Here is a 57,671-nt window from a genome sequence, read left to right on the forward strand (position 1 = left end):
AGAACAAACACATCAAGTATTCCGTAATCTTGAGGCTGTACTTGAAGCAGCAGGTGCTTCCTTTGAAACAGTCGTGAAAGCAACTGTTTTCATCAAAGATATGGAACAATTCGCTGAAGTGAATGAAGTGTACGGTGAGTATTTCCATACACATAAGCCAGCTCGTTCATGTGTGGAAGTGGCAAGACTTCCAAAGGATGCGCTTGTAGAAATAGAAGTAGTTGCATTAGTGAAATAAACAGGCACTCTCAATGAAAGCCGTTTGGTTTCATCATATGCAGGGAAAGACATCATCATGATGTCTTTTTTTATGCTGAGAATGTAAGCGTCGTCACGAATATGACAAATAATGTATAAATATCCCGATATTTCAAAAAAAGTTTAAAAAAAGAGCAGGAGAATCACCACGATCGTTGAATACCTAAGTAATGCTTTTATATTGGGAAAAGGTGGTGAACTACTGTGGAAGTTACTGACGTAAGATTACGCCGCGTGAATACCGATGGTCGCATGAGGGCGATTGCATCCATCACGCTGGACCACGAATTTGTTGTTCATGATATTCGTGTGATTGATGGAAATAATGGGTTGTTTGTTGCAATGCCTAGCAAACGCACGCCCGATGGAGAGTTTCGCGACATTGCACATCCAATTAATTCAAGCACTCGGGGTAAAATCCAAGATGCTGTATTAAATGAATATCATCGCTTAGGCGAAGAGGAAGAAACAATTGAATATGAAGAAGCTGGAGCTTCTTAATCATACGTGAACCTAAAAAGACAGCTTTAAGAGAAAATGAATGTTTTCTTTTAAATGCTGTCTTTTTTGCGTTCTTTCTCTTGTTTCTTAAGTCTTTCATCTGTTAGAAAATTATTGTACTTCCTTATGTATCCTTGAAATCAGTCTTTATTTAGGATATATTTTTCTATGGATAATAGGGATATTGGAGGCCAATCAATGGATAAGCGGTTCGCAGTGATTTTAGCAGCGGGAAAAGGAACGAGAATGAAGTCAAAGCTATATAAAGTACTTCATCCAGTTTGCGGAAAGCCAATGGTCGAGCATGTGGCAGATGAAGCGTTAAAGCTTTCTTTAGCCAAGCTAGTGACGATTGTCGGTCATGGTGCAGAGGACGTGAAAGAGCAGCTTGGAGACAGAAGTGAGTATGCACTTCAAGAAGAACAGCTGGGAACAGCCCATGCCGTTAAACAAGCAAAGTCGTTTCTCGCGCAGGAAAAGGGAACAACCATTGTCATTTGTGGTGATACGCCATTATTGACAGCGGAAACAATGGAAGCCATGTTAAGCGAGCATCAAAAACATCAAGCAAAAGTCACTATTTTAACAGCACATGCGGATGATCCAACAGGCTATGGCCGTATTATTCGTGACGAAACAGGTGCTGTCGTGAAAATTGTGGAGCATAAAGATGCGAACGATGCAGAGCGTCAAGTGAATGAAATTAATACAGGGACTTATTGCTTTTCAAATGAAGATCTCTTCCGTGTGATTGAGCAAGTGTCGAATGAAAATGCTCAGGGTGAATACTATTTGCCAGACGTTATTGAAATTCTAAAAAATGAAGGGCAAACAGTTGCAGCTTATCAAACACCGCATTTTGAAGAAACACTTGGAGTTAATGACCGTATCGCTCTATCACAAGCAGAGCAATTCATGAAGCGACGTATTAATCATCAGCATATGAAGAATGGTGTGACCTTGATTGATCCTGAGAACACGTATATTTCGCCAGATGCTGTCATCGGTGAAGATACAGTTATTTATCCTGGGACGGTCATCAAAGGGAATGTAAAAATCGGTGCAGACGCCACTATTGGGCCAAACACTGAAATTGTTGACAGCATCATCGGAGATCGAACAGTTATTAAGCAATCTGTCGTCTGCGATAGTGAGGTTGGAGTTGATGTGACAATTGGACCGTTTGCTCATATTCGCCCGTTGTCGAAAATTGGCGATGAAGTAAAAATTGGGAATTTTGTCGAAATCAAGAAAACAGTTTTCGGAGACCGTAGCAAAGCATCTCATCTAAGCTACATTGGAGACGCAGAGGTCGGAACTGATGTAAATCTTGGCTGTGGTTCCATTACAGTCAACTATGATGGGAAAAACAAATTCTTAACGAAGATTGAAGACGGCGCATTTATTGGCTGTAATTCAAATCTCGTTGCACCAGTCACTGTCGGAAAAGGGGCATATGTTGCAGCCGGTTCAACGGTTACAGAAGATGTACCGCAGGATGCATTGTCTATTGCTAGAGCAAGACAAGTCAATAAAGAAGATTATGTGAAAAATATTCATAAAAAATAATCCAAATACCCGGAGGTTTACCATGTCTAATCGTTATGCTGATGCGAATTTAAAGATATTCTCTTTGAATTCAAACCCTGAACTTGCCAAAGAAATTGCCGATCGTATCGGAGTTGATGTAGGAAAGAGCTCTGTTAAACGCTTTAGTGACGGTGAAGTCCAAATCAATATTGAAGAAAGTATCCGCGGCTGTGATTGTTATGTTATTCAATCAACAAGTGCGCCAGTCAATGAGCATATTATGGAACTGCTCATTATGGTGGATGCGCTAAAACGCGCTTCTGCGAAAACTGTCAATATTGTGATCCCTTATTACGGATATGCACGTCAAGATCGTAAAGCAAAACCTCGTGAGCCAATCACTGCGAAGCTTTTTGCAAACTTGCTTGAAACAGCAGGTGCTACACGTGTGATTGCGCTTGATCTTCATGCGCCGCAAATCCAAGGTTTCTTCGATATTCCAATCGATAACTTAATGGCTGTGCCAATCTTAACAAACTATTTCGAACAGAAGAATTTGAATGATATCGTTGTTGTGTCTCCTGACCACGGTGGTGTGACACGTGCGCGTAAAATGGCAGACCGCCTGAAAGCGCCAATCGCAATTATCGACAAACGCCGTCCAAAGCCAAACGTTGCTGAAGTCATGAACATTATTGGTAACATTGAAGGCAAAACGGCCATTCTAATCGATGATATCATTGATACAGCTGGTACTATTACACTTGCTGCAAATGCGCTAGTCGAAAATGGAGCAGCTGAAGTATATGCTTGCTGTACGCACCCAGTCTTGTCTGGACCAGCAGTAGAACGCATCACAAACTCTAAAATTAAAGAATTAGTTGTAACAAACAGTATTCAATTAACTGATGACAAGAAAGTTGGAAAATTCATTCCGCTTTCAGTTGGGCCTTTGCTTGCAGAAGCCATCATCCGTGTACATGAAGAAGAATCTGTGAGCTACCTTTTTAGCTGATTATCTGATTAAAAAAGGCCCTAGGCATCAAGCTTAGGGTCTTTTTGCTATCATCATTCACGGCAAATAGGTTTAAAATGATTCGGTTATGGGTAATTATGAGAGTAGTGACAAAAAAGAAATAGGATGGTGCTGAATATGGCAACTTTAAAAGCAAATAAAAGAACTGATTTCAAACGTTCCACACTGCAAAAAATCCGTCATTCAGGACACGTTCCTGGTGTCATATACGGAAAAAATACAGACAATCTGGCTGTTTCATTAGACAGCATCGATTTATTAAAAACCTTACGTGATGAAGGGAAGAATACAATCATCACCTTAGATGTGGGTGGTGAAACGAAATCTGTGATGGTGACAGAATTACAAACAGATCCGCTGAAAAACGAACTTGTTCATGCTGATTTCCAAGTCGTTGACTTACAGCGTGAAATTGAGGCAGATGTACCAATACAGCTGATTGGCGAGTCTAAAGGGGTAAAAGATGGCGGTGTGCTTCAGCAGCCACTATTTGAACTATCTGTTACAGCGAAACCAAAAGATATTCCGCAGAATATTGAAGCTGATATTACAAACTTAGAAGTCAATGATGTCTTAACAGTTGCTGATCTGCCTGTTCAGTCATCTTATCAAATCAATAACGATCCAGAAGAAGTCGTTGCCTCCATTCTGCCGCCTCAGCAATCAGAGGTTCCTGAGCCAGATAGCGAAGAAGAGCCGCAAGAGCCTGAGGCCATTAAAGAAAAGGATGACGATGGAGAATAACTGGTCATTTAGAGACGTAACCCTCCCGCGGTTGCGTCTTTTGTGCTAGAATGAAAAGAATTCATACGTTTTTACATGAGGCAATCTGATTGGCTCATTTTTTAGGCGTGTGCTGTGTGACAAAGGAGGTTATTGGTTTCATGATTGCATTCGTTGGATTAGGCAATCCAGGAAAAGAATATGAAAAAACAAGACATAATGTCGGGTTTATGACAATAGATGAATTATCAAAAAAATGGGACATTCCTTTAAATCAATCAAAATTCCATGGACAATTTGGAACTGGGTTTGTTTCGGGGCAAAAGGTTCTACTTGTAAAGCCGCTTACATATATGAACTTATCAGGAGAATGTGTGCGTCCGCTAATGGACTATTACGATATTCCCCTTGAACATTTGAAAGTGATCTATGATGATCTTGATTTGCCAACTGGCCGGATTCGCTTACGTACAAAAGGAAGTGCAGGCGGGCATAATGGAATCAAATCATTAATTCAGCATTTAGGTTCACCTGAATTTGACCGGTTCCGTATCGGCATTGGACGTCCTCAAAACGGCATGAAGGTCGTTGATTACGTACTAGGACGTTTCTCAGAAGAAGAACAGCCTGACATCGCATCAGCCATTCAATCGTCTGTCGAGGCTTGTGAAGCGGCTTTAAAAAAGCCGTTTTTAGAAGTGATGAATGATTTTAACAAGAAGGTATAAGAATGATAAGCGAAGCACATACTGATCATAAAATCTCAGCATGGGAGGATCACGTATGGCTTTGCATTATTACTGCCGCCACTGTGGTGTAAAGGTTGGCAGTCTAGATGAATCTGCTGTCCAAAGTGAAGCACTTGGATTTCATCACTTAACAAATGAGGAAAGAAACGATATGATTTCTTATAGGGAAAATGGTGATTTACATGTACAAACCATTTGTGAGGATTGCCAAGAGGCGCTTGAAAGAAATCCTGATTACCATCAGTATCATACTTTTATTCAATAAAAAAGCTTTGGTGTAGATATTAGACCAAAGCGTTTTTCTGTTTTAAACAAACAGGGAGGAGGAGCCAAATGAAAAACATACAATCATTTATCAAACAAAGTGATGATTTTCAGTCTATTTTTAATGGACTAAAGGAAGGGTTAAAAGAACAGCTGCTTGCCGGACTATCAGGCTCCGTCAGATCTTTATTTACAGCCGCGATATCAGACGAACTGAAGCGGCCAATGTTTATTGTGACTCACAATTTATATCAGGCGCAGAAGGTAACAGATGATCTAGCAAGTGTGATGCCGGATCGCTCGGTTCTTCTCTATCCTGTCAATGAACTCATCGCTTCAGAAATTGCAGTGGCTAGTCCTGAGCTGAGAGCGCAGCGTTTGGATGTCTTGAATCGACTTGCGAATGGAGAAAACCCCATTATCGTCACTCCCGCTGCTGCGGTTCGCAGGATGCTTCCGCCAGTTGAGCTCTGGAAGGAGAGTCAGATCCATTTAAAGATCGGTGAAGAAATTGATTTGGAGGCGTTTTCAAAACAGCTCGTACAAATTGGTTATGACCGGACGTCGATGGTTGCAGCGCCCGGAGATTTTAGTGTGCGCGGAGGAATTATCGACATCTATGCATTAACGGAAGATCATCCAATCCGTATTGAACTGTTTGATACAGAAGTAGACTCGATTCGAACGTTTCATTCGGATACACAGCGTTCATTAGAAACCCTTCAAGAAATCAAAATAGGTCCTGCAAAAGAGTTAATTGTGAGAGGTCCTGAACGAGTGAGAGCCATTGAACAGCTTGATCAAGGGCTGGCGAAGAGCTTAAAGAAATTCAACTCAGATCAGCAAAAAGAACTGCTTCATCAAAATATTTCTGCTGATCGCGAGAAGCTGCTTGAAGGCATCGTGACACAGGAAATGACGAAGTACCTGTCCTATTTCTATGAAAAGCCTGCTAGTTTGCTAGATTACACATCGCAGGATACGATTATTATTTTAGATGAAATCAGCAGAATTCAGGAGATGGAAGAACAGCTTGAACAGGAAGAAGCCGATTGGACAATTAGTCTGCTTGAAGAAGGCAATATTCTTCATGATTTATCTCTATCTTTCCCGTTCCAAGAACTGATCAATCAGCAATCGAGATCCATTCTGTACTACTCTTTGTTCCTGAGACATGTCCAGCAGACAAATCCGCAAAATATCGTCAATGTATCTAGTAAGCAAATGCAGAATTTCCACGGGCAGATGAATGTGCTGGCGAGTGAAATTGAACGCTATAAAAAACAGCAATACACGGTTGTCTTCTTAGGTGCTGATGAAGAGCGGACAGAAAAGCTGTCGTCTGTTCTGCATGATTATGACATTGAAGCCGCTCTTGCTAAACCGGACGCTGAGCTTGTGAGCGGACAGGTGTATATTTTACAAGGTGAGCTGCAAACGGGCTTTGAATTGCCGTTATCAAAAATTGCTGTAATCACAGAAGGTGAACTCTTCAAGAAACGTGTGAAAAAGCAGGCACGTAAGCAAAAGCTGACCAATGCAGAGCGAATCAAGAGCTATTCAGAGCTTCAAGTCGGCGATTATGTGGTGCACATTAACCACGGGATCGGTAAATATTTAGGAATTGAAACGCTTGAAATCGGCGGCATTCATAAAGATTATTTAAATATTCATTATCAAGGAAGCGATAAGCTTTATGTACCGGTTGAACAAATTGATCAGGTGCAGAAATATGTAGGATCAGAAGGTAAAGAACCAAAGCTGTACAAACTAGGCGGCAGCGATTGGAAACGTGTGAAGAAAAAAGTGGAAACATCTGTACAGGACATCGCAGATGATCTGATTAAACTGTACGCAGAACGCGAGGCAAGCAAAGGATATGCTTTCTCGCCTGATCATGAGATGCAGCGCCAGTTTGAATCCGCGTTCCCTTACCAGGAAACAGATGATCAAATCCGTTCAATTCACGAAATTAAACAGGATATGGAGCGGGAACGTCCAATGGACCGTCTGCTTTGTGGAGATGTGGGTTACGGAAAAACGGAGGTGGCTATTCGTGCGGCCTTCAAAGCGATTGCTGACGGGAAGCAGGTAGCCCTGCTAGTTCCGACAACCATCTTAGCGCAGCAGCATTTTGACACAATCATGGACCGATTCCAAGACTACCCTGTCAAAATTGCGCAGCTGAGCCGTTTCCGTACAAGAAAAGAAACAACTGAAACGTTAAAGGGGCTGAAAAACGGAACGATCGATATGGTTATCGGCACACACCGTCTTCTTTCAAAAGACATCGTCTACAAGGATTTAGGACTGTTGATCATTGATGAGGAACAGCGTTTTGGTGTGACGCATAAAGAGAAAATTAAACAGATGAAAGCCAATATCGACGTACTGACATTAACGGCTACGCCAATTCCGCGTACGCTTCATATGTCCATGCTAGGCGTGCGGGATTTATCAGTGATTGAAACACCGCCTGAAAATCGATTCCCTGTTCAAACCTATGTGGTCGAGTACAATGGCGCTCTAGTCAGAGAAGCGATTGAGCGAGAATTAGCACGCGGCGGTCAAGTGTACTTCCTTTATAACCGTGTTGAGGATATTGAACGAAAAGCAGACGAAATCTCCATGCTGGTCCCAGACGCAAAAGTCAGTTATGCACACGGGAAAATGAGTGAGAACGAGCTGGAATCAGTGATGATCAATTTCCTTGAAGGTGAATCAGATGTATTGGTCAGTACCACCATCATTGAAACGGGAGTCGATATTCCAAATGTGAACACGCTCATCGTCCACGATGCCGATAAAATGGGGCTCTCTCAGCTGTACCAGCTAAGAGGACGAGTCGGGCGTTCGAACCGTGTCGCTTATGCTTATTTCACGTATCGAAAAGATAAAGTTCTTTCTGAAGTTGCGGAGAAAAGACTTCAAGCCATTAAAGAATTCACAGAGCTCGGATCTGGGTTTAAAATTGCGATGCGTGATTTAACGATTCGAGGAGCAGGGAACTTACTTGGTGCTCAGCAGCATGGCTTCATTGATTCGGTTGGATTCGATCTCTATTCTCAAATGCTGAAAGAAGCCATTGAGGAAAGAAGAGGCGATACAACGGCTCAAGATAAATTCGAGCCAGAAATTAATCTGCAAATTGATGCTTACATCCCAGACACTTATATTTCGGATGGCAAGCAAAAGATTGAAATGTATAAACAGTTCAGAGCAATTGGATCGATTGAAGAGAGAAAAGAGCTTCAGGATGAAATGATCGACCGATTTGGTGAATATCCGCAAGAAGTGGCTGACTTGTTTACGATTGCGACAATGAAGGTGTACGCTGTCCAGGAACGTGTCGAGCTGATCAAGATGGAGAAAGGCATTGTCAGAATGACCCTTGATGAGAAAGCAAGCGGTGAAATCGACGGCCAAAAATTATTTGAGCTCGGCAGTAAATATGGACGTGAAATCGGATTGGGAATGGAAGGCAGCAAGCTGATTATTTCTGTCCAAACGAAAGGCAAGAAGACAGAGGAATGGCTTGAGGTTGTTCTTAACATGCTTCGAGGCCTTCAAGATGTGAAAAAAGAAACCATTCCATCTTCATAAAATTTTGTTTGTCTCTCGTGTATATTACGTTTGATGTGACGGATACTAAACTCAGGGTCAAGTGGTGAATGTTGCATAAAGTGGACGCTTTTGTTCCATTCACCCAACACATCATCAAACGAAAGAGAGGCAGCAGTGAATGAAAGCAACTGGAATTGTACGCCGCATCGATGATCTAGGTAGAGTGGTTATTCCGAAGGAGATTCGCAGAACATTGCGCATTCGGGAAGGAGATCCGCTTGAGATTTTCGTCGACCGCGATGGAGAAGTGATTTTGAAGAAGTATTCGCCGATTAGTGAGCTAGGAGACTTTGCGAAGGAATATGCTGATGCATTATTCGACAGTTTGGGTCATTCCATCCTGATCTGTGATCGAGATACGTATATTGCTGTATCCGGCAGTTCGAAAAAAGAGTACTTAAACAAATCCATCAGTGATTTACTTGAACGAACAATGGATCAGCGTAATTCTGTGTTAGAAGAAAGCAAAAAAGAAATTCAACTTGTCGATGGTATTGATGATGACGTATCTTCTTATACCATTGCACCTATTGTTGCAAACGGAGATCCGATTGGCGCTGTCGTCTTATTTTCTAAAGAGCGTTCAATGGGAGAAGTGGAGCATAAAGCGGCAGAGACAGCAGCTGGCTTCTTAGCCCGTCAAATGGAACATTAGGTCTAATAACTCTATATCATTTTGATAAAACGAAAGAATGCCGATGAAATCATTTGATTTTGTCGGTTTTTTATATGGAATGAAACAAAACGAGACATGTGCCGTCTACTCCTTAGAAAGGAACGTCTTTTTCACGTATGATATAATGAGTGCGTTTAACTGTAGATCTATTTTAAAGGAGTCATCCATGAAAAATGCTGTGAATCAGCCGCACTGGCTTTTCCAGGGTGCGGTGATTTTGACCATCGCAGGCTTGTTATCAAAGGTACTAAGTGCCGTTTACCGTGTCCCGTTTCAAAACATCGTAGGGGACACAGGGTTTTATATTTATCAGCAGGTATATCCTTTCCTTGGCATTGCCATCATGCTTGGTACAACAGGTTTTCCTGTCATGGTGTCCAAGCTTTTGAGTGAGCATGGGGAAGAGAATCGACGGATCATTACAAGGGTATCCTTGGTCTATATCACTTTACTGAGCCTGGTCTTATTTCTTTGTCTTTACATAGGAGCAGGCACAATTGCGGGTCTTATGGCAGACAGTCAATTAATTCTGCTCATCCAGATGAGTGCTTTTGTGTTTCTATTTCTGCCGCTCACTGTGATGCTGAGGGGAGTTTTTCAGAGTGACGGTCTGATGCTTCCAACGGCTGTTTCTCAGTTGGTTGAGCAGCTCATCAGGGTAGGTGTCCTGCTTGTTTTATCCTTCTATTTCGTGAGGCACGGCTATTCGCTTTATGAAACAGGGGCGGGTGCGGTGTTCTCTTCTATCGCAGGAAGTGCGGCCTCGCTCATTTTGCTTCTTTTCCTTTGGCTGACCTATCGAAAGCAGTCTGCTGCAAGTATGTCAGGCAAACAGGCGACACTTCGAAAAAAAGATGTTATGAAGAGTTTGGTGCTGTATACATTGACGATTTGTGTCAGCGGTTTGCTCATTTTATGGATGCAAATGATTGATGCTTTTCATCTGTATGCGCTGCTGCGCAGCGAGGGTCTCAGTGAAGCGGCGGCAAAGGCGGCGAAAGGTGTATATGACCGAGGCCAGCCTTTCTTACAGCTCGGAACGGTGTTTGCCATCAGCATCGGAACCTCACTTGTGCCATTTTTATCAGCAGCCATGAGGAATGGAGAGCATGAAACGATACGGCAAAAAGTTCGGTCATCGGTTAAGACCACGTCGGTATTAGGGATAGGGTCAGCGGTTGGACTGATTTGTATTTTAGAACCAGTCAATACAATGCTTTTTCGTAATGATTTAGGCACCGATGCCTTGCAAATATTCTGTATATCGATCGCCTTTACATCGATTGCCATTACGCAGACGGCTTTACTGCAAGGGCTCGGGCATACTGTGTACCCTGCTGTTGTGGTGGTCCTCAGCGTGCTGGTGAAATGGATTCTAACGATTGCGCTTGTACCGTTATTTGGCATCCAAGGTGCCGCATGGTCAACTGTATGTGGTTTTCTCACAGCAGCCGTGCTCAATGCCGTTTATTTGAAGCATAAAGGATGGATTTCGTTGAGAGAGCTGTTCCCGGTGAAAATTCTTTTATCAGCCGCCTTCATGGCTGTGGTCTTAATAGGATATCAGGCTCTGTTTTCATGGGTCATCCCCTTTGAAAAACGTCCGTTTTCCGTTTTAGAGAGCCTGACATCAGTTTTTATTGGTGGTTTCGCCTTTTTATATAGTATTCTTAAGCTAGAAGTATTTACGGACGAGGAATGGAGACTCATTCCATTAGGAGAAAAGATTTTATATTTTAAACAGATGAGAGGGAATCAAAATGGCAGGTAAGATTACCGTCGTCGGTCTCGGGGCAGGCGACATGGATCAGCTGACGCTCGGTGTATATAAGCAGCTGAAGCAGGCGAAAGAAGTATTTATGAGAACGCAGGATCATCCGCTTACCGCAGAGTTGATGCAGGAGGTCCCAGCTCTCACCTTTTTTGATGAAATTTATGAAAAGCACGATCAGTTTGATCAGGTGTATCAGGAAATTACCGAAATATTATTTTCAGAGGCAGCGGAAAAAGACATTGTGTACGCTGTACCTGGTCATCCATTTGTGGCAGAAAAGACCGTACAGCTGCTCGTCGCCGGGCAGAAAGAGCGCGGGATTGAGGTGTCTGTCGCTGGTGGACAAAGCTTTCTAGATGCGACATTCAACTCCTTGCAGATTGACCCCATCGAGGGATTACAATTCGTTGATGCAGGGGATATGAGAGCGGATGATCTGAAATTAACCCAGCACGTCCTGATTTGTCAGGTATATGATCAGATGACAGCTTCGAATGTGAAACTCACGCTGATGGAAAAGCTCCCCGACGATTATGAAGTTTATATTGTGACTGCAGCTGGAAGCAGTCAGGAACAGATTACTGCCGTTTCTTTATTTGAACTTGATCGAGATGTGTCGATAAATAACTTAACGAGTGTTTATGTTCCTCCAATTCAAGATGAACAGCTGCTTTATCAGCAATTTGACACCTTCCGTGACGTTATACGTACATTAAGAGGTCCGGGCGGCTGTCCATGGGATCAAAAACAAACAAATGAATCACTCAAACCATATTTAATTGAAGAATGCTATGAACTGCTTGAAGCGATAGATGAAGATGACCCAGATCATATGGTGGAAGAGCTTGGCGATGTGCTGCTGCAGGTGCTACTTCACGCTCAAATTGGCGAAGATGACGGTTATTTCTCAATCGATGACGTCATTCAGCATGTCACAGAAAAAATGATTCGGCGGCACCCCCATGTGTTTGGTGACACGAATGTTTCTGAGGCAGCAGATGTGGTTGCCAACTGGGAAAAAATCAAGCAGCAGGAGAAGCCAGAGCGGACCGGTTCTATTTTGCAATCGATTCCGGCGACACTTCCAGCACTAACAAAGGCATATAAGCTCCAAAAGAAAGCTGCCAAGGTAGGCTTTGATTGGACAGATGTTCAAGATATTTGGAACAAATACGAAGAAGAAAAGCAGGAATTTCTCGATGAAGTGGCAGAGAAGACGGACGATGGTGCAACGAAGCAGATGAAAGATGAATTTGGAGATCTTTTGTTTGTTCTCGTCAATATTGGCCGGTTCTATCACTTAGAGCCTGAAACGGCACTCGCTTCTGCCAACACAAAATTCATACGGCGCTTTCAGCATATCGAACAAAAAGCAAAGGACATAGGCCGTTCATTAGATGACTTAACGCTAGAAGAAATGGACGATCTATGGAACGATGCGAAACGCATAGAAAGAGGTGAAGACACATGAGACTAGATAAATTTTTAAAAGTGTCCCGTTTAATTAAAAGAAGAACATTGGCAAAAGAAGTAGCTGATCAAGGCAGGATTTCTATTAACGGAACACAGGCGAAAGCAAGCTCTGACGTGAAAGAAGGAGATGAGCTGCAAATCCGCTTTGGTCAAAAACTAGTGACTGTTCAAGTCAACGAGTTAAAGGACACGACGAAAAAAGAAGAAGCGGCTGGCATGTATACTGTGCTAAAAGAAGAAAAAACAGCAGAATAGGGCTTGTTCTAAATGACCCTCTTATCACATACAATGCAGTAACATGCAAGTATGAGATATGGGGGATGTATAGATGAATCAATATTATAATCAACCTCAAGGCACGAAGCTGTCATCAGACGCGGAGCATAATGTCACAATGCGAAACAGAAAGCATTTAGATATTACTGGTGTCAAACAAGTGGAAAGCTTTGATAGTGAGGAATTTCTGCTGGAGACGGTCATGGGGATTCTCGCCATCCGCGGAGAAAATCTGCAAATGAAAAACCTAGACGTCGAAAAGGGCGTTGTGTCGATTAAAGGGCGTGTTTTTGATTTAATCTATGTGGATGAGCAGCACGGGGAGAAAGCTAAAGGATTTTTTAGCAAGCTGTTTAAATGACGCTGACAGTCCAGTTTTATACGATGCTTTCCATGGCGGCGATGGGCATCTGGCTGGGCGCATCGCTTGATACGTACAAGCTGTTTGTGAATCGGGAAAAAACAGCAAAATGGCTTTTGGTTATCCACGATCTCCTTTTTTGGATGGTACAGGGTCTCTTATTCTTTTACGTCCTGCTGCTGACAAATGAGGGAGAATTCAGGCTTTATATTTTTCTAGCCGTTGCTCTAGGTTTCTCGATGTATCAGGCATTGATGAAACATCTGTATCTTAAGATTCTCAAGTTTATCATGATGTGTGTATATCAGACCGTTCTCTTCCTGAAAAGGCTGGTCATGTCGATTGTCTTCCAGCCGATCCGCTGGATGATCACATTGGTCATAAGTGCTATACTGTTCTTGCTCCACTCGCTCTTACGTCTAGTTCGTTTTACGTTTCGGCTCGTGTGGAAGGTGCTGTCGATTGTTTGTTATCCGCTCATCTGGTTACTCAATGTGACCATTATTCATCGGATTCCCGAAAAATGGCGAACATCAATGAGATTGTTTTTCTCAAAAGGAGCAGGAATTTTACAAGGGGCCAAGAAATTATCTGGTACCATCAAAACGAAATGGAAACAATTCTGGACAAAGTGAGAGAGGAGGCCTTCAATCTTGAACAAGAGAAAAAGAAATATCGCACAAATTCAAAATGATTACCAAAAACAAATGGAACAGCAAGCGCAGCGCTTAAAACGCAAACGTCGCGGACTCCTTAGAAGGCTTACCGTGTTTGGTGTAATCGTGCTCATGTTTGCTGTCTTGGTGACAAGTGCCCTCTGGTCGCAATCGTCTTCACTAAAGGAAAAAGAAGAGAAGAAGGTTGCGCTCGAAAAAGAGTTGAAGCAATTACAAACAAAGCAGGAAGATATTTCTGATGAAATTAAGAAGCTGAAAAGCAAGGAATACGTACTCGAACTGGCACGACGGGACTATTATATGTCCAAAAAAGGCGAAAAAATCTTTGATGTGGGCAATAAGAGCGATTAGCCTTGTTGACACTTAAAATTCAGTTTATGTATAATTGAACAAATGAGATTTTTTTATAAGTCTAAGGAGGAGCACTTTTTTTATGTCGATTGAAGTTGGCAGCAAGTTACAAGGGAAAGTTACGGGCATTACAAATTTTGGAGCTTTTGTGGAGTTGCAAGGCGGTTCAACTGGTCTCGTTCATATCAGTGAGGTAGCCGATAACTATGTAAAAGATATTAATGAGCATTTAAAAGTCGGTGAACAAGTTGAAGTGAAAGTGATTAACGTTGAAAAAGACGGTAAAATCGGCTTGTCCATTAAAAAAGCAAAAGATCGTCCTCAACAACAATCAAGACCAAGCAGAAATGATTTCCGTCCGAAGGAATCGTTTGAACAAAAAATGAACAAATTCTTAAAAGATAGCGAAGATCGCTTAACATCTTTAAAACGTAACACGGAATCAAAACGTGGGGGGCGCGGAGCAAGAAGAGGTTAACTTGTTGCTGCTTTCTATATATTTTCACAACAAAGCATCTGCTGTGTTCAGCAGGTGCTTTTTTTCATGATCCATACGACATTTTTTGAGATTTCGTCATTTAATTTAAAACTTTCTATTGACGGACAAGCGAATCCTTTGTATTATAGTTCTTGTGCTTCTTAGCGCATTTTCATTATGGCGGTGTAGCTCAGCTGGCTAGAGCGTACGGTTCATACCCGTGAGGTCGGGGGTTCGATCCCCTCCGCCGCTATCCTTTTAACTAGAACATAAAGCAAGGCCCGTTGGTCAAGCGGTTAAGACACCGCCCTTTCACGGCGGTAACACGGGTTCGAATCCCGTACGGGTCATCTTCGAAACAGCTTTCTATAGGAAAGCTGTTTTTTTGTGCCTTCGTAAAATTCTGATGAAAGACATCGACTTTCATGAAAGTATGCCTCTTTGACGAATAAAGCGTCGAACGTTTTATGGAAACGACAACTTCTTTTGACAAAATTTCTTTTTCACCTTCGCTATAATGACAAGCAACGAATATCAGGTGGGGGATGAGAAGATGGAAAAACTAGAAAGAAGAACTGATTTAACAGGAGCGGGGTTTGAAAGAATCAGTGCGGGATTAAAAAAGATGAAAAACCTGTTTCTTCATCACACGCATTCTCTTTTTTTCTATAAAGGGTTTATTTATGTTGTTCTAGGCTTTTTATTAGGACGAGCCTTTATATTATCTGAAATTATGCCGTTTGCTCTGCCTTTCTTTGGCTCCATGCTGCTTATTAAAAGAGATAAGGCGATGCTTGCTTGTCTAGCTTTACTCGCAGGGGCGATGACGATATCACCTCAAAATGCATTGTTTGTGTTTGCGTCGCTGCTCATGTTTCTCCTTATGTCAAAGGTGGTTTCTTTCATCATCAAAGACCCAGTGAAAACATTACCGGTTGTCATTGTTCTCTCAATGCTGATCACCCGAGGAGCGTTTGTTTACCTAGAGCAAGGTGCTGTGCAAAGCTATGATTACGTCATGGCGGGTGTCGAAGCAGGACTTGCCTTCATTTTGACTCTGATTTTTCTTCAAAGCCTGCCGATTTTTACAGTCAGGAAAATTAAACACTCTTTAAAGGTCGAAGAAATTATTTGTTTTATGATTTTAATTGCCTCAGTTTTAACTGGCCTTGCTGGGATCACATTTCAAGGAATGCAGGCAGAGCATATTTTGTCACGTTATGTAGTGCTGACGTTTGCCTTTATTGGCGGAGCCAGTATTGGTTGTACGGTCGGTGTTGTGACAGGATTAATTCTCGGTCTCGCTAACATCGGAAACCTTTATCAGATGAGTCTTCTTGCCTTTTCAGGCTTATTAGGCGGATTGCTGAAAGAAGGGAAAAAAGCAGGGGCAGCCATCGGCTTAATTGTTGGTTCCTTACTCATTTCACTGTACGGGGAAGGATCAGCAGGTCTCATGACCACACTGTATGAATCACTTATAGCGGTTGCGCTCTTTTTGCTCACGCCGCAATCAGTCACCTCCAAGGTAGCGAAATACATTCCTGGTACGGTAGAGCATGTACAAGAGCAGCAGCAATATGCTCGCAAGGTACGAGACGTGACAGCAAAAAAGGTAGATCAATTCTCTCATGTATTTCATGCGCTGTCTGAGAGTTTTGCGACATTTTACGAATCTATTCCTGAAGAGAAGAAGCAGGAAGAGGATGTAGATCTTTTTTTAAGTACGATCACAGAACGATCCTGTCAAACGTGCTATAAGAAAAATAAATGCTGGGTGCAGAACTTTGATACAACCTATGAACTAATGAAACAAGTTATGCATGAATCTGATGAAAAAACGTATGAGCATAACCGAAAATTGAAAAAGAAATTTAGTCAGCACTGCTCAAAATCAAAGCATGTCGAGGAATTGATCGAAGAGGAGATCGCTTACTATAAAGCCAATCAGACACTGAAGAAAAAAGTCCAAGACAGCAGACGTCTTGTGGCTGAACAGCTGATGGGGGTCTCGCAAGTAATGGAGGATTTTTCCCGGGAAATAAAACGAGAAAGAGAACAGCATTTTATTCAGGAAGAGCAGATGATAGAAGCGCTTCAGCACTTTGGCATTGAAATCCAGCAAGTAGAAATCTATAGCTTGGAGCAGGGAAATGTGGATATTGAAATGAGAATCCCATATTGCCAAGGGCATGGGGAATGTGAAAAAATCATTGCTCCAATGCTTTCAGATATTTTAGAAGAACAGATTTTAGTCAAAGCAGAGCAGTGTGCAGAGCATCCAACAGGCTATTGCCACGTTGTATTTGGCTCTGCTAAATCATACCGAGTGGCTACAGGCGTGGCACATGCAGCAAAAGGCGGAGGACTGGTATCTGGAGACAGCTACAGCATGATGGAGCTTGGTGCGGGCAAGTATGCTGCAGCTATTAGTGATGGAATGGGCAACGGAGCACGGGCTCATTTTGAAAGCAATGAAACGATTAAGCTGTTAGAAAAAATATTGGCGTCAGGTATCAATGAAAAAGTGGCGATTAAAACCATTAATAGTATTTTATCTTTAAGAACGACGGACGAGATCTATTCAACATTGGATTTATCGATCATTGATTTACAGGATGCGAGCTGTAAGTTCCTCAAAATTGGTTCAACACCCAGCTTTATTAAACGGGGTGATCAGGTGATGAAGGTACAAGCAAGCAACTTGCCAATCGGTATTATTGATGAATTCGAAGTCGAGGTTGTGAGTGAACAGATGAAGGCAGGAGATCTATTGATTATGATGAGTGACGGCATTTTTGAAGGGCCAAAGCATATTGAAAATCATGATCTGTGGGTGAAACGGAAAATGAAAAGCTTTAAAACAGAAGATCCCCAAGAAATTGCTGATTTATTAATGGAAGAGGTCATTCGAACAAGAGCAGGCCAAATTGATGACGATATGACAGTTGTTGTCATCAGGCTCGACCACAACACACCAAAATGGGCTTCCATTCCGACCGGTACATTCTATCTTGAGAAACAAGAGATTTCTTAAAATATCGTATAATATGAATTTCTTCTGGCGATGATGGGGATATAAGCATTCAGTTACAATCCCAGGAGGAATGAAGATGCGAAAAGGTCACGTCAACCAAATCTTATTGATTACAGATGGCTGCTCAAACCACGGGGAAGATCCGCTTGCGATTGCCTCATTGGCAAAGGAACAAGGGATTACAGTCAATGTCATTGGCATTATGGAAGAAAACAGACACGATCATGAAGCGATGAAGGAAGTAGAGGGGATTGCTCTCGCAGGCGGAGGCATCCATCAAGTTGTCTACGTCCAGCAGTTATCTCAAACAGTACAAATGGTCACAAAAAAAGCGATGACACAAACCCTGCAAGGTGTTGTGAATAAAGAATTGCAGCAAATTCTCGGCAAAGATGCTGAAATTGAAGAACTTCCACCTGATAAGCGCGGGGAAGTAATGGAGGTTGTAGATGAGTTAGGAGAGACGGTTCACCTTCAAGTACTCGTGCTTGTTGATACAAGTGCAAGTATGAAACCGAAGCTGCCGACCGTAAAAGAAGCACTCATCGACCTTTCCATCAGTTTAAATTCAAGAATTGGAGAAAATCAGTTTGGGATGTGTGTATTTCCCGGGAAAAACTCAGATGCTGAAATTGTGTTGAATTGGACGCCTCGATTCGATTCATTATCATCTATTTTCCCAAAACTGACCACTGGAGGAATCACCCCAACGGGACCAGCGCTTCGGGAAGCACTTCAGCATTTCAAATCAGTTCGTTCACGCAAAGGGCTGCTTGAAGCAAAGGAAGAGCATGATGATGAATTCGGCTTCTAACATCCCGTTAGGCACGGTGATTCAAGGGAAATGGCACCACCATCATTACCGTATTGTAAAAGAGCTTGGAAAAGGGGCGAACGGTGTTGTCTATCTGGCCGAATCGCCACATGGGCAAGCGGCCCTTAAAGTGAGTGATGACAGTATGCTCATTGCATCTGAAGTCAATGTTTTAAAATCCTTTTCAAAGGCTCCTGTGAAAACCATGGGGCCTTCTTTTTATGATATGGATGATGCGATTTATCCTGGTATGCCTCAAAAACGCTCTTTTTATGTGATGGAATATGTCAGAGGCCCATTACTGCTTGAATTTGTGAAACAAAAGGGTGATGAGTGGATTGTGGTTTTAATGATTCAGCTTTTATCTAGCTTGGCTCATTTACATCAGGAAGGCTGGATTTTTGGTGATTTAAAGCCGGATAATCTCATTGTTTCTGGGCCCCCGGCCACGATCCGGTGCATTGATGTGGGAGGAACGACGAAAGCGGGCAGGGCAATTAAGGAGTATACCGAGTTTTTTGATCGAGGCTATTGGGGATTCGGTACACGAAAAGCTGAACCAACTTATGATTTATTTGCTCTGACGATGGTGATGGTGAACTGTGCGTATAAGAAAGAATTCAAAAAAGGAGCAGAACCAGAAAAGCAGCTTTATCGAGCTATTGAAGGACATCCTTTATTAAAGCGATATGAAAGGGTGTTAAAGGCTGCTCTACAAGGTAAATATCAATCAGCAGCAGACATGAAAAGTGCGATGCTGAAAGAAGGACAGCTGATTGCATCAAGGAAATCGCGCCAGAAGAAGCAGCAGCAAAAAAACGCGCCAAAACCTGCTGTTAATCAAAATCAACAAGTGACTTCACGATCGCGGGCTGCAGCAGCAAAAAGAACGTCAGTGCGTAAAAAATCAGGCGGACTTTTTGAAACCATTCTTATCGTGTGCAGTGTACTCGCTCTTTACTGTGCATATGTGGTTTTGTTCCTGTTGTAGAGCCGGAAAAAAGCAGGCTTCTTCTTTGCTTGGAGCTACTGAAAGTGATAGGATATGTATATCTTTAAATTACCTGCTCTTTTGTGAGGAGGAAGTTGTGAGTAGAATTGAATCTTTTTTGAAAAAACATGATGTTTACCTTGAAAATACGACAGTCATTGTCGGGGTTTCCGGCGGACCGGATTCCATGCTCTTACTGCATGAACTTAACAAGCGTCGCAAAGGTTCCTATCAGCTGATTGCAGCCCATGTAGATCACATGTTCAGAGGAGAAGAGTCCTTCGCTGATTTGGCATTTGTTGAGGCTTACTGTAAGGAGCACGAGATCCCTTTTGAATCGTCCCGCATACAGGTCACCCAATATGCAAAAGAAAACCGCTTAAACAAACAGGCAGCTGCAAGGGAGTGCAGATATGCTTTCTTTCGTCAATTGATGGAGCAATACAACGCTCAATTTATAGCGCTTGCACATCATGGAGACGACCAAGTAGAAACAATGATGATGAGACTTGTGAGAGGGACTGTTGGTATTGGACTCGCGGGTATCCAAGCAAAACGTCCTTTTCAAGGCGGATGGCTGATTCGTCCGCTCATTGGATACTCTAAAGACGACGTGCTAAAAGTTTGTGAAAAAGAACATGTCCCCTATGTCATTGATCAAAGCAATCATACGGATGACTACTTGAGAAACCGGGTAAGAAGACATATTCTTCCCGTGTTAAAAGAAGAGGCACCTCATGTACATGAAAGCTTTCAGTTTGTAAGTGACATGCTGACTGAGGATGAGCAATACTTGCAGGCTTTAACAAAGGAACAAATGAACCAAGTGATAACGAGTCAATCGCCTAAGCAAATTGAGATCAAAACGAAGCCTTTGCTTGACCTGCCTTTGCCTTTACAAAGAAGAGGCATTCAACTAATATTAAACTATCTTTATGAAAACACTCAATCAGCGTTTTCAAACCAGCATATTCTAGGGACTTTAGACTGGTTATCTCATACAGATCAACCGTCTGGATCATTAGATTTGCCAAAAGGTTTACAAGCTGTCAAGTCTTATGATCACTGTATGTTTACCTTTGAACGATCGCATGTATTAGACCAGTCTTATGCTCTTCACTTAAAGGTTGAGCTCGGAGAAGAGCTTTTTCTCCCAAATGGACAGTCTATCGTCGTATCAAATCATGTTCCGAAGGATGCACGGAACGGAAACCATTTTTTCTTGCTTCAAAAAGATCATGTTCGTCTCCCTTTGATCATTCGCTCACGAAAAAATGGTGATCGAATCAAACTTAAAGGGATGAATGGATCAAAAAAGGTGAAGGATATATTTATTGATAAAAAAGTGCCTCTTGCAGAAAGAGACAGCTGGCCGATCGTCACTGACTCGGATCATCAAATCATCTGGATCCCAGGTCTGAAAAAATCCGTTTTTGAAGAAATTGATATGACAAACAGCGATCTCATTGTATTACAATATAGACAGCACGAAAATTTGTAGGGGGCAAGCAAAAGCATGAAACAAGATATTGAAAAGATTTTGATCTCAGAAGAAGAGATCCAGCAAAAAGTGAAGGAACTGGGTGCAACATTAACCAGCGATTATGATGGTAAATTTCCCCTGGCTATTGGTGTTTTGAAAGGGGCTCTTCCATTCATGGCAGACCTGATCAAACACATTGATACATATTTAGAACTTGATTTTATGGATGTATCTAGCTACGGAAAGTCTACCGTATCTTCTGGAGAAGTAAAGATCATTAAGGATCTAGATACTTCTGTTGAAGGAAGAGATATTTTGATTATGGAAGATATCATCGACAGTGGGTTAACTTTGAGCTATCTGGTAGAGCTTTTCCGATACCGTAAAGCAAATTCCATTAAAATTGTGACATTGCTTGATAAACCAAGCGGCCGCAAAGCAGACATCAAAGCAGATTATGTTGGATTTGAAGTGCCAGATGCATTTGTTGTCGGCTATGGATTGGATTTCGCTGAACGTTACCGAAACCTCCCGTATATTGGAGTGTTAAAACCATCTGTTTACGAAGGCTGATCAGCATACGTATACATGAGGTTATTGGTTGTGTTGGAATGATTTTCTATGATACTATTGAACATAGTTGTGCTTACTGTGGGAGGAGGTAAGGAATGAATCGGGTTTTTCGTAATACGATTTTTTATATACTTATTTTATTACTTGTGATAGGGGTCGTCAGTTGGTTAGGATCCCCAAATCAAAAGCCTGAGAACATGTCTTACAGCAAATTTTCGCAAAATCTAAGTGCGGGAAAAGTGGAGAGTATCTCCATTCAGCCTGTAAGAGGGGTTTATGAAATTCGTGGTCAATTAGATGGCGCGAAGAAAGATCAATACTTCATTACCCATGTTCCAGATGGTCAAGGTGTTGACCAAATTTACAGTGCACTGAAGAATACAGATGTAAAAGTAGAACCAGCACCTGAAACAAATGGATGGCTGCAAGTTCTGACAACCATCATTCCGTTTATCATCATCTTTATCCTGTTCTTCTTCTTATTGAACCAAGCTCAGGGCGGCGGAAGCCGAGTCATGAACTTTGGTAAGAGTAAGGCGAAGCTTTACACAGAAGAGAAGAAACGTGTGAAATTTAAAGATGTTGCCGGTGCAGATGAAGAGAAGCAAGAGCTTGTAGAAGTGGTTGAATTCCTGAAGGATCCACGTAAATTTGCGGAGCTTGGCGCAAGAATCCCTAAAGGGGTTTTACTAGTAGGACCTCCAGGTACAGGTAAAACATTGCTTGCGAGAGCATCTGCAGGAGAAGCAGGCGTTCCTTTCTTCAGCATCAGTGGTTCTGACTTCGTCGAGATGTTCGTCGGTGTCGGTGCATCACGTGTACGTGATTTATTCGAAAATGCGAAAAAGAATGCACCTTGCTTAATCTTTATTGATGAGATTGATGCAGTGGGTCGTCAGCGTGGAGCCGGTCTTGGCGGTGGTCATGACGAGCGTGAACAAACGCTTAACCAGCTTCTTGTTGAAATGGATGGTTTTAGTGCCAACGAAGGTATTATTATCATTGCTGCGACGAACCGTGCAGATATTCTAGACCCTGCATTGCTGCGTCCGGGACGTTTTGACCGTCAAATTACGGTTGACCGCCCAGATGTTATTGGCCGTGAAGAAGTACTGAAAGTTCATGCGAAAAACAAACCGCTTGACGAGTCAGTCAACTTAAAAGCCATTGCAAGCAGAACACCAGGGTTCTCTGGAGCAGATCTTGAGAACTTACTAAACGAAGCAGCACTTGTTGCTGCCCGTCAAAACAAAAAGAAAATCGATATGCGTGATATCGATGAAGCGACTGACCGTGTCATCGCTGGGCCGGCGAAGAAAAGCCGCGTCATTTCGAAGAAAGAACGTAATATCGTGGCTTACCATGAAGCAGGTCATACCGTCATTGGTCTTATCCTAGACGAAGCGGACATGGTGCATAAAGTAACGATCGTTCCTCGTGGTCAGGCAGGCGGATATGCGGTCATGCTTCCAAGAGAAGACCGTTATTTCCAAACGAAGCCAGAGCTTCTTGATAAAATTGTCGGCTTGCTTGGCGGTCGTGTTGCAGAGGAAATTACGTTTGGCGAAGTAAGTACAGGCGCTCACAACGACTTCCAGCGTGCAACAGGCATTGCAAGAAGAATGGTTACAGAGTTCGGTATGTCTGATAAACTTGGTCCGCTTCAATTCGGTCAATCACAAGGAGGTCAAGTATTCCTTGGCCGTGATTTCAACAATGAGCCGAATTACAGTGAAGCGATCGCTTACGAAATTGACCAAGAAGTTCAGCGTTTCATTAAGGAGAGCTACGAACGTGCGAAGCAAATTCTCACTGAGAATAAAGATAAGCTAGAAATCATCGCACAGGCCCTTCTAGAAGTTGAAACATTAGATGCTGAGCAAATTAAATCTCTTTACGAAACTGGAAAGCTTCCAGAGCGTGTATACGCAGATGACGAAGAGAAAAACGATGATGTGAAAGTAAACATCAAGAAAAAAGAAGATGAGGAGATCTAATCTCCTTCTGTGAAAGCTGCCGGGATCACCGGCAGCTTTTTTTATTTCGATTCATGAATGGATCGGTTTCGAATTGTTTACAAATGGAACTCAATTCGTGTATGGTATGATAGAAAGTCGAAAAATGCTCTTTTTGAGAAACTATTCAAAGTGGTGATGAAGTTGTTACTCGTGATAGATGTAGGAAACACAAATACCGTTTTAGGTGTTTATCATAATGGCGATCTAAACTACCATTGGCGAATTGAAACAAGCCGTCATAAAACAGAAGATGAATTTGGTATGTCCATCAGGGCTTTATTCGATTATGTGGGGCTGATGTTTGACCAAATAGAAGGGATCATCATCTCGTCTGTTGTCCCGCCTATGATGTTCGCACTTGAAAGAATGTGCGAAAAGTATTTTCACATAACACCCCAAATTGTAGGGCCTGGAATGAAGACTGGATTAAACATTATGTGTGACAATCCAAAGGAAGTCGGGGCAGATCGAATTGTCAATGCAGTAGCAGCCATTCACCTATATGGGGCGCCTCTTATTGTGGTAGACTTTGGAACAGCAACAACCTACTGTTATATCAATGAACAAAAACAATACATGGGTGGAGCGATTGCACCGGGTATTACCATTTCAACTGAGGCTTTATATACAAGAGCGGCGAAGCTGCCGAGAATTGAAATTGTCCGTCCAGATCACATTGTTGGAAAAAACACCATCAGTGCGATGCAATCCGGCATCCTTTATGGATATGTTGGCCAAGTCGAGGGAATAGTGAAACGGATGAAGCAGCAAGCCAAACAAACACCGAAAGTCATTGCAACAGGCGGTTTGTCTACATTGATTGGAAATGAATCAGACTGTATTGATATTGTCGATCCGTTCCTCACATTAAAAGGACTGCAGCTCATTTATGAACGTAATCGTGTCGGTGTATTATAGGAGGTTTAAATCAAATGGATTACTTAGTTAAAGCGTTAGCATATGACGGAAAAGTCCGCGCATATGCTGCAAACACAACAGATACAATCAACGAAGCACAAAGAAGACATCATACGTGGCCGACTGCATCAGCAGCCATCGGCAGAACGATGACAGCAACAGTCATGATGGGTGCTATGCTGAAAGGTGAGAATAAGTTAACTGTCAAAATAGAAGGCGGTGGACCAATCGGCGCCATTATTGCTGATGGAAATGCAAAAGGCAAGGTACGAGGATATGTCTCAAACCCACAAGTTCACTTTGACTTAAATGAACATGGCAAGCTGGATGTGAGACGTGCAGTCGGAACATCTGGAACGTTAAGTGTTGTCAAAGATATCGGGCTGAAGGACCACTTTACAGGACAAACGGAAATCGTCTCAGGTGAAATTGGAGATGACTTCACTTATTATCTTGTTTCCTCTGAGCAAGTGCCTTCCTCTGTAGGCGTAGGCGTCCTTGTCAATCCAGATAATTCAATCCTCGCAGCAGGCGGTTTCATTATTCAATTGCTGCCTGGTACAGAAGATGCTGTCATTGAAAGACTAGAAAAGCGCCTATCAACCATTGAACCCATCTCTAAACTCATTGAAAAAGGGATGACACCAGAAGAAATATTAGAAGAAGTACTCGGTGAAAAACCTCAAATTTTAGAAACTGTACCTGTCGAATTTTCTTGTAACTGCTCAAAAGAACGGTTTGCAAATGGCATTATCAGCCTAGGAAAAGCCGAAATTGATGATATGATTGAACAAGACGGACAAGCAGAAGCTCAATGCCATTTTTGTAACGAAACGTATGTATTTACAAAAGAAGAGCTAGAAGAGCTGCGTGAAGAATTAACCCGCTAAGCTCTAAGCAGCGGGTTTTCTTTTTAGAATGGAAAGGAGACGAAAGATGAGACTAAAAGCAAGAGTGGTATGGACATTTATCCTCGTGTTGCTCATGATTAATGCCGTTGTCATTGCATATGTATTAACAAAGTCACAAATGTCACAGGCTTCTTCTAACGGGAAGAGCGGTGAAGAAATTGCGTCGATTGGAAAAGAGAAGGTGACGCGTCAAGAATGGCTAAAGAAAATGGAAGACCGCTACGGAAAGGCGACTCTTGAACAAATGATCAATCAAAAGGTGGTCAATCAGCTTGCCAAGCAAAACAAGCTGGAGGTGTCTTCGAAAGAGATCAATCGTGAATTGCTCATGCTCAAAGCGGTGTCTAATAATTTCTACGAAGATGGACATACAAGTGAGAAGGAATGGAAAGATCAGATTCGTTATCAAATTTTATTAGAGCAGCTTTTAACGAGAGATGCCGTCGTTTCTGAAAAAGAAGCGAAATCGTTTTATGAAAAAAACAAGGACTTATATCAATATGATGATTCATACCGCATTCGCCATATCGTTGTGAAGACAAAGGGCGAGGCTGAAAATGTATTGAAAGATTTAAAAGGTGGGTCTAGCTTCGAAGCCGTGGCAGCTGAACGTTCAATCGACCGTTACACCTCACCATACGGCGGAGATCTTGGATTTGTGACAGAAGAGCAAGAAAGTATCCCAGCCCTATACATACAAGAAGCTCAAAAGCTTCAGCCAGATGAATGGACGAAAGAGCCGATTCAGACCAAAAACGGGTATGCCATTATTCAGTTAAAAGAAAAATTAAATGGCCGCTCTTTCTCCTACGAAGAAGTCAAAGATCAGATTAAAAGGCAGATCGCTATGGAAGATCTAGGTGAAAAGGCGAATGTCAAAACCCTTTGGAAAGAAGCAAAAGTCACATGGTTTTACGATGGCGAGCAGGACTAAAAGCATTGACAAAATTTTTTGAAATTGATAATTTAATATTAATACAATAAAATTACTCGGAGATAGAGGTGTTAGTGATGGCTCGTATTGCAAATTCAGTTTTTGAACTAATAGGAAATACACCAGTCGTTAAATTAAACCGTTTAGTAGATGAAGACAGTGCGGATGTCTACTTGAAACTTGAATATATGAACCCGGGCAGCAGTGTCAAAGATCGTATTGCTTTAGCGATGATCGAAGATGCTGAAGCAAAAGGTACATTAAAAGCCGGCGATACGCTTATTGAACCAACAAGCGGAAACACAGGAATCGGCCTTGCAATGGTAGCGGCTGCTAAAGGAATCAACGCGATTTTGGTTATGCCAGACACAATGAGTCAGGAGCGCCGCAACCTTTTACGCGCTTATGGTGCAGAGCTTGTCTTAACACCAGGTGCAGAAGGAATGAAAGGTGCCATCAAAAAAGCGGAAGAATTGGCAGAAGAGCATGGTTACTTCATGCCTCAGCAATTTAGCAACGAAGCCAATGCGGAGATTCACCGTCGAACAACTGGGAAAGAAATTCTTGAGCAGTTTGACGGCGAGCTTGATGCATTTATTGCAGGTGTTGGTACGGGCGGTACGATTACAGGTGCTGGTGAAGTCCTAAAAGAAGCCATCCCATCCATCCAGCTTTATGCAGTAGAGCCGACAGATTCCCCTGTATTGTCAGGCGGGAAACCGGGTCCGCATAAAATTCAAGGAATTGGAGCAGGTTTTGTTCCTTCAATCTTGAACACAGAAATATATGACGGCATCATCCAAGTGAAAAACGAAGATGCATTTGAGCTTGCAAGAAAAGCAGCGAAAGAAGAAGGAATCCTTGGCGGTATTTCTTCTGGAGCAGCTATTTACGCAGCGCTTCAAACAGCGAAGAAGCTTGGTAAAGGGAAAAAGGTTCTGGCAATCATCCCAAGTAATGGTGAGCGTTACCTCAGTACACCTCTTTATCAATTCGATTAAACCAATCACCCCAGCATTTGCTGGGGTTTTTTCATGATTTCTGAAAATGGAAAGCAAATACTATTTTCTAAATAAATTGGATTGCATTACAATAAGATTAATGAAAATGAAAAAGGATGATAACATGACACAACGCAGGCCGATGGGCATCAAAATTCCTTTTACGAAAGATGCATTTTTGAAAAGATACGAACAATTAACTGCTCGTGAAACACATCATGTGCTTCTTGAAAGTGCACGCGGCGGTTCATATAGCATCGCTGGTATTCACCCGATCGCTAAAGCGAAGGGGAAAGATGGGATGACGACCATCCATTATCAAGATGAGGTGCTGTTCAAAGAAGGTGATCCATTCAGAGCGTTTACGGATTGGTTTCAAACCCTTCAAACCGAAACGAACGGCGAATACCCCGACTTTCAAGGCGGAGCGATTGGGTTTTTAAGCTACGATTATGCTAGATACATCGAGCATTTTAAGATGCTGGCAATTGACGACCTTAAAACACCAGACCTTTATTTCCTCGTATTTAACGATGTTGCAGTCTTTGATCATGAAGAAAACGCGCTGTGGCTGATCACGCACATAGAGGAAGCGGAATCAGGGAGTGAAGCGAACCAAAGGCTTGAAGAATGGAAGCAAAAATGGACAAGCCCTTCAGAAGAATCAGCACAATCACCTGTCAATGAATCTTCCACAGAATTTGTACCAGCAGCACCTTTCACTGAAGAAACCTTTGGGGAAGCAGTAGAGAAAATTAAGCAATATATCGCAAACGGTGATGTGTTCCAAGTGAACTTATCCATCAGACAAGATGAACAGCTTCACACTCACCCGTATAATTTATACAAAACGTTACGTCAAGTAAATCCATCTCCTTATATGTCTTACCTGCATACGCCTGACTTCCAGATTGTTTGTGGATCTCCAGAGCTGCTTATTAAGAAAAAAGGAACTCAGCTAGAAACAAGACCAATTGCCGGAACAAGATCACGAGGCAAAGACGACGCTGAGGATCAAGCGCTGGCAAAAGAGCTCATTGAAAATGAAAAAGAACGCGCAGAGCATGTGATGCTCGTTGATCTTGAGCGGAATGATCTTGGACGCGTATCCACTTATGGATCCGTAAAAGTGAACGAATTTATGGCGATTGAGAAATATTCGCACGTGATGCATATTGTATCCAATGTACAAGGAGAGCTGCGTGATGAATGTGACGCGGTAGATGTCATGAGAGCTGTATTCCCAGGTGGAACGATTACAGGTGCTCCAAAAGTGAGGACGATGGAAATCATAGAAGAACTTGAGCCAACAAGACGTGGGCTTTATACTGGATCTATAGGCTGGTTTGGATTCAATCAAGATATGCACTTTAATATCGTCATTCGTACTGCGTATTGTACAGAAGGAAAAGTCTTTATGCAGTCAGGTGCGGGGATCGTCATAGATTCTGTCCCTAAACACGAATATAAAGAATCGATTAAAAAAGCCTATGCAGTGAAAAAAGCATTACAGCTGAGCAAAGAAGAGACTATTTTGAGTTAGAGGTGAGCAGAGTATGATTTTAATGATTGATAATTATGATTCATTTACGTACAACCTGGTCCAGTATTTAGGTGAGCTTGGAGAAGAATTGATCGTGAAACGGAATGATCAAGTAACCATTCAAGAAATTGAAGAGCTCAAGCCGGATTTTCTCATGATTTCTCCAGGACCATGCAGTCCTGATGAAGCGGGAATTAGTATGGAGGCGATCAAGCACTTTGCAGGAAGCATTCCAATCTTCGGTGTGTGTCTAGGTCACCAATCCATCGCGCAAGTCTTTGGCGGGGATGTCGTTCGAGCAGAGCGCTTAATGCACGGTAAAACGTCAGAGATTAAACATGATGGAAAAGGTGTTTTTACAGGACTTCAAAATCCGCTCGTCGCAACGAGATATCATTCATTAATTGTCAAAAACGAGACGCTGCCAGAGTGCTTTGACGCAACAGCCAGCACAAAGGAAGGCGAGCTCATGGCGATTCGTCATAAAGAACTGCCGATTGAAAGTGTGCAATTCCATCCTGAATCGATTATGACGTCCTTCGGAAAAGAAATGCTGAAAAATTTCATTGAAACCTATCGTAAAAAGGGGCATGAAGTAAACGCATGATCATTTATCTGAACGGTCAGTATATAGAGGAGAAAGACGCGACTCTTTCTCCTTTTGATCATGGTTTTCTATATGGCATCGGTGTATTCGAAACATTTAGCAGCCTGGCAGGGCAAGTCTTCCTGTTAGATTGGCATCTTGAAAGGCTCAATCAATCATTACGTGACCTTTGCATCGAATCCACAATAGAGAAACCATTTGTACTCGACATCATTCATACTTTACTAAATAAAAACCAAATAGCCGGCGGCCATGCGAGAATTCGCTTGAATGTTTCTGCGGGCAGAGGCAATGGGTTTTCTGCAGACCCTTATGAAGAGCCTGTCGTTTTTGTCATGATCTCTCCATTCCGTCCAGAATCTATTTTGGATGAGAAAAAGGGAGTCATTCTTCAAACGAGAAGAAATACACCAGAAGGGCCAAAACGCCTCAAGTCTCATCACTATATGAACAACCTGCTCGCGAAAAGAGAAGTGGGGAACGACCCGGCGTTAGAAGGCATCTTTTTAACAAAAGAAGATGATGTGGCAGAAGGCATTACCTCGAATGTATTTTGGCGAAAAGATGATGTGGTCTATACACCGTCACTTGATACAGGCATTTTAAATGGGGTCACTCGTCGATACTGTATGGAAACGCTCCACGCGATGGGGGTCTCGCTAAAGGAAGGACGATACCCAGTCTCACATTTGCTCTCAGCTGATGAGGCATGGATGACCAATTCTGTTCAGGGAGTTGTACCTTTCGGGTGTATAGGAGACATCCACTTGCTCAAAAACAGCCGGACCATCTCAACAAAGTTAAGAATGCAATACACAAAAGAACGTCAAGACCATAAAGAGTAGGTGGACACAATGACACAACAATTGATAAAACAGCCTAAAATCATACAGGCCAAGCATCACACCCTTAGTTATGAAGAAAAGACATTGGTCATGGGCATTTTAAATGTCACGCCTGACTCTTTTTCAGATGGAGGAAAGTTTAATCAAGTAGATAAAGCACTGGCTCATGCAGCGCAGCTGATAGAAGACGGGGCGCATATTATTGATATTGGCGGAGAATCGACTCGCCCGGGAGCGGCACTTGTCTCAGAACAAGAGGAGCTTTCAAGGGTCATTCCTGTCATTGAGAAAATCACAAAAGAATTAGATGTACCTATCTCTATTGATACGTATAAAGCCCGTGTTGCAGATGAAGCAGTGAAAGCTGGAGCCTCTATCATTAATGATGTATGGGGAGCGAAGGCAGATCCCCAAATGGCACATGTGGCGGCGAAGCACAATGTCCCAATCATTTTAATGCACAATCGACCAGAACGAAACTACACACATCTGATTTCAGATATGATCGCCGATTTGAAAGAAAGTGTCCAAATTGCCCAGCAAGCGGGTGTCCGTGATGACATGATCATATTAGATCCAGGTGTAGGATTTGCGAAAAATAAAGAGGACAACCTGAAGGTCATGAATGAACTCGAACATTTTTGTCACCTTGGGTATCCACTGCTGCTGGCTACATCTCGAAAACGATTCATTGGTGCTGTCTTAGACCTGCCGCCTGAAGAACGTACTGAAGGAACAGGTGCGACGGTCTGCCTTGGGATTCAAAAGGGCAGTGCGATGGTCCGTGTACATGATGTAAAAGAAATAGCAAGAATGGCAAAAATGATGGATGCCATGCTGAATAAGGGAGGCGCTTATCATCGATAAAGTATATGTAAACGGAATGGAATTTTACGGGTACCACGGTGTATTTGCAGAAGAAAATAAACTGGGGCAGCGATTCCGCGTGGACTTAACAGCTTCACTTGATTTAAGTAAAGCCGGACAAACTGATGACCTCAATGAGACCATCAACTATGCAGAGCTTTACCAAATCTGCAAAAGCATTGTAGAAGGCGAGCCGGTCAATCTTGTTGAAACACTGACAGAAAGAATTGCAAACCAAGTGTTAAAGGACTTTCCGACAGTTCAGGAATGTACAGTGAAGGTGATCAAACCAGATCCCCCAATTCCAGGACATTATCAGTCCGTTGCAATTGAAATGACGAGATCGCGCACATGAACAATACAGCATACATCGCATTAGGCTCAAACATAGGTAAAAAAGAAACCTATTTAAAAGAAGCCGTCAAAAAACTGCATGAACATCCAGAGGTTCAAGTGGAATTAATCTCATCGATATATGAAACAGCACCTGTAGGCTATGAAAACCAAGATGACTTTTTAAACATGGCCGTGAAAATTACCACTTCACTTCGTCCGGAGGAACTACTGTCTCTTACTCAGAAAATCGAGCAGGAGTTAGGCAGAACAAGAGAAGTGAGATGGGGACCGCGAACGGCTGACCTTGACATTTTACTTTATAATCGTGAAAATATTGAAACAGAACAACTTGTAGTGCCGCATCCCAGAATGTACGAACGTTTATTCGTTCTTGTCCCGATGAGTGAGATTTGCCCAGAAATCGGCGAAGTACAAATAAATGCCGTAACAGACCAAGAAGGTGTAAGCATATGGAAAAAGACATGTGGGGTAGAAGAATTCGTGCATACCGAAAGCTAAAAGGGTATACTCAGGAAGGGTTCGCGAAAAGACTAGGCATCTCTGTCTCTGTCTTAGGAGAAATTGAGCGAGGCAATCGATTACCAACAAACCAATTGGTTGGTCAAATAGCAGATGCTTTAAATATAACGGTGGAAGAACTATCGCCAATTCTTGAAGAAGAAAGGAGGGGGAAAAATGTTTAAAATCGGAGATATCGAGATTAAAAACAAAGTAGTGCTCGCACCAATGGCTGGTGTGTGCAACTCTGCCTTCAGACTGACGGTGAAAGAGTTTGGAGCGGGCTTAGTCTGCGCTGAAATGGTCAGTGACAAAGCGATCCTGATCAACAACGCGAGAACAATGGGTATGCTATACATTGATGAACGGGAAAAGCCTTTGAGCCTTCAGATATTTGGAGGGGAAAAAGACACACTCGTCGAAGCGGCAAAGTTCGTAGACCAGAATACCACAGCTGATATTATTGATATCAACATGGGCTGTCCTGTACCAAAGATTACGAAATGTGATGCAGGAGCGAAATGGCTCCTTGATCCAAACAAGATTTATGAAATGGTCTCTGCTGTCGTAGAAGCTGTAGACAAACCAGTTACAGTGAAAATGAGAATGGGCTGGGACGAAGACCATATCTTTGCTATCGACAATGCCCGTGCTGTTGAACGAGCTGGTGGACAAGCGGTTGCGCTTCACGGACGGACACGCGTGCAAATGTACGAAGGAACAGCGAATTGGGATATTATAAAAGAGGTTAAACAATCTGTATCAATTCCTGTCATCGGCAATGGCGATGTCAAAACCCCTCAAGATGCAAAACGTATGCTTGATGAAACAGGTGTGGACGCTGTTATGATCGGAAGAGCCGCACTTGGAAACCCGTGGATGATTTATCGAACGGTTCATTATTTAGAAACGGGTGAACTGAAAGAAGAGCCAAACGTGCGTGAGAAAATGTCAGTGTGCAAACTTCACTTAGACAGACTCATTGACCTGAAAGGCGAGCATGTCGCTGTTAGAGAAATGAGAAAGCATGCAGCATGGTACTTAAAAGGGGTCCGCGGCAACGCTGACGTAAGAAACCAAATCAATCAAAGTGAAACGAGAGCGGAGCTTGTACAAGTTCTTGATGACTTTACGATCGAAGCCGAGGCAAAAGAGCTTCAAAGTATAAAAGTAGGATAAGACTATCTTTCTTTTTGTAGCTCACTGCTAGTGCATGTACTGGCAGTTTTTCTGCTTTTCTCTGCAAAATACATTATTGGAGTGATATAAATGAGTAATGAAGGGCTTAATAACGAAGAATTAAATGACCAATTCCAGGTCAGACGTGACAAAATGAATAAAATGAGAGAAGAGGGTATCGATCCATTCGGTGAACGATATGACCGTTCTCATCAATCTGCGCAAATTATCGCTGAATATGACGAGTTTTCTAAAGAAGACTTAGAAGGAAAAGCGGCTCAAGTAACAATCGCTGGTCGTATGATGACAAAGCGCGGAAAAGGAAAAGCTGGCTTTGCGCATATTCAAGACCTAGAAGGACAAATTCAAATCTATGTTCGTAAAGATAGTGTAGGGGAAGAAGCTTATGAATTATTCAAAAGCTCAGACCTAGGCGATATCATTGGTGTAACAGGAACTGTTTTTAAAACTAATGTAGGAGAACTTTCTATTAAAGCGACTAGCTTTGAGGTTCTGACAAAAGCACTTCGCCCGCTTCCTGATAAATATCATGGATTAAAAGATGTTGAACAACGCTATCGTCAGCGCTACCTGGACCTCATTGTAAATCCAGAAAGTAAGCAGACGTTTATTATGCGAAGCAAAATCATTCAATCCATGAGAAGATACTTAGATTCTAAAGGATACTTAGAAGTTGAAACACCAACAATGCACAGCATTCCTGGTGGTGCATCAGCACGTCCTTTCATTACTCATCACAATGCACTTGATATGCCGCTTTATATGCGTATTGCGATCGAGCTGCACTTAAAACGCCTAATTGTCGGTGGTCTAGAGAAAGTATACGAGATTGGCCGCGTATTCCGTAATGAAGGGGTATCGACTCGTCATAACCCAGAATTCACTATGATTGAGCTGTATGAAGCATACGCAGACTACAAAGATATCATGAATCTGACTGAAAACTTAATTGCTCATATTGCCCAAGAGGTGCTGGGAACAACAACCATTCAATATGGAGAAGATGAAATTGATCTCAAACCTGAATGGAAGAGACTGCATATGGTTGAAGCGGTCAAAGAAGCAACAGGTGTAGACTTCTGGCAGGAGATGTCTGTAGAAGAAGCAAAACAGCATGCTGCTGATCATGGTGTTGAAATCACGAAAAATATGACAGTAGGTCATATTATCAATGAGTTCTTCGAGCAAAAAGTAGAAGAAACATTGGTTCAGCCTACATTCATTTACGGACATCCAGTGGAGATTTCTCCATTAGCTAAGAAAAATCCTGAAGATCCTCGCTTCACAGATCGTTTTGAGTTGTTTATCGTACGCCGTGAGCACGCAAATGCATTCACAGAGCTAAACGATCCAATCGATCAAAGAGAACGATTTGAAGCTCAATTAAAAGAACGTGAAGAAGGAAATGACGAAGCACATCTAATGGATGACGATTTTGTTGAAGCATTAGAATACGGCATGCCTCCAACAGGTGGTTTAGGAATCGGGATCGACCGATTAATCATGCTTTTAACAAATTCTCCATCAATCAGAGATGTACTGCTTTTCCCACAAATGAGAAACCGCTAATACATCAATCAAAGCGCCATTTTATCTATGGCGCTTTTTATTTTTCATAAAATGAAACTTTTTTTAAAAAAACTATTGCAAGGAAAGAATCCAGATGGTATATTATTATTCGTTGCCGCAAAACAGCAACGAGGTTAAAAAAAGAAATTGAAAAAAGTTCTTGACTTTAACCGACGCAAAATGTTAAGATATTAAAGTCGCTTACGAGCGATAACGAAAATGATCTTTGAAAACTAAACAAGACAAAACGTACCTGTTAATTCGAGTTTTTATAAAAAAATCCTATGAAACTTCATAGGTAGTCAGTCAAACTGGCGAAAAGCAAAACTTCGGTTTTGTATTTTTTCGGAGAGTTTGATCCTGGCTCAGGACGAACGCTGGCGGCGTGCCTAATACATGCAAGTCGAGCGGACAGAAGGGAGCTTGCTCCCGGATGTTAGCGGCGGACGGGTGAGTAACACGTGGGTAACCTGCCTGTAAGACTGGGATAACTCCGGGAAACCGGAGCTAATACCGGATAGTTCCTTGAACCGCATGGTTCAAGGATGAAAGACGGTTTCGGCTGTCACTTACAGATGGACCCGCGGCGCATTAGCTAGTTGGTGGGGTAATGGCTCACCAAGGCGACGATGCGTAGCCGACCTGAGAGGGTGATCGGCCACACTGGGACTGAGACACGGCCCAGACTCCTACGGGAGGCAGCAGTAGGGAATCTTCCGCAATGGACGAAAGTCTGACGGAGCAACGCCGCGTGAGTGATGAAGGTTTTCGGATCGTAAAGCTCTGTTGTTAGGGAAGAACAAGTGCGAGAGTAACTGCTCGCACCTTGACGGTACCTAACCAGAAAGCCACGGCTAACTACGTGCCAGCAGCCGCGGTAATACGTAGGTGGCAAGCGTTGTCCGGAATTATTGGGCGTAAAGGGCTCGCAGGCGGTTTCTTAAGTCTGATGTGAAAGCCCCCGGCTCAACCGGGGAGGGTCATTGGAAACTGGGAAACTTGAGTGCAGAAGAGGAGAGTGGAATTCCACGTGTAGCGGTGAAATGCGTAGAGATGTGGAGGAACACCAGTGGCGAAGGCGACTCTCTGGTCTGTAACTGACGCTGAGGAGCGAAAGCGTGGGGAGCGAACAGGATTAGATACCCTGGTAGTCCACGCCGTAAACGATGAGTGCTAAGTGTTAGGGGGTTTCCGCCCCTTAGTGCTGCAGCTAACGCATTAAGCACTCCGCCTGGGGAGTACGGTCGCAAGACTGAAACTCAAAGGAATTGACGGGGGCCCGCACAAGCGGTGGAGCATGTGGTTTAATTCGAAGCAACGCGAAGAACCTTACCAGGTCTTGACATCCTCTGACAACCCTAGAGATAGGGCTTTCCCTTCGGGGACAGAGTGACAGGTGGTGCATGGTTGTCGTCAGCTCGTGTCGTGAGATGTTGGGTTAAGTCCCGCAACGAGCGCAACCCTTGATCTTAGTTGCCAGCATTCAGTTGGGCACTCTAAGGTGACTGCCGGTGACAAACCGGAGGAAGGTGGGGATGACGTCAAATCATCATGCCCCTTATGACCTGGGCTACACACGTGCTACAATGGACAGAACAAAGGGCTGCAAGACCGCAAGGTTTAGCCAATCCCATAAATCTGTTCTCAGTTCGGATCGCAGTCTGCAACTCGACTGCGTGAAGCTGGAATCGCTAGTAATCGCGGATCAGCATGCCGCGGTGAATACGTTCCCGGGCCTTGTACACACCGCCCGTCACACCACGAGAGTTTGCAACACCCGAAGTCGGTGAGGTAACCTTTATGGAGCCAGCCGCCGAAGGTGGGGCAGATGATTGGGGTGAAGTCGTAACAAGGTAGCCGTATCGGAAGGTGCGGCTGGATCACCTCCTTTCTAAGGATATATGGAGCAGCGTACGTTTTCGTCTTGTTTAGTTTTGAAGGATCATTCCTTCAAAACATGTCTCTAGCGAGACAGGATTGTTCTTTGAAAACTAGATAACAATAAGTAATACATTCACATTGAATGCAATGCAAAGTTCATCACACATAGTGATTCTTTCTAAAGTAAGAAATGGTTAAGTTAGAAAGGGCGCACGGTGGATGCCTTGGCACTAGGAGCCGATGAAGGACGGGACGAACACCGATATGCTTCGGGGAGCTGTAAGCAAGCTTTGATCCGGAGATTTCCGAATGGGGAAACCCACTGCTCGTAATGGAGTAGTATCCATACTTGAATACATAGAGTATGAGAAGGCATACCCGGGGAACTGAAACATCTAAGTACCCGGAGGAAGAGAAAGCAAATGCGATTCCCTGAGTAGCGGCGAGCGAAACGGGAACAGCCCAAACCAAGAGGCTTGCCTCTTGGGGTTGTAGGACACTCTATACGGAGTTACAAAGGAACGATATAAGCGAAGAGGTCTGGAAAGGCCCGCCAAAGAAGGTAACAGCCCTGTAACTGAAATGTTGTTCTCTCCAGAGTGGATCCTGAGTACGGCGGAACACGTGAAATTCCGTCGGAATCCGGGAGGACCATCTCCCAAGGCTAAATACTCCCTAGTGACCGATAGTGAACCAGTACCGTGAGGGAAAGGTGAAAAGCACCCCGGAAGGGGAGTGAAATAGATCCTGAAACCGTGTGCCTACAAGTAGTCAGAGCCCGTTAACGGGTGATGGCGTGCCTTTTGTAGAATGAACCGGCGAGTTACGATCCCGTGCAAGGTTAAGCAGAAGATGCGGAGCCGCAGCGAAAGCGAGTCTGAATAGGGCGCATGAGTACGTGGTCGTAGACCCGAAACCAGGTGATCTACCCATGTCCAGGGTGAAGTTCAGGTAACACTGAATGGAGGCCCGAACCCACGCACGTTGAAAAGTGCGGGGATGAGGTGTGGGTAGGGGTGAAATGCCAATCGAACCTGGAGATAGCTGGTTCTCTCCGAAATAGCTTTAGGGCTAGCCTCAAGGTAAGAGTCTCGGAGGTAGAGCACTGATTGGACTAGGGGCCCCTACCGGGTTACCGAATTCAGTCAAACTCCGAATGCCGATGACTTATCCTTGGGAGTCAGACTGCGAGTGATAAGATCCGTAGTCGAAAGGGAAACAGCCCAGACCGCCAGCTAAGGTCCCAAAGTATACGTTAAGTGGAAAAGGATGTGGAGTTGCTTAGACAACCAGGATGTTGGCTTAGAAGCAGCCACCATTTAAAGAGTGCGTAATAGCTCACTGGTCGAGTGACTCTGCGCCGAAAATGTACCGGGGCTAAACGTATCACCGAAGCTGCGGACTGTTCTTACGAACAGTGGTAGGAGAGCGTTCTAAGGGCTGTGAAGCCAGACCGGAAGGACTGGTGGAGCGCTTAGAAGTGAGAATGCCGGTATGAGTAGCGAAAGACGGGTGAGAATCCCGTCCACCGAATGCCTAAGGTTTCCTGAGGAAGGCTCGTCCGCTCAGGGTTAGTCGGGACCTAAGCCGAGGCCGAAAGGCGTAGGCGATGGACAACAGGTTGATATTCCTGTACCACCTCCTCACCATTTGAGCAATGGGGGGACGCAGGAGGATAGGGTAAGCGCGGTATTGGATATCCGCGTCCAAGCAGTTAGGCTGGGAAATAGGCAAATCCGTTTCCCGTAAAGGCTGAGCTGTGATGGCGAGCGAAATTTAGTAGCGAAGTTCCTGATTCCACACTGCCAAGAAAAGCCTCTAGCGAGGTGAGAGGTGCCCGTACCGCAAACCGACACAGGTAGGCGAGGAGAGAATCCTAAGGTGATCGAGAGAACTCTCGTTAAGGAACTCGGCAAAATGACCCCGTAACTTCGGGAGAAGGGGTGCTTCTTAGGGTGTTAAAGCCCCGAGAAGCCGCAGTGAATAGGCCCAGGCGACTGTTTAGCAAAAACACAGGTCTCTGCGAAGCCGTAAGGCGAAGTATAGGGGCTGACGCCTGCCCGGTGCTGGAAGGTTAAGAGGAGCGCTTAGCGTAAGCGAAGGTGCGAATTGAAGCCCCAGTAAACGGCGGCCGTAACTATAACGGTCCTAAGGTAGCGAAATTCCTTGTCGGGTAAGTTCCGACCCGCACGAAAGGCGCAACGATCTGGGCACTGTCTCAACGAGAGACTCGGTGAAATTATAGTACCTGTGAAGATGCAGGTTACCCGCGACAGGACGGAAAGACCCCGTGGAGCTTTACTGCAGCCTGATATTGAATGTTGGTACAGCTTGTACAGGATAGGTAGGAGCCTTGGAAACCGGAGCGCTAGCTTCGGTGGAGGCATCGGTGGGATACTACCCTGGCTGTATTGACCTTCTAACCCGCTGCCCTTATCGGGCAGGGAGACAGTGTCAGGTGGGCAGTTTGACTGGGGCGGTCGCCTCCTAAAATGTAACGGAGGCGCCCAAAGGTTCCCTCAGAATGGTTGGAAATCATTCGCAGAGTGTAAAGGCACAAGGGAGCTTGACTGCGAGACCTACAAGTCGAGCAGGGACGAAAGTCGGGCTTAGTGATCCGGTGGTTCCGCATGGAAGGGCCATCGCTCAACGGATAAAAGCTACCCCGGGGATAACAGGCTTATCTCCCCCAAGAGTCCACATCGACGGGGAGGTTTGGCACCTCGATGTCGGCTCATCGCATCCTGGGGCTGTAGTCGGTCCCAAGGGTTGGGCTGTTCGCCCATTAAAGCGGTACGCGAGCTGGGTTCAGAACGTCGTGAGACAGTTCGGTCCCTATCCGTCGCGGGCGCAGGAAATTTGAGAGGAGCTGTCCTTAGTACGAGAGGACCGGGATGGACGCACCGCTGGTGTACCAGTTGTTCTGCCAAGGGCATCGCTGGGTAGCTATGTGCGGACGGGATAAGTGCTGAAAGCATCTAAGCATGAAGCCCCCCTCAAGATGAGATTTCCCATTCCGCAAGGAAGTAAGATCCCTGAAAGATGATCAGGTTGATAGGTCTGAGGTGGAAGCGTGGTGACACGTGGAGCTGACAGATACTAATAGATCGAGGACTTAACCTATATTCTAATGTGAAGCATGAACATTGTTATCTAGTTTTGAGAGAACATTCTCTCCATCAGGTTTGGTGGCGATAGCGAAGAGGTCACACCCGTTCCCATACCGAACACGGAAGTTAAGCTCTTCAGCGCCGATGGTAGTTGGGGGTTTCCCCCTGTGAGAGTAGGACGCCGCCAAGCTTCTATTAGGATCAGTTCCAGTCGGAACTGGTCTTTTTTGTGTTTTTGAATGACTTGCTTCTATATAATAGGTTCGTAAAGTAAAAATACGTTGTTTCCTCGTTGATTGCTAAATAAATCAAACTTTACTTTCCTTCAATTTAACATTTCAGTCATCATATGAACCAGCAGTTCAAATTATCAAGAGTCAACACTAAAAGCATAAGAAAACCTCTCCTTGGACTAAATAGATGTAAAGAGGTGATGTATAGGGTCACGAGATAGAAAGGCACCCTCACCCCAAAGGGGATAGTCAGCTATTGCTAAATTTTTAACTTAAAAGGAGAAAGAAACAATACTAATATTAATTCTCCTGGTAAAACTTTATATCGATGATAAGACTGTTGAGTGTTTGAAGCAGCAGAAAAATTAATGTGAAACGATTTGTTGAAAAATAGTAAAGACCAGTAATTATTTTTACACTTTTTTAGGCAAAAAAGATTTCTCAGAAAAATAAAATAATAATAGAATTTCTTTTTTGGATGTTTTTTATCCAGAGATATATGAAATAAAACAAGGATATGAAAGCTTCGAAATTGCTGTTTTTGCAATGATAGAGCCATATAAGCGCTCTTTTTAACAAAAAAACATAAAAAAATGAAAAAAAGGCTTTTAAAATGATGAGACAAGTGGTAAACTTCTTTAGGTGCCTTAACGAAAAGGTGAAAAAACAGCTTTAAAATAAATTCAAAAATTATTTTAAAAAAGTCTTTACAAACAATATCTTATCGTTATATAATACTATTTGTCAGATCGAGAGACACTTCGAAACGACACAATATGGAGGATTAGCTCAGCTGGGAGAGCATCTGCCTTACAAGCAGAGGGTCGGCGGTTCGAGCCCGTCATCCTCCACCATATTTATTCTTACATAATGTTAGGATAGATAAAGCCGGTGTAGCTCAACTGGTAGAGCAACTGACTTGTAATCAGTAGGTTGGGGGTTCAAGTCCTCTTGCCGGCACCACTTTCATATGGTAAGATAGACAAGTCGCTTTTAAAGCGAGCCATTAGCTCAGTTGGTAGAGCATCTGACTTTTAATCAGAGGGTCGAAGGTTCGAGTCCTTCATGGCTCACCATGTTTCATGCGGGTGTGGCGGAATTGGCAGACGCGCTAGACTTAGGATCTAGTGTCTTTATGACGTGGGGGTTCAAGTCCCTTCACCCGCATTGCCAAATAAAATAAAGAAATCCTGTAATGCGGAAGTAGTTCAGTGGTAGAACACCACCTTGCCAAGGTGGGGGTCGCGGGTTCGAATCCCGTCTTCCGCTTATACCATCCACGCCGGGGTGGTGGAATTGGCAGACACACAGGACTTAAAATCCTGCGGTAGGTGACTACCGTGCCGGTTCAAGTCCGGCCCTCGGCATTATAAATAAGCGCCCGTAGCTCAATTGGATAGAGCGTTTGACTACGGATCAAAAGGTTAGGGGTTCGACTCCTCTCGGGCGCGCCATTAAGATCGGGAAGTAGCTCAGCTTGGTAGAGCACTTGGTTTGGGACCAAGGGGTCGCAGGTTCGAATCCTGTCTTCCCGACCATCTTTTATGGGGCCTTAGCTCAGCTGGGAGAGCGCCTGCCTTGCACGCAGGAGGTCAGCGGTTCGATCCCGCTAGGCTCCACCAATATGATCTTTGAAAACTAAACAAGACAAAACGTACCTGTTAATTCGAGTTTTTATAAAAAAATCCTATGATACTTCATAGGTAGTCAGTCAAACTGGCGGAAAGCAAAACTTCGGTTTTGTATTTTTTCGGAGAGTTTGATCCTGGCTCAGGACGAACGCTGGCGGCGTGCCTAATACATGCAAGTCGAGCGGACAGAAGGGAGCTTGCTCCCGGATGTTAGCGGCGGACGGGTGAGTAACACGTGGGTAACCTGCCTGTAAGACTGGGATAACTCCGGGAAACCGGAGCTAATACCGGATAGTTCCTTGAACCGCATGGTTCAAGGATGAAAGACGGTTTCGGCTGTCACTTACAGATGGACCCGCGGCGCATTAGCTAGTTGGTGGGGTAATGGCTCACCAAGGCGACGATGCGTAGCCGACCTGAGAGGGTGATCGGCCACACTGGGACTGAGACACGGCCCAGACTCCTACGGGAGGCAGCAGTAGGGAATCTTCCGCAATGGACGAAAGTCTGACGGAGCAACGCCGCGTGAGTGATGAAGGTTTTCGGATCGTAAAGCTCTGTTGTTAGGGAAGAACAAGTGCGAGAGTAACTGCTCGCACCTTGACGGTACCTAACCAGAAAGCCACGGCTAACTACGTGCCAGCAGCCGCGGTAATACGTAGGTGGCAAGCGTTGTCCGGAATTATTGGGCGTAAAGGGCTCGCAGGCGGTTTCTTAAGTCTGATGTGAAAGCCCCCGGCTCAACCGGGGAGGGTCATTGGAAACTGGGAAACTTGAGTGCAGAAGAGGAGAGTGGAATTCCACGTGTAGCGGTGAAATGCGTAGAGATGTGGAGGAACACCAGTGGCGAAGGCGACTCTCTGGTCTGTAACTGACGCTGAGGAGCGAAAGCGTGGGGAGCGAACAGGATTAGATACCCTGGTAGTCCACGCCGTAAACGATGAGTGCTAAGTGTTAGGGGGTTTCCGCCCCTTAGTGCTGCAGCTAACGCATTAAGCACTCCGCCTGGGGAGTACGGTCGCAAGACTGAAACTCAAAGGAATTGACGGGGGCCCGCACAAGCGGTGGAGCATGTGGTTTAATTCGAAGCAACGCGAAGAACCTTACCAGGTCTTGACATCCTCTGACAACCCTAGAGATAGGGCTTTCCCTTCGGGGACAGAGTGACAGGTGGTGCATGGTTGTCGTCAGCTCGTGTCGTGAGATGTTGGGTTAAGTCCCGCAACGAGCGCAACCCTTGATCTTAGTTGCCAGCATTCAGTTGGGCACTCTAAGGTGACTGCCGGTGACAAACCGGAGGAAGGTGGGGATGACGTCAAATCATCATGCCCCTTATGACCTGGGCTACACACGTGCTACAATGGACAGAACAAAGGGCTGCAAGACCGCAAGGTTTAGCCAATCCCATAAATCTGTTCTCAGTTCGGATCGCAGTCTGCAACTCGACTGCGTGAAGCTGGAATCGCTAGTAATCGCGGATCAGCATGCCGCGGTGAATACGTTCCCGGGCCTTGTACACACCGCCCGTCACACCACGAGAGTTTGCAACACCCGAAGTCGGTGAGGTAACCTTTATGGAGCCAGCCGCCGAAGGTGGGGCAGATGATTGGGGTGAAGTCGTAACAAGGTAGCCGTATCGGAAGGTGCGGCTGGATCACCTCCTTTCTAAGGATATATGGAGCAGCGTACGTTTTCGTCTTGTTTAGTTTTGAAGGATCATTCCTTCAAAACATGTCTCTAGCGAGACAGGATTGTTCTTTGAAAACTAGATAACAATAAGTAATACATTCACATTGAATGCAATGCAAAGTTCATCACACATAGTGATTCTTTCTAAAGTAAGAAATGGTTAAGTTAGAAAGGGCGCACGGTGGATGCCTTGGCACTAGGAGCCGATGAAGGACGGGACGAACACCGATATGCTTCGGGGAGCTGTAAGCAAGCTTTGATCCGGAGATTTCCGAATGGGGAAACCCACTGCTCGTAATGGAGTAGTATCCATACTTGAATACATAGAGTATGAGAAGGCATACCCGGGGAACTGAAACATCTAAGTACCCGGAGGAAGAGAAAGCAAATGCGATTCCCTGAGTAGCGGCGAGCGAAACGGGAACAGCCCAAACCAAGAGGCTTGCCTCTTGGGGTTGTAGGACACTCTATACGGAGTTACAAAGGAACGATATAAGCGAAGAGGTCTGGAAAGGCCCGCCAAAGAAGGTAACAGCCCTGTAACTGAAATGTTGTTCTCTCCAGAGTGGATCCTGAGTACGGCGGAACACGTGAAATTCCGTCGGAATCCGGGAGGACCATCTCCCAAGGCTAAATACTCCCTAGTGACCGATAGTGAACCAGTACCGTGAGGGAAAGGTGAAAAGCACCCCGGAAGGGGAGTGAAATAGATCCTGAAACCGTGTGCCTACAAGTAGTCAGAGCCCGTTAACGGGTGATGGCGTGCCTTTTGTAGAATGAACCGGCGAGTTACGATCCCGTGCAAGGTTAAGCAGAAGATGCGGAGCCGCAGCGAAAGCGAGTCTGAATAGGGCGCATGAGTACGTGGTCGTAGACCCGAAACCAGGTGATCTACCCATGTCCAGGGTGAAGTTCAGGTAACACTGAATGGAGGCCCGAACCCACGCACGTTGAAAAGTGCGGGGATGAGGTGTGGGTAGGGGTGAAATGCCAATCGAACCTGGAGATAGCTGGTTCTCTCCGAAATAGCTTTAGGGCTAGCCTCAAGGTAAGAGTCTCGGAGGTAGAGCACTGATTGGACTAGGGGCCCCTACCGGGTTACCGAATTCAGTCAAACTCCGAATGCCGATGACTTATCCTTGGGAGTCAGACTGCGAGTGATAAGATCCGTAGTCGAAAGGGAAACAGCCCAGACCGCCAGCTAAGGTCCCAAAGTATACGTTAAGTGGAAAAGGATGTGGAGTTGCTTAGACAACCAGGATGTTGGCTTAGAAGCAGCCACCATTTAAAGAGTGCGTAATAGCTCACTGGTCGAGTGACTCTGCGCCGAAAATGTACCGGGGCTAAACGTATCACCGAAGCTGCGGACTGTTCTTACGAACAGTGGTAGGAGAGCGTTCTAAGGGCTGTGAAGCCAGACCGGAAGGACTGGTGGAGCGCTTAGAAGTGAGAATGCCGGTATGAGTAGCGAAAGACGGGTGAGAATCCCGTCCACCGAATGCCTAAGGTTTCCTGAGGAAGGCTCGTCCGCTCAGGGTTAGTCGGGACCTAAGCCGAGGCCGAAAGGCGTAGGCGATGGACAACAGGTTGATATTCCTGTACCACCTCCTCACCATTTGAGCAATGGGGGGACGCAGGAGGATAGGGTAAGCGCGGTATTGGATATCCGCGTCCAAGCAGTTAGGCTGGGAAATAGGCAAATCCGTTTCCCGTAAAGGCTGAGCTGTGATGGCGAGCGAAATTTAGTAGCGAAGTTCCTGATTCCACACTGCCAAGAAAAGCCTCTAGCGAGGTGAGAGGTGCCCGTACCGCAAACCGACACAGGTAGGCGAGGAGAGAATCCTAAGGTGATCGAGAGAACTCTCGTTAAGGAACTCGGCAAAATGACCCCGTAACTTCGGGAGAAGGGGTGCTTCTTAGGGTGTTAAAGCCCCGAGAAGCCGCAGTGAATAGGCCCAGGCGACTGTTTAGCAAAAACACAGGTCTCTGCGAAGCCGTAAGGCGAAGTATAGGGGCTGACGCCTGCCCGGTGCTGGAAGGTTAAGAGGAGCGCTTAGCGTAAGCGAAGGTGCGAATTGAAGCCCCAGTAAACGGCGGCCGTAACTATAACGGTCCTAAGGTAGCGAAATTCCTTGTCGGGTAAGTTCCGACCCGCACGAAAGGCGCAACGATCTGGGCACTGTCTCAACGAGAGACTCGGTGAAATTATAGTACCTGTGAAGATGCAGGTTACCCGCGACAGGACGGAAAGACCCCGTGGAGCTTTACTGCAGCCTGATATTGAATGTTGGTACAGCTTGTACAGGATAGGTAGGAGCCTTGGAAACCGGAGCGCTAGCTTCGGTGGAGGCATCGGTGGGATACTACCCTGGCTGTATTGACCTTCTAACCCGCTGCCCTTATCGGGCAGGGAGACAGTGTCAGGTGGGCAGTTTGACTGGGGCGGTCGCCTCCTAAAATGTAACGGAGGCGCCCAAAGGTTCCCTCAGAATGGTTGGAAATCATTCGCAGAGTGTAAAGGCACAAGGGAGCTTGACTGCGAGACCTACAAGTCGAGCAGGGACGAAAGTCGGGCTTAGTGATCCGGTGGTTCCGCATGGAAGGGCCATCGCTCAACGGATAAAAGCTACCCCGGGGATAACAGGCTTATCTCCCCCAAGAGTCCACATCGACGGGGAGGTTTGGCACCTCGATGTCGGCTCATCGCATCCTGGGGCTGTAGTCGGTCCCAAGGGTTGGGCTGTTCGCCCATTAAAGCGGTACGCGAGCTGGGTTCAGAACGTCGTGAGACAGTTCGGTCCCTATCCGTCGCGGGCGCAGGAAATTTGAGAGGAGCTGTCCTTAGTACGAGAGGACCGGGATGGACGCACCGCTGGTGTACCAGTTGTTCTGCCAAGGGCATCGCTGGGTAGCTATGTGCGGACGGGATAAGTGCTGAAAGCATCTAAGCATGAAGCCCCCCTCAAGATGAGATTTCCCATTCCGCAAGGAAGTAAGATCCCTGAAAGATGATCAGGTTGATAGGTCTGAGGTGGAAGCGTGGTGACACGTGGAGCTGACAGATACTAATAGATCGAGGACTTAACCTATATTCTAATGTGAAGCATGAACATTGTTATCTAGTTTTGAGAGAACATTCTCTCCATCAGGTTTGGTGGCGATAGCGAAGAGGTCACACCCGTTCCCATACCGAACACGGAAGTTAAGCTCTTCAGCGCCGATGGTAGTTGGGGGTTTCCCCCTGTGAGAGTAGGACGCCGCCAAGCTTCTATTAGGATCAGTTCCAGTCGGAACTGGTCTTTTTTGTGCTTTTGAGAGGTTTGATACCATATAAATGTGGAAATAATATTGTTAGTTGAGCGATTATCTTGAAAAATCAATCGAAAAAATTTATAGTAAGATTAAAGTCAAATATAGTCAAAGTCAATGGAGGAGGAGGCGGAGTGGCACAAAATATTTCTGATATCATCGAGCAGTATTTGAAGGAAGTCTTGGATCAGAACGGTCGAGAAATATTAGAAATTAAACGCAATGAAATTGCAGATAAATTTCAATGCGTACCTTCACAAATAAACTATGTTATCAATACACGCTTTACGAGCGAGAGAGGCTATATCGTTGAAAGTAAGCGTGGCGGCGGTGGCTATATCCGCATCATTAAAGTCAAAATGAATGATGAAGTCGACTTATTGAACAATATTATTTCCCAAATATATCATCGTTTATCACAGGCTGCATCTGATCATATCATCATGCGTCTTGTTGAAAATAACATATTATCTGAAAGAGAAGCTAAGATGATGATTAGTGTCATGGACCGTTCTGTATTGCATATTGATTTACCTGAACGAGATGAACTGCGGGCTCGGATGATGAAAGCGATGTTAAATGCTTTGAAATTAAAGTAAAGCGGGTGAAAAGATTGATTTGTCAAGAATGTAATGAGAGACCAGCCACTTTTCACTTTACGAAAGTTATAAATGGAGAAAAACAAGAAATGCACATATGTGAACAATGTGCAAAAGAAAACAGTGATTCATATGCTATGAGTGGAAACCAAGGTTTCTCAATTCACAACTTATTATCAGGCTTATTGAATATTGATCCTAGCTTCACCACAAGTGCGAACAAGGGCTCATCTATTTTTCAAGAAGCAAAAGAAGTGGATCAATGTCCTAAGTGTGGCTTAACCTTTCAGCAGTTCAGAAAAACAGGCCGATTTGGCTGTGCAGAATGCTATCGTACATTTGATCAGTATCTGAACCCTGTTTTACGGAAAGTCCATAGTGGAAATACAGTCCATAATGGAAAAGTACCAAAACGAATTGCCGGCAGCCTGCATGTTCGCCGGAAACTTGAGTTAATGCAGCAAGAGCTGAAGCAGCTGATTGAACAGGAAGAGTTCGAAAAGGCAGCGGAAGTTCGAGATCAAATTCGTGCATTAGAGCATGAGCAATCTCAGCAGAGGGAGGGAGATTAACGTCATGTCGCTCCAGCATTTTATTCAAGACGCTCTTAGTCAGTGGATGAAACAAAAAGGACCAGAAAGTGACATTGTTCTAAGCAGTCGTATCCGGCTAGCTCGCAATCTAGAGCATGTTCGTTTCCCAACTCAGTTTTCTCAAGCTGAAGCTGAAGCTGTTCTCCAGCAATTCGAGCAAAAGTTTGCTAGCCGGGAAGTGAAGGACATTGGAAACTTTGTTCTGATTCGAATGAATGAAACGCAGCCTTTAGCAAAGAGGGTACTTGTTGAAAAGCATTTGATCAGCCCCAATTTAGCTGAATCAAGATTTGGCGGCTGTTTGCTTTCTGAAAATGAAGAAATCAGTGTGATGCTGAATGAAGAAGACCATATTCGAATCCAATGCTTATTCCCAGGTTTTCAGCTAGCCAATGCACTAAAAGCGGCTAATCAGGTAGATGACTGGATTGAAGAGCAAGTGGATTACGCGTTTTCTGAAAAGCGGGGATACTTAACAAGCTGTCCGACCAATGTAGGTACAGGTATCAGGGCTTCGGTCATGATGCATTTACCAGCATTAGCGCTCACAAGACAAATGAATCGGATTATTCCGGCCATTAATCAATTAGGTCTTGTGGTCAGAGGAATTTATGGTGAGGGCAGCGAAGCAATAGGGAACATCTTTCAAATTTCAAATCAAATGACACTTGGTCAATCAGAAGAAGACATTGTAGATGACTTGAATAGTGTGACCGCTCAGCTCATTGAACAAGAGCGATCTGCACGAAAAGCGTTATATCAAACATCTAAAATTGAACTTGAGGACAGAGTGTACCGCTCTTTAGGGATTTTGGCCAATTGTCGTATGATTGAATCAAAGGAAACAGCGAAGTGTTTGTCAGATGTGCGGCTTGGAATTGATTTAGGTATCATTAAGGGGCTTTCAAGTAATATACTGAATGAACTCATGATTTTGACTCAGCCCGGCTTCCTTCAACAATATTCAGGAGGAGCCTTAGAGCCAAATGAACGAGATATAAAACGAGCAGCGATTATTAGAGAAAGGCTGCGCTTAGAAATGCATAGGAATGGACAGGAGGATGAAACGATATGATGTTTGGAAGATTCACTGAAAGAGCTCAAAAGGTATTAGCACTTGCACAAGAAGAAGCCATTCGCCTAGGCCATAAGAATATTGGTACTGAGCACATTTTACTTGGCCTTGTACGTGAAGGTGAGGGCATCGCTGCCAAAGCGTTAGAAGCACTGGGCCTTGTTTCAGATAAAATCCAAAAAGAAGTCGAAAGCTTGATTGGAAGAGGGCAAGAGGTGTCTCAAGCTATTCCTCATTATACGCCTAGAGCGAAGAAGGTCACTGAGCTTTCAATGGATGAAGCAAGAAAGCTAGGTCATTCCTATGTAGGGACAGAACATATTCTATTAGGTCTTATTCGTGAGGGAGAGGGTGTCGCTGCCCGTGTCTTAAATAACCTCGGAGTGAGCTTAAATAAAGCACGCCAGCAAGTCCTGCAGCTGCTTGGAAGCAATGAAACAGGTGCATCTGCGGCAGGCTCTAATAGCAATGCGAATACACCAACACTAGATAGCCTGGCAAGAGATTTAACAGCTATCGCAAAAGAGGACAGCTTGGACCCTGTCATTGGCCGAAGCAAAGAAATTCAACGTGTCATTGAGGTCCTAAGTAGAAGAACAAAAAATAACCCTGTGCTGATTGGTGAGCCTGGTGTTGGTAAAACAGCCATCGCAGAAGGTCTTGCACAGCAAATTATTCATAATGAAGTGCCTGAAATCCTGCGTGATAAACGAGTAATGACCCTGGATATGGGAACTGTTGTAGCTGGTACGAAATATCGTGGTGAATTCGAGGATCGTTTGAAAAAAGTGATGGACGAAATTCGCCAGGCAGGAAATATCATTCTCTTTATCGACGAGCTTCATACACTTATTGGTGCTGGTGGGGCAGAGGGCGCGATTGATGCGTCTAATATCTTGAAACCATCCCTAGCACGTGGAGAGCTTCAATGTATTGGGGCGACAACGTTAGATGAGTACCGTAAATATATTGAAAAGGATGCTGCGCTTGAACGACGTTTCCAGCCAATTCAAGTAGATCAGCCGTCTGTTGATGAAAGTATTCAAATCTTAAGAGGGCTTAGAGACCGGTATGAAGCACATCACCGTGTGTCTATTACAGATGAAGCGATTGAGGCGGCGGTGAAGCTGTCTGACCGTTATATTTCTGACCGATTCCTTCCAGATAAGGCGATTGATTTAATTGATGAGGCAGGTTCGAAAGTCCGTTTACGTTCGTTCACAACACCGCCTAACCTAAAAGAATTAGAGCAAAAGCTGGATGAAGTACGCAAGGAAAAGGATGCGGCAGTTCAAAGTCAAGAATTTGAAAAAGCAGCTTCTCTTCGCGATACAGAACAGCGTTTGCGTGAAAAAGTAGAAGTTACAAAGAAATCATGGAAAGAAAAGCAGGGACAAGAGAATTCAGAGGTATCTGTAGATGATATCGCAATGGTCGTTTCCAGCTGGACGGGAGTGCCTGTTTCGAAAATTGCTCAAACGGAGACAGATAAGCTTCTGAATATGGAACAATTGCTCCACTCTCGCGTGATCGGACAGGATGAAGCGGTTGTCGCTGTAGCAAAAGCGGTGAGACGTGCGCGTGCTGGCCTGAAAGATCCGAAGCGCCCAATCGGCTCCTTTATCTTCTTAGGTCCAACAGGGGTTGGTAAAACGGAGCTTGCAAGAGCACTTGCTGAGTCTATTTTCGGTGATGAAGAAGCAATGATCCGTATTGATATGTCTGAATACATGGAGAAGCACTCTACATCCAGACTTGTTGGGTCACCTCCAGGCTATGTCGGTTATGATGAAGGTGGACAGCTGACTGAAAAAGTGAGAAGAAAACCTTATTCTGTCGTTCTTTTAGACGAGATTGAAAAGGCGCATCCAGATGTATTTAATATCTTACTGCAAGTGTTAGAAGATGGTCGTCTGACTGATTCTAAAGGGCGTACCGTTGACTTTAGAAATACGATTTTGATTATGACATCAAACGTTGGAGCTAGTGAGCTGAAGCGCAATAAATATGTTGGCTTTAATGTGCAGGATGAAAGTCAAAATTACAAGGATATGAAAGGCAAAGTGATGGGCGAGTTGAAACGTGCGTTTAGACCTGAGTTTATCAACCGTATTGATGAAATCATTGTCTTCCACTCGCTTGAGAAGAAACATCTAAAAGAGATCGTGTCTCTCATGTCTGATCAATTGACAAAACGATTAAAAGAACAAGACCTATCAATTGAATTGACGGAAGCAGCAAAAGCGAAGATTGCCGACGAAGGAGTAGATCTTGAGTACGGTGCGCGTCCGTTAAGAAGAGCGATTCAAAAGCATGTAGAAGATCGACTTTCTGAAGAGCTTCTGAAGGGGAATATTGAAAAAGGTCAACATATCGTATTAGATGTGGAAGATGGAGAGATTGTCGTAAAAGCGACGGCTGCTACGAACTAATATAGTAAGAAAAAAGTGTGAGGCATACCAGTAAGGTGTATGCCTCCCTTTACTTATTTTCTGACCAGTATAAGGAGTTGTATTCTTCAATCTATGGCTAAGACAAAATCAAAATTTATATGCCAATCGTGCGGTTATGAGTCAGCCAAATGGATGGGGAAATGTCCAGGCTGCGGCACGTGGAACAGTATGACAGAAGAGGTCGTTCGCAAAGAGCCGGCAAACCGTCGAAGTGCTTTTAATCATTCTGTTCAAACCATTCAAAAACCTTCACCTATATCTGCAATTGAAACATCCGAAGAACCCCGAATTAAAACAAATTTAGAAGAATTTAACCGAGTATTAGGAAGTGGAATTGTCAAAGGTTCTCTTGTTCTCATCGGCGGAGATCCTGGGATTGGGAAGTCCACATTATTATTACAAGTATCAGCACAGCTCTCAGACAAAAATCAGAATGTGTTATACATATCTGGTGAGGAGTCCATTAAACAAACGAAGCTAAGAGCGGACCGCCTTGGCATTGAAAGCGCCTCTTTACATGTTTTGGCTGAAACCGATATGGAGTATATAACGTCTGCTATACAGGAGATGAAACCTGCTTTTGTTGTGGTGGATTCGATTCAAACCGTTTACCAAAGCGATATCACGTCAGCTCCCGGCTCTGTATCTCAAGTTAGAGAATGTACAGCGCAGCTGATGAAGATTGCCAAGACAAATGGTATTCCTATTTTTATCGTTGGTCACGTGACCAAAGAAGGCTCGATCGCAGGTCCACGCCTTTTAGAGCATATGGTGGACACAGTTCTTTATTTTGAAGGCGAGCGTCATCATACGTTTCGTATCTTACGGGCGGTCAAAAACCGATTTGGTTCAACGAATGAATTGGGAATTTTTGAAATGAGAGAGGAAGGGCTCACGGAAGTATTAAACCCATCAGAAATCTTTCTAGAAGAGCGGTCGGCAGGTGTATCTGGTTCGTGTGTTGTTGCCTCAATGGAAGGAACAAGACCCGTACTTGTCGAGATACAGGCGTTAATTTCCCCGACAAGCTTTGGGAATCCGCGAAGAATGGCCACTGGCCTTGATCATAATCGAGTATCGCTGCTCATGGCAGTTTTAGAAAAACGCGTGGGGCTGCTGCTGCAAAACCAAGATGCGTATTTAAAGGTCGCAGGCGGTGTGAAGCTTGACGAACCGGCGATTGACTTAGCTATTGCCGTCAGTATTGCATCAAGCTTTAAAGATGCAGCGCCGCATCAAGCGGATTGCTTTATAGGAGAGGTCGGTCTGACGGGAGAAGTCAGAAGAGTATCAAGAATTGAACAGCGAGTGCAGGAAGCTGCAAAACTAGGATTTAAGCGAATGTTTATTCCTCAGGCGAATATAGACGGATGGAAAAAGCCGAGAGGGATTGAGTTAGTTGGTGTAGAAAATGTAGCGGAGGCACTTCGAATTTCACTAGGGGGATCATAGAAATGGAAAAAGAGAAAAAAGGAGCGAGAGAACTCGATCTCTTAGATATTGTACAGTTTGTGGCACCAGGAACACCTCTGCGGGCAGGGATTGAAAACGTCCTGAGAGCCAATACTGGCGGGCTCATTGTTGTTGGTTATAATGACAAAGTAAAGAGTGTGGTAGATGGAGGATTTCACATTAATTCGGCCTTCTCCCCAGCACATTTATATGAATTGGCGAAGATGGACGGGGCCATTATTCTTAGCGATTCTGGTCAAAAAATCTTGTATGCGAATACACAGCTGATGCCAGATGCAACCATCCATTCATCGGAAACAGGCATGAGGCACCGGACGGCTGAACGTGTAGCAAAGCAGACAGGCTGCTTAATCATTGCCATTTCTGAACGGAGGAACGTCATTACCTTATACCAAGGGAATCGTCGTTATACGCTGAAAGATATTGGCTTTATTTTAACAAAGGCCAATCAAGCCATTCAGACACTTGAGAAATATAAAACCATTTTAGATCACGCCATTTCTGCGTTAAGCGCTCTAGAATTTGAAGAGCTTGTGACCTTTGGTGATGTATTATCCGTGCTGCACCGCTACGAAATGGTACTCAGAATCAAAAATGAAATCAATATGTATATCAAAGAGCTCGGAACAGAAGGGCACTTGATCCGTCTGCAAGTCAATGAATTGATTACAGATATGGAGCAGGAAGCAGCTTTATTTATTAAAGATTACGTGAAAGAAAAGATCAAAGATCCGTATGTGCTGCTCAAACAACTTCAAGATATGTCGAGCTTTGAGCTTTTAGATGATTCCATTCTGTACAAGTTACTTGGATATCCAGCTTCTACAAATATTGACGAATATGTGTACACAAGAGGATATAGATTGCTCCATAAAATCCCTAGACTGCCAATGCCAATCGTCGAAAATGTGGTTGAAGCATTCGGTGTGCTAGATCGAATTATGGAAGCAGATGTACAAGAATTGGATGAAGTAGAAGGAATTGGAGAAGTAAGAGCGAAAAAGATAAAAAAAGGATTAAAAAGGTTACAAGAAAAACATTACATTGACCGTCAGCTTTAAGAAGAGAAATTTTTCTCTATTACGGTTAAAAATGGATGAATATGGGTATATTAATGATGGTTTTGTTTTCTGTTGCTCATGATAGGAAACTTAAACATATATTAATGTCAGATGAAGGTGGATTGACAGATGAAAAATAAAGGAGGTGAAGGTATGTTAAAAAGAATCGTTCAGGCGTTTTTTATCATTTTGGGTGCAGTTGTAGGGATTTTTATCATTCCAGAGTTATTTCTGCTTTTAAATGTAAAGGACATACCTTTCATAACAAATGCTTACTCATCAGCACTAATAGGAGCCGTTGTGTTCTTCATCATTGGTAAATGGTGCACAGGTTATGTGGTAAATTGGGTGAAATGGATCGAGGATTCTCTATTGAAGGCGCCTCTTCCTGATCTTATATCTGGAAGTTTCGGATTAGTATTTGGACTTATTCTAGCATATCTTATTGTAAACGTGATCCCGCTAAACAATATCCCATATCATATTTTTGGTACCATTATTCCGATTTTCCTGGCTTTCTTTTTAGGATACCTTGGATTTCAGGTAGGATTTAAGAAGAAGGATGAAATGATAGGGCTGTTCTCCCGATCTGCAAAGGTCACAAAGAAAAAGGGAGCAGCTGATGATGAACCTGAAATAGAAGATAAAAAGCTGAAAATTTTAGACACAAGTGTTATCATTGATGGAAGAATCGCAGATATTTGTCAAACTGGATTCTTAGAAGGCGTCATGGTCATTCCTCAATTTGTACTCGAGGAATTACAGCATATTGCAGACTCTTCAGATGTATTAAAGAGAAATAGAGGCCGAAGAGGTCTAGATATTTTAAATCGTATTCAAAAAGAATTGGATATCAAAGTTGAAATTTACGAAGGTGACTTCGAAGACATTCAAGAGGTTGATAGCAAGCTTGTGAAGCTCGCTAAATTAACTTCAGGTGTTGTTGTGACCAATGATTTTAATTTAAATAAAGTATGCGAACTTCAAAAAGTAGCAGTGTTAAACATCAATGATCTAGCCAATGCCGTTAAACCGGTTGTACTGCCTGGGGAAGAAATGAAGGTACAGGTCATCAAAGATGGAAAAGAGCATAACCAAGGTGTTGCTTACTTAGATGACGGTACAATGATTGTGGTAGAAGAAGGACGCAATTACATTGGAAAAGACATCGATGTGCTCGTCACTAGTGTGCTGCAGACTGCTGCTGGAAGAATGATTTTTGCGAAGCCAAAACTTCTGGAGAAGGCGCTCTAAAGGGAGAACGAACATGTATTATGAAGTAGTTATTCCGGCTGCGGGGCAGGGGAAACGAATGAAGGCCGGCCGCAATAAGCTTTTTATTGAGCTGAAAAGAATGCCGGTCATCATTCATACACTAAAGGTGTTTGACGCTCATGCGCAATGCAAACGCATGATCCTAGCGATCAATGAAGAGGAGCGTCAAGACTTTGAAAGGCTACTCAAGGTACACGCTTTTCAAACGCCTGTTTCACTTGTCACTGGCGGTGAAGAACGTCAGCAAAGTGTATACGAAGGATTAAAGGCTGTGAAAGATGCGGACATCGTGCTTGTTCATGATGGAGCAAGGCCTTTTATTAAGCATACACAGATTGACTTGCTCGTTAAAGCAGCGATTGAAAAAGGCTCCGCAGTTGTAGCGGTACCAGTGAAAGACACAATCAAACGCGTTCAAGAAGGCAAAGTGGAACAAACCATTGAACGTCAGAGCTTGTGGGCAGTCCAGACCCCACAAGCTTTTCGTCATTCTATTTTAAAAGAGGCGCATGAATATGCGGAGCGGACAGGCTTCTTTGGAACAGACGACGCCAGTCTTGTTGAACAATTACATGGCGAGAATGTGTATATTGTCCAAGGAGACTATACCAATATTAAGCTGACAACACCGGATGATTTATTGGTTGCCAAGGCAATTATGGATGCGGAAAGAGGGTACTAGATCATGTTGAGAATAGGACAAGGTTTTGATGTACATCAATTAACAGAGGGGAGACCTCTGATTATTGGCGGGGTCACCATCCCTTATGAAAAGGGACTGCTAGGTCATTCAGACGCTGACGTACTGCTTCACACAGTGGCAGATGCATGCCTGGGTGCGATTGCTGAAGGAGATATCGGCAGACATTTCCCAGACACAGATCCTGAGTTTAAGGATGCAGATTCTTTTAAATTATTGCAGCATGTGTGGGCACTTGTGAAAGAAAAGGGCTACACACTTGTGAATATTGACTGCACCATCATGGCGCAAAAGCCAAAAATGGCACCTTACATTCAACCAATGTGTGAGAAAATTGCAGAAGCGCTTGAGGCAGATGTCACACAGGTGAATGTCAAAGCAACAACGACAGAGAAACTTGGATTTACAGGAAGAGGCGAAGGAATTGCCTCTCAGGCAACAGTGCTTCTTCAGAAAAAGTAAAATCCATTTTGATGAGAATGGGTTTTGATGATAAAATACGTTTATAAAAAATTGGTGTCAGACAACATGATGCAGATGAAAGGAAGTTAAACTCATGGGAAATGAAGTGCGTGTTCGTTATGCACCGAGTCCAACTGGTCATTTACATATTGGGAATGCTAGAACGGCTCTTTTCAACTATTTGTTCGCACGCAGCCAAGGCGGCAAATTTATTATTCGAATCGAGGATACGGATCAAAAGCGTAATGTAGAGGGCGGGGAGGAAAGCCAGCTTCGCCACCTGCAATGGCTCGGTATTGATTGGGATGAGAGCATTGATAAAGATGGCGGCTACGGTCCTTACAGACAATCAGAGCGTAATGATATTTATAAAAAATATTATGATGAGCTGCTAGAGAAGGACTTGGCGTATAAGTGCTATTGTACGGCAGAAGAGCTAGAGGCAGAGCGTGAAGCACAGATCGCCCGCAGCGAAATGCCTCGATATTCTGGTAAATGCAGTCATTTATCAAAAGAAGAAGAGGACAAGCTGATTGCTGAAGGAAGAGAGCCAAGCATCCGCTTCCGAGTACCAAAAGGAGAAATCATCAAATTTGACGACATGGTCAAAGGTGATATTTCATTTGAAACAGACGGCATTGGTGACTTTGTTATTGTGAAGAAAGATGGCACGCCAACTTATAACTTTGCAGTTGCCGTGGATGATCATTTGATGAAAATGACTCACGTTCTTCGCGGAGAGGATCATATTTCAAATACCCCTAAACAAATCATGATTTTTCATGCATTTGGCTGGGATGTTCCGCTATTCGGACATATGACGCTGATTGTGAACGAGAACCGCAAGAAATTAAGTAAACGTGATGAATCGATTATTCAATTCATCGAGCAATATAAGAATTTAGGCTATTTACCTGAAGCCCTGTTTAACTTCATTGCATTACTTGGATGGTCTCCAGTAGGCGAAGAAGAACTGTTTACAAAAGAGCAATTCATCGACATTTTTGATGTGAACCGACTTTCTAAGTCACCAGCTCTATTCGATATGCATAAACTAAAATGGGTGAACAACCAATACGTGAAAGCACTTGATCTTGATCAGGTTGTGGCACTAACACTTCCGCATCTTCAAAAGGCAGGCAAGGTAAGTGAGCAGCTGACTGAAGAAGAAAACACGTGGGTACGCAAGCTTATTTCTCTGTATCACGAA

The 57,671-nt window shown here is 43.9% G+C and carries 45 protein-coding genes, 11 tRNA genes and 6 rRNA genes (2 of these 62 cut by a window edge); all 62 read left to right on the forward strand.

Going from position 1 to position 57,671, the window contains the following annotated elements; genetic code table 11:
- A protein-coding gene (gene ridA / locus NSU13_RS00310) for a 2-iminobutanoate/2-iminopropanoate deaminase (protein ID WP_024425639.1) crosses the window boundary here: on the forward strand, positions 1–238 show its 3' portion. It extends 140 nt beyond the left edge of the window; only the last 238 of its 378 coding nucleotides appear in the window; its start codon lies beyond the left edge, outside the window; the stop codon is at positions 236–238.
- Between the two features lie 224 nt (positions 239–462).
- Positions 463–759: a septation regulator SpoVG gene (gene spoVG / locus NSU13_RS00315; protein ID WP_008357439.1), complete on the forward strand. Its 297-nt coding sequence runs from the start codon at positions 463–465 to the stop codon at positions 757–759.
- Positions 760–957: 198 nt separating this feature from the next.
- Complete coding sequence (gene glmU / locus NSU13_RS00320; protein WP_024425640.1) at positions 958–2,328, forward strand: bifunctional UDP-N-acetylglucosamine diphosphorylase/glucosamine-1-phosphate N-acetyltransferase GlmU; 1,371 nt, start codon at positions 958–960, stop codon at positions 2,326–2,328.
- Positions 2,329–2,350: 22 nt separating this feature from the next.
- On the forward strand, positions 2,351–3,304 hold the full coding sequence (locus NSU13_RS00325; RefSeq protein ID WP_024425641.1) for a ribose-phosphate diphosphokinase: 954 nt from the start codon (positions 2,351–2,353) through the stop codon (positions 3,302–3,304).
- 138 nt (positions 3,305–3,442) lie between these two features.
- Positions 3,443–4,069, forward strand: a complete 627-nt coding sequence (locus NSU13_RS00330) for a 50S ribosomal protein L25/general stress protein Ctc (RefSeq protein ID WP_034284155.1) — start codon at positions 3,443–3,445, stop codon at positions 4,067–4,069.
- 140 nt (positions 4,070–4,209) lie between these two features.
- Positions 4,210–4,776, forward strand: coding sequence for an aminoacyl-tRNA hydrolase (gene pth, locus NSU13_RS00335; RefSeq protein WP_024425643.1), 567 nt, complete (start codon positions 4,210–4,212; stop codon positions 4,774–4,776).
- 55 nt (positions 4,777–4,831) lie between these two features.
- Entirely contained in the window at positions 4,832–5,062 is a 231-nt protein-coding gene (locus NSU13_RS00340) for an anti-sigma-F factor Fin family protein (protein ID WP_003217967.1), read from the forward strand.
- 68 nt (positions 5,063–5,130) lie between these two features.
- The gene (mfd, locus tag NSU13_RS00345) at positions 5,131–8,664 is read left to right on the forward strand and encodes a transcription-repair coupling factor (protein ID WP_342489742.1); all 3,534 of its coding nucleotides are present in this window, start codon (positions 5,131–5,133) and stop codon (positions 8,662–8,664) included.
- Positions 8,665–8,803: 139 nt separating this feature from the next.
- A complete protein-coding gene (spoVT, locus tag NSU13_RS00350) occupies positions 8,804–9,340 on the forward strand; it encodes a stage V sporulation protein T (RefSeq protein ID WP_034284159.1) in 537 nt (178 codons plus the stop codon).
- A gap of 187 nt (positions 9,341–9,527) precedes the next feature.
- The gene (locus NSU13_RS00355; protein ID WP_342489743.1) at positions 9,528–11,132 is read left to right on the forward strand and encodes a polysaccharide biosynthesis protein; all 1,605 of its coding nucleotides are present in this window, start codon (positions 9,528–9,530) and stop codon (positions 11,130–11,132) included.
- Positions 11,122–12,606 (forward strand): nucleoside triphosphate pyrophosphohydrolase, encoded by a 1,485-nt coding sequence (gene mazG / locus NSU13_RS00360; RefSeq protein WP_342489744.1) that lies wholly within the window; start codon positions 11,122–11,124, stop codon positions 12,604–12,606. The genes NSU13_RS00355 and mazG overlap by 11 nt, the downstream gene beginning before the upstream one ends.
- Positions 12,603–12,863: an RNA-binding S4 domain-containing protein gene (locus NSU13_RS00365; RefSeq protein ID WP_008341839.1), complete on the forward strand. Its 261-nt coding sequence runs from the start codon at positions 12,603–12,605 to the stop codon at positions 12,861–12,863. The genes mazG and NSU13_RS00365 overlap by 4 nt, the downstream gene beginning before the upstream one ends.
- A 73-nt stretch (positions 12,864–12,936) precedes the next feature.
- The gene (gene yabP / locus NSU13_RS00370; RefSeq protein ID WP_024425646.1) at positions 12,937–13,245 is read left to right on the forward strand and encodes a sporulation protein YabP; all 309 of its coding nucleotides are present in this window, start codon (positions 12,937–12,939) and stop codon (positions 13,243–13,245) included.
- Entirely contained in the window at positions 13,242–13,880 is a 639-nt protein-coding gene (gene yabQ, locus NSU13_RS00375) for a spore cortex biosynthesis protein YabQ (RefSeq protein ID WP_041115217.1), read from the forward strand. Before yabP ends, yabQ begins: the two co-directional genes overlap by 4 nt.
- An 18-nt stretch (positions 13,881–13,898) precedes the next feature.
- Complete coding sequence (locus NSU13_RS00380; protein ID WP_003217952.1) at positions 13,899–14,273, forward strand: septum formation initiator family protein; 375 nt, start codon at positions 13,899–13,901, stop codon at positions 14,271–14,273.
- Positions 14,274–14,355: 82 nt separating this feature from the next.
- Positions 14,356–14,751 (forward strand): S1 domain-containing RNA-binding protein, encoded by a 396-nt coding sequence (locus NSU13_RS00385; protein WP_342489745.1) that lies wholly within the window; start codon positions 14,356–14,358, stop codon positions 14,749–14,751.
- A gap of 179 nt (positions 14,752–14,930) precedes the next feature.
- Positions 14,931–15,004 (forward strand) — tRNA-Met (locus NSU13_RS00390).
- A gap of 25 nt (positions 15,005–15,029) precedes the next feature.
- A tRNA-Glu gene (locus NSU13_RS00395) sits at positions 15,030–15,101 on the forward strand.
- Positions 15,102–15,304: 203 nt separating this feature from the next.
- Positions 15,305–17,788: a stage II sporulation protein E gene (gene spoIIE, locus NSU13_RS00400; protein ID WP_024425648.1), complete on the forward strand. Its 2,484-nt coding sequence runs from the start codon at positions 15,305–15,307 to the stop codon at positions 17,786–17,788.
- A gap of 76 nt (positions 17,789–17,864) precedes the next feature.
- Positions 17,865–18,602 (forward strand): VWA domain-containing protein, encoded by a 738-nt coding sequence (locus NSU13_RS00405; protein WP_034284249.1) that lies wholly within the window; start codon positions 17,865–17,867, stop codon positions 18,600–18,602.
- A complete protein-coding gene (locus NSU13_RS00410; RefSeq protein ID WP_080701255.1) occupies positions 18,586–19,593 on the forward strand; it encodes a serine/threonine protein kinase in 1,008 nt (335 codons plus the stop codon). Before NSU13_RS00405 ends, NSU13_RS00410 begins: the two co-directional genes overlap by 17 nt.
- Before the next feature lie 97 nt (positions 19,594–19,690).
- Entirely contained in the window at positions 19,691–21,094 is a 1,404-nt protein-coding gene (gene tilS, locus NSU13_RS00415; RefSeq protein WP_081123872.1) for a tRNA lysidine(34) synthetase TilS, read from the forward strand.
- A gap of 15 nt (positions 21,095–21,109) precedes the next feature.
- Positions 21,110–21,649, forward strand: coding sequence for a hypoxanthine phosphoribosyltransferase (hpt, locus tag NSU13_RS00420; RefSeq protein WP_008357399.1), 540 nt, complete (start codon positions 21,110–21,112; stop codon positions 21,647–21,649).
- Positions 21,650–21,744: 95 nt separating this feature from the next.
- The gene (gene ftsH, locus NSU13_RS00425; RefSeq protein ID WP_034284252.1) at positions 21,745–23,646 is read left to right on the forward strand and encodes an ATP-dependent zinc metalloprotease FtsH; all 1,902 of its coding nucleotides are present in this window, start codon (positions 21,745–21,747) and stop codon (positions 23,644–23,646) included.
- A 162-nt stretch (positions 23,647–23,808) separates the two neighbouring features.
- On the forward strand, positions 23,809–24,585 hold the full coding sequence (locus NSU13_RS00430) for a type III pantothenate kinase (RefSeq protein WP_024427185.1): 777 nt from the start codon (positions 23,809–23,811) through the stop codon (positions 24,583–24,585).
- Positions 24,586–24,599: 14 nt separating this feature from the next.
- Positions 24,600–25,475, forward strand: coding sequence for an Hsp33 family molecular chaperone HslO (gene hslO / locus NSU13_RS00435; protein ID WP_342489746.1), 876 nt, complete (start codon positions 24,600–24,602; stop codon positions 25,473–25,475).
- Positions 25,476–25,521: 46 nt separating this feature from the next.
- Positions 25,522–26,430: a peptidyl-prolyl cis-trans isomerase gene (locus NSU13_RS00440; protein ID WP_142946808.1), complete on the forward strand. Its 909-nt coding sequence runs from the start codon at positions 25,522–25,524 to the stop codon at positions 26,428–26,430.
- Positions 26,431–26,507: 77 nt separating this feature from the next.
- A complete protein-coding gene (cysK, locus tag NSU13_RS00445) occupies positions 26,508–27,431 on the forward strand; it encodes a cysteine synthase A (protein ID WP_024425655.1) in 924 nt (307 codons plus the stop codon).
- Positions 27,432–27,555: 124 nt separating this feature from the next.
- Positions 27,556–28,974 carry an anthranilate synthase component I family protein gene (locus NSU13_RS00450; protein ID WP_342489747.1) on the forward strand — a complete coding sequence of 473 codons (1,419 nt, stop codon included), beginning with the start codon at positions 27,556–27,558 and terminating at the stop codon, positions 28,972–28,974.
- Positions 28,975–28,987: 13 nt separating this feature from the next.
- On the forward strand, positions 28,988–29,581 hold the full coding sequence (pabA, locus tag NSU13_RS00455) for an aminodeoxychorismate/anthranilate synthase component II (protein WP_024425656.1): 594 nt from the start codon (positions 28,988–28,990) through the stop codon (positions 29,579–29,581).
- Positions 29,578–30,426, forward strand: coding sequence for an aminodeoxychorismate lyase (gene pabC, locus NSU13_RS00460; protein ID WP_342489748.1), 849 nt, complete (start codon positions 29,578–29,580; stop codon positions 30,424–30,426). Before pabA ends, pabC begins: the two co-directional genes overlap by 4 nt.
- Before the next feature lie 9 nt (positions 30,427–30,435).
- Positions 30,436–31,293, forward strand: a complete 858-nt coding sequence (folP, locus tag NSU13_RS00465; RefSeq protein WP_144496863.1) for a dihydropteroate synthase — start codon at positions 30,436–30,438, stop codon at positions 31,291–31,293.
- Positions 31,286–31,648 (forward strand): dihydroneopterin aldolase, encoded by a 363-nt coding sequence (gene folB / locus NSU13_RS00470; RefSeq protein ID WP_024425659.1) that lies wholly within the window; start codon positions 31,286–31,288, stop codon positions 31,646–31,648. Before folP ends, folB begins: the two co-directional genes overlap by 8 nt.
- Positions 31,645–32,148 carry a 2-amino-4-hydroxy-6-hydroxymethyldihydropteridine diphosphokinase gene (folK, locus tag NSU13_RS00475; RefSeq protein ID WP_024425660.1) on the forward strand — a complete coding sequence of 168 codons (504 nt, stop codon included), beginning with the start codon at positions 31,645–31,647 and terminating at the stop codon, positions 32,146–32,148. The genes folB and folK overlap by 4 nt, the downstream gene beginning before the upstream one ends.
- A complete protein-coding gene (locus NSU13_RS00480; protein WP_024425661.1) occupies positions 32,100–32,333 on the forward strand; it encodes a helix-turn-helix transcriptional regulator in 234 nt (77 codons plus the stop codon). Before folK ends, NSU13_RS00480 begins: the two co-directional genes overlap by 49 nt.
- On the forward strand, positions 32,326–33,327 hold the full coding sequence (gene dusB / locus NSU13_RS00485; RefSeq protein WP_024425662.1) for a tRNA dihydrouridine synthase DusB: 1,002 nt from the start codon (positions 32,326–32,328) through the stop codon (positions 33,325–33,327). Before NSU13_RS00480 ends, dusB begins: the two co-directional genes overlap by 8 nt.
- Positions 33,328–33,417: 90 nt before the next feature.
- Positions 33,418–34,917 (forward strand): lysine--tRNA ligase, encoded by a 1,500-nt coding sequence (gene lysS / locus NSU13_RS00490; protein ID WP_034284259.1) that lies wholly within the window; start codon positions 33,418–33,420, stop codon positions 34,915–34,917.
- Positions 34,918–35,259: 342 nt separating this feature from the next.
- Positions 35,260–36,808: ribosomal RNA gene (locus NSU13_RS00495) — 16S ribosomal RNA — on the forward strand.
- 182 nt (positions 36,809–36,990) lie between these two features.
- A 23S ribosomal RNA gene (locus tag NSU13_RS00500) occupies positions 36,991–39,921 on the forward strand.
- A gap of 61 nt (positions 39,922–39,982) precedes the next feature.
- Positions 39,983–40,098 (forward strand): 5S ribosomal RNA (rrf, locus tag NSU13_RS00505).
- An 821-nt stretch (positions 40,099–40,919) separates the two neighbouring features.
- Positions 40,920–40,995: transfer RNA gene (locus NSU13_RS00510), tRNA-Val, on the forward strand.
- Positions 40,996–41,028: 33 nt separating this feature from the next.
- A tRNA-Thr gene (locus NSU13_RS00515) sits at positions 41,029–41,104 on the forward strand.
- Between the two features lie 37 nt (positions 41,105–41,141).
- Positions 41,142–41,217, forward strand: a tRNA-Lys gene (locus NSU13_RS00520).
- An 8-nt stretch (positions 41,218–41,225) separates the two neighbouring features.
- A tRNA-Leu gene (locus tag NSU13_RS00525) sits at positions 41,226–41,308 on the forward strand.
- 30 nt (positions 41,309–41,338) lie between these two features.
- Positions 41,339–41,410 (forward strand) — tRNA-Gly (locus tag NSU13_RS00530).
- Between the two features lie 12 nt (positions 41,411–41,422).
- Positions 41,423–41,508, forward strand: a tRNA-Leu gene (locus tag NSU13_RS00535).
- Between the two features lie 10 nt (positions 41,509–41,518).
- Positions 41,519–41,595, forward strand: a tRNA-Arg gene (locus NSU13_RS00540).
- A 7-nt stretch (positions 41,596–41,602) separates the two neighbouring features.
- Positions 41,603–41,679: transfer RNA gene (locus NSU13_RS00545), tRNA-Pro, on the forward strand.
- Positions 41,680–41,687: 8 nt separating this feature from the next.
- A tRNA-Ala gene (locus tag NSU13_RS00550) sits at positions 41,688–41,763 on the forward strand.
- Between the two features lie 125 nt (positions 41,764–41,888).
- A 16S ribosomal RNA gene (locus NSU13_RS00555) occupies positions 41,889–43,437 on the forward strand.
- Positions 43,438–43,619: 182 nt separating this feature from the next.
- Positions 43,620–46,550, forward strand: a 23S ribosomal RNA gene (locus NSU13_RS00560).
- 61 nt (positions 46,551–46,611) lie between these two features.
- Positions 46,612–46,727: ribosomal RNA gene (gene rrf, locus NSU13_RS00565) — 5S ribosomal RNA — on the forward strand.
- Together the 16S, 23S and 5S rRNA genes with 9 tRNA genes alongside form the textbook arrangement of a ribosomal RNA operon.
- 177 nt (positions 46,728–46,904) lie before the next feature.
- The gene (locus tag NSU13_RS00570; RefSeq protein WP_003217184.1) at positions 46,905–47,369 is read left to right on the forward strand and encodes a CtsR family transcriptional regulator; all 465 of its coding nucleotides are present in this window, start codon (positions 46,905–46,907) and stop codon (positions 47,367–47,369) included.
- A gap of 14 nt (positions 47,370–47,383) precedes the next feature.
- Complete coding sequence (locus tag NSU13_RS00575) at positions 47,384–47,941, forward strand: UvrB/UvrC motif-containing protein (RefSeq protein WP_024425862.1); 558 nt, start codon at positions 47,384–47,386, stop codon at positions 47,939–47,941.
- Positions 47,942–47,945: 4 nt separating this feature from the next.
- Positions 47,946–49,037, forward strand: coding sequence for a protein arginine kinase (locus tag NSU13_RS00580; protein WP_327826534.1), 1,092 nt, complete (start codon positions 47,946–47,948; stop codon positions 49,035–49,037).
- A complete protein-coding gene (gene clpC / locus NSU13_RS00585) occupies positions 49,034–51,469 on the forward strand; it encodes an ATP-dependent protease ATP-binding subunit ClpC (RefSeq protein ID WP_007496263.1) in 2,436 nt (811 codons plus the stop codon). Before NSU13_RS00580 ends, clpC begins: the two co-directional genes overlap by 4 nt.
- A gap of 93 nt (positions 51,470–51,562) precedes the next feature.
- On the forward strand, positions 51,563–52,942 hold the full coding sequence (gene radA, locus NSU13_RS00590) for a DNA repair protein RadA (protein ID WP_025092231.1): 1,380 nt from the start codon (positions 51,563–51,565) through the stop codon (positions 52,940–52,942).
- 2 nt (positions 52,943–52,944) lie between these two features.
- Positions 52,945–54,024, forward strand: a complete 1,080-nt coding sequence (disA, locus tag NSU13_RS00595) for a DNA integrity scanning diadenylate cyclase DisA (RefSeq protein ID WP_024425581.1) — start codon at positions 52,945–52,947, stop codon at positions 54,022–54,024.
- A 153-nt stretch (positions 54,025–54,177) separates the two neighbouring features.
- The gene (locus NSU13_RS00600; RefSeq protein WP_024425582.1) at positions 54,178–55,278 is read left to right on the forward strand and encodes a PIN/TRAM domain-containing protein; all 1,101 of its coding nucleotides are present in this window, start codon (positions 54,178–54,180) and stop codon (positions 55,276–55,278) included.
- 13 nt (positions 55,279–55,291) lie between these two features.
- Entirely contained in the window at positions 55,292–55,981 is a 690-nt protein-coding gene (gene ispD / locus NSU13_RS00605; RefSeq protein ID WP_034283907.1) for a 2-C-methyl-D-erythritol 4-phosphate cytidylyltransferase, read from the forward strand.
- Between the two features lie 3 nt (positions 55,982–55,984).
- Positions 55,985–56,461, forward strand: a complete 477-nt coding sequence (gene ispF / locus NSU13_RS00610; RefSeq protein WP_003216928.1) for a 2-C-methyl-D-erythritol 2,4-cyclodiphosphate synthase — start codon at positions 55,985–55,987, stop codon at positions 56,459–56,461.
- Positions 56,462–56,555: 94 nt separating this feature from the next.
- Positions 56,556–57,671, forward strand: partial view of a glutamate--tRNA ligase gene (gene gltX, locus NSU13_RS00615; protein ID WP_046314367.1) — the 5' portion only. The gene runs 336 nt beyond the window's last position; only the first 1,116 of its 1,452 coding nucleotides appear in the window; the start codon lies at positions 56,556–56,558; its stop codon lies beyond the right edge, outside the window.

Origin of the sequence: Bacillus sp. FSL M8-0049, assembly GCF_038593355.1 — a bacterium.
GTDB classification, from domain to species: domain Bacteria; phylum Bacillota; class Bacilli; order Bacillales; family Bacillaceae; genus Bacillus; species Bacillus safensis.

Excerpts from the sequence above, each read along its gene's own strand:
- NSU13_RS00355 (WP_342489743.1), top strand. The coding sequence starts at position 9,528 with ATGAAAAATGCTGTGAATCAGCCGCACTGGCTTTTCCAGGGTGCGGTG.
- NSU13_RS00410 (WP_080701255.1), top strand. The coding sequence starts at position 18,586 with ATGAATTCGGCTTCTAACATCCCGTTAGGCACGGTGATTCAAGGGAAA.
- NSU13_RS00340 (WP_003217967.1), top strand. The coding sequence starts at position 4,832 with ATGGCTTTGCATTATTACTGCCGCCACTGTGGTGTAAAGGTTGGCAGT.
- NSU13_RS00580 (WP_327826534.1), top strand. The coding sequence starts at position 47,946 with ATGTCGCTCCAGCATTTTATTCAAGACGCTCTTAGTCAGTGGATGAAA.
- hslO (WP_342489746.1), top strand. The coding sequence starts at position 24,600 with ATGGATTACTTAGTTAAAGCGTTAGCATATGACGGAAAAGTCCGCGCA.
- mfd (WP_342489742.1), top strand. The coding sequence starts at position 5,131 with ATGAAAAACATACAATCATTTATCAAACAAAGTGATGATTTTCAGTCT.
- yabP (WP_024425646.1), top strand. The coding sequence starts at position 12,937 with ATGAATCAATATTATAATCAACCTCAAGGCACGAAGCTGTCATCAGAC.
- ispF (WP_003216928.1), top strand. The coding sequence starts at position 55,985 with ATGTTGAGAATAGGACAAGGTTTTGATGTACATCAATTAACAGAGGGG.
- NSU13_RS00480 (WP_024425661.1), top strand. The coding sequence starts at position 32,100 with ATGGAAAAAGACATGTGGGGTAGAAGAATTCGTGCATACCGAAAGCTA.
- cysK (WP_024425655.1), top strand. The coding sequence starts at position 26,508 with ATGGCTCGTATTGCAAATTCAGTTTTTGAACTAATAGGAAATACACCA.
- pabC (WP_342489748.1), top strand. The coding sequence starts at position 29,578 with ATGATCATTTATCTGAACGGTCAGTATATAGAGGAGAAAGACGCGACT.
- NSU13_RS00385 (WP_342489745.1), top strand. The coding sequence starts at position 14,356 with ATGTCGATTGAAGTTGGCAGCAAGTTACAAGGGAAAGTTACGGGCATT.
- ispD (WP_034283907.1), top strand. The coding sequence starts at position 55,292 with ATGTATTATGAAGTAGTTATTCCGGCTGCGGGGCAGGGGAAACGAATG.
- NSU13_RS00450 (WP_342489747.1), top strand. The coding sequence starts at position 27,556 with ATGACACAACGCAGGCCGATGGGCATCAAAATTCCTTTTACGAAAGAT.
- ftsH (WP_034284252.1), top strand. The coding sequence starts at position 21,745 with ATGAATCGGGTTTTTCGTAATACGATTTTTTATATACTTATTTTATTA.
- NSU13_RS00600 (WP_024425582.1), top strand. The coding sequence starts at position 54,178 with ATGTTAAAAAGAATCGTTCAGGCGTTTTTTATCATTTTGGGTGCAGTT.
- pabA (WP_024425656.1), top strand. The coding sequence starts at position 28,988 with ATGATTTTAATGATTGATAATTATGATTCATTTACGTACAACCTGGTC.
- clpC (WP_007496263.1), top strand. The coding sequence starts at position 49,034 with ATGATGTTTGGAAGATTCACTGAAAGAGCTCAAAAGGTATTAGCACTT.
- hpt (WP_008357399.1), top strand. The coding sequence starts at position 21,110 with ATGAAACAAGATATTGAAAAGATTTTGATCTCAGAAGAAGAGATCCAG.
- mazG (WP_342489744.1), top strand. The coding sequence starts at position 11,122 with ATGGCAGGTAAGATTACCGTCGTCGGTCTCGGGGCAGGCGACATGGAT.
- yabQ (WP_041115217.1), top strand. The coding sequence starts at position 13,242 with ATGACGCTGACAGTCCAGTTTTATACGATGCTTTCCATGGCGGCGATG.
- NSU13_RS00325 (WP_024425641.1), top strand. The coding sequence starts at position 2,351 with ATGTCTAATCGTTATGCTGATGCGAATTTAAAGATATTCTCTTTGAAT.
- NSU13_RS00405 (WP_034284249.1), top strand. The coding sequence starts at position 17,865 with ATGCGAAAAGGTCACGTCAACCAAATCTTATTGATTACAGATGGCTGC.
- spoVT (WP_034284159.1), top strand. The coding sequence starts at position 8,804 with ATGAAAGCAACTGGAATTGTACGCCGCATCGATGATCTAGGTAGAGTG.
- spoIIE (WP_024425648.1), top strand. The coding sequence starts at position 15,305 with ATGGAAAAACTAGAAAGAAGAACTGATTTAACAGGAGCGGGGTTTGAA.
- disA (WP_024425581.1), top strand. The coding sequence starts at position 52,945 with ATGGAAAAAGAGAAAAAAGGAGCGAGAGAACTCGATCTCTTAGATATT.
- NSU13_RS00440 (WP_142946808.1), top strand. The coding sequence starts at position 25,522 with ATGAGACTAAAAGCAAGAGTGGTATGGACATTTATCCTCGTGTTGCTC.
- pth (WP_024425643.1), top strand. The coding sequence starts at position 4,210 with ATGATTGCATTCGTTGGATTAGGCAATCCAGGAAAAGAATATGAAAAA.
- folK (WP_024425660.1), top strand. The coding sequence starts at position 31,645 with ATGAACAATACAGCATACATCGCATTAGGCTCAAACATAGGTAAAAAA.
- folP (WP_144496863.1), top strand. The coding sequence starts at position 30,436 with ATGACACAACAATTGATAAAACAGCCTAAAATCATACAGGCCAAGCAT.
- dusB (WP_024425662.1), top strand. The coding sequence starts at position 32,326 with ATGTTTAAAATCGGAGATATCGAGATTAAAAACAAAGTAGTGCTCGCA.
- glmU (WP_024425640.1), top strand. The coding sequence starts at position 958 with ATGGATAAGCGGTTCGCAGTGATTTTAGCAGCGGGAAAAGGAACGAGA.
- NSU13_RS00330 (WP_034284155.1), top strand. The coding sequence starts at position 3,443 with ATGGCAACTTTAAAAGCAAATAAAAGAACTGATTTCAAACGTTCCACA.
- NSU13_RS00365 (WP_008341839.1), top strand. The coding sequence starts at position 12,603 with ATGAGACTAGATAAATTTTTAAAAGTGTCCCGTTTAATTAAAAGAAGA.
- radA (WP_025092231.1), top strand. The coding sequence starts at position 51,563 with ATGGCTAAGACAAAATCAAAATTTATATGCCAATCGTGCGGTTATGAG.
- lysS (WP_034284259.1), top strand. The coding sequence starts at position 33,418 with ATGAGTAATGAAGGGCTTAATAACGAAGAATTAAATGACCAATTCCAG.